Source organism: Streptomyces sp. NPDC003697 (assembly GCF_053587115.1).
Genome location: NZ_JBSFNN010000010.1, coordinates 57,672 through 113,266, shown reverse-complemented (window position 1 = coordinate 113,266; position 55,595 = coordinate 57,672). Strand labels below are relative to the sequence as shown.

55 protein-coding genes and 3 pseudogenes (2 of these 58 cut by a window edge) are annotated in these 55,595 nt (G+C 72.5%); 18 read left to right on the top strand and 40 right to left on the bottom strand.

The genetic code is table 11. The features are described from left to right. Positions 1–39 carry the 5' end (the start) of an FtsK/SpoIIIE domain-containing protein gene (locus ACWDNY_RS06765; RefSeq protein WP_451644638.1) on the bottom strand. Its footprint begins 4,197 nt before the window's first position, so only the first 39 of its 4,236 coding nucleotides appear in the window; its start codon is at positions 37–39; its stop codon lies off the left edge, out of view. Positions 40–370: 331 nt separating this feature from the next. On the opposite strand from ACWDNY_RS06765, the gene ACWDNY_RS06760 reads away from it, so the two are divergent. Then, entirely contained in the window at positions 371–814 is a 444-nt protein-coding gene (locus ACWDNY_RS06760; RefSeq protein WP_451644637.1) for a hypothetical protein, read from the top strand. A 102-nt stretch (positions 815–916) separates the two neighbouring features. After that, a complete protein-coding gene (locus ACWDNY_RS06755; protein ID WP_451644636.1) occupies positions 917–1,867 on the top strand; it encodes a hypothetical protein in 951 nt (316 codons plus the stop codon). Positions 1,868–2,098: 231 nt separating this feature from the next. Here ACWDNY_RS06755 and ACWDNY_RS06750 read toward each other — a convergent pair whose 3' ends face one another. The 3 genes from ACWDNY_RS06750 to ACWDNY_RS06740 form a co-directional block, all read right to left on the bottom strand. Further along, positions 2,099–2,491, bottom strand: a complete 393-nt coding sequence (locus tag ACWDNY_RS06750; protein WP_451644635.1) for a type II toxin-antitoxin system death-on-curing family toxin — start codon at positions 2,489–2,491, stop codon at positions 2,099–2,101. Next, complete coding sequence (locus ACWDNY_RS06745; protein WP_147995503.1) at positions 2,488–2,682, bottom strand: ribbon-helix-helix protein, CopG family; 195 nt, start codon at positions 2,680–2,682, stop codon at positions 2,488–2,490. The genes ACWDNY_RS06750 and ACWDNY_RS06745 overlap by 4 nt, the downstream gene beginning before the upstream one ends. Positions 2,683–3,116: 434 nt before the next feature. Beyond that, complete coding sequence (locus ACWDNY_RS06740) at positions 3,117–3,758, bottom strand: TIGR02679 family protein (protein ID WP_451644634.1); 642 nt, start codon at positions 3,756–3,758, stop codon at positions 3,117–3,119. 834 nt (positions 3,759–4,592) lie between these two features. Between ACWDNY_RS06740 and ACWDNY_RS06735 the strand changes: the two genes are divergently transcribed. After that, complete coding sequence (locus ACWDNY_RS06735; RefSeq protein ID WP_451644633.1) at positions 4,593–4,844, top strand: CBS domain-containing protein; 252 nt, start codon at positions 4,593–4,595, stop codon at positions 4,842–4,844. On the opposite strand, the gene ACWDNY_RS06730 is transcribed toward ACWDNY_RS06735, so the two are convergent. The 5 genes from ACWDNY_RS06730 to ACWDNY_RS06710 are packed head-to-tail and all read right to left on the bottom strand — an operon-like array spanning position 4,817 to position 9,054. Beyond that, positions 4,817–5,470: a hypothetical protein gene (locus ACWDNY_RS06730; protein ID WP_451644632.1), complete on the bottom strand. Its 654-nt coding sequence runs from the start codon at positions 5,468–5,470 to the stop codon at positions 4,817–4,819. The two genes, ACWDNY_RS06735 and ACWDNY_RS06730, sit on opposite strands and share 28 nt — an antisense overlap. After that, positions 5,467–6,852, bottom strand: a complete 1,386-nt coding sequence (locus ACWDNY_RS06725; RefSeq protein ID WP_451644631.1) for a hypothetical protein — start codon at positions 6,850–6,852, stop codon at positions 5,467–5,469. Before ACWDNY_RS06725 ends, ACWDNY_RS06730 begins: the two co-directional genes overlap by 4 nt. Further along, positions 6,849–7,685 carry an ABC transporter ATP-binding protein gene (locus ACWDNY_RS06720; protein ID WP_451644630.1) on the bottom strand — a complete coding sequence of 279 codons (837 nt, stop codon included), beginning with the start codon at positions 7,683–7,685 and terminating at the stop codon, positions 6,849–6,851. Before ACWDNY_RS06720 ends, ACWDNY_RS06725 begins: the two co-directional genes overlap by 4 nt. Next, entirely contained in the window at positions 7,682–8,506 is an 825-nt protein-coding gene (locus tag ACWDNY_RS06715; RefSeq protein WP_451644629.1) for a zf-HC2 domain-containing protein, read from the bottom strand. Before ACWDNY_RS06715 ends, ACWDNY_RS06720 begins: the two co-directional genes overlap by 4 nt. Continuing rightward, the gene (locus tag ACWDNY_RS06710) at positions 8,503–9,054 is read right to left on the bottom strand and encodes an RNA polymerase sigma factor (RefSeq protein WP_451644628.1); all 552 of its coding nucleotides are present in this window, start codon (positions 9,052–9,054) and stop codon (positions 8,503–8,505) included. Before ACWDNY_RS06710 ends, ACWDNY_RS06715 begins: the two co-directional genes overlap by 4 nt. Positions 9,055–10,082: 1,028 nt before the next feature. On the opposite strand from ACWDNY_RS06710, the gene ACWDNY_RS06705 reads away from it, so the two are divergent. Both ACWDNY_RS06705 and ACWDNY_RS06700 read left to right on the top strand, forming a co-directional pair. Beyond that, on the top strand, positions 10,083–10,403 hold the full coding sequence (locus ACWDNY_RS06705; protein ID WP_451644654.1) for an SRPBCC family protein: 321 nt from the start codon (positions 10,083–10,085) through the stop codon (positions 10,401–10,403). A 63-nt stretch (positions 10,404–10,466) separates the two neighbouring features. Continuing rightward, positions 10,467–10,805 (top strand): annotated as a pseudogene (locus ACWDNY_RS06700) (hypothetical protein); the annotation flags it as partial. A gap of 121 nt (positions 10,806–10,926) precedes the next feature. On the opposite strand, the gene ACWDNY_RS06695 reads toward ACWDNY_RS06700, so the two are convergent. From ACWDNY_RS06695 to ACWDNY_RS06680, 4 genes are all read right to left on the bottom strand, one after another. Further along, positions 10,927–11,325, bottom strand: a complete 399-nt coding sequence (locus tag ACWDNY_RS06695) for a DNA-binding protein (protein ID WP_451644627.1) — start codon at positions 11,323–11,325, stop codon at positions 10,927–10,929. After that, positions 11,322–11,600, bottom strand: coding sequence for a hypothetical protein (locus ACWDNY_RS06690; protein ID WP_451644626.1), 279 nt, complete (start codon positions 11,598–11,600; stop codon positions 11,322–11,324). Before ACWDNY_RS06690 ends, ACWDNY_RS06695 begins: the two co-directional genes overlap by 4 nt. Positions 11,601–11,897: 297 nt before the next feature. Beyond that, positions 11,898–13,226: a class I SAM-dependent RNA methyltransferase gene (locus ACWDNY_RS06685; protein ID WP_451644625.1), complete on the bottom strand. Its 1,329-nt coding sequence runs from the start codon at positions 13,224–13,226 to the stop codon at positions 11,898–11,900. Between the two features lie 74 nt (positions 13,227–13,300). Beyond that, positions 13,301–15,358, bottom strand: coding sequence for an APC family permease (locus ACWDNY_RS06680; protein WP_451644624.1), 2,058 nt, complete (start codon positions 15,356–15,358; stop codon positions 13,301–13,303). 422 nt (positions 15,359–15,780) lie between these two features. Here ACWDNY_RS06680 and ACWDNY_RS06675 point away from each other — a divergent pair, with 422 nt between their 5' ends. Together ACWDNY_RS06675 and ACWDNY_RS06670 are read left to right on the top strand one after the other, a co-directional pair. Further along, positions 15,781–16,452: a potassium channel family protein gene (locus ACWDNY_RS06675; RefSeq protein WP_451644623.1), complete on the top strand. Its 672-nt coding sequence runs from the start codon at positions 15,781–15,783 to the stop codon at positions 16,450–16,452. After that, complete coding sequence (locus tag ACWDNY_RS06670) at positions 16,452–17,129, top strand: potassium channel family protein (RefSeq protein ID WP_451644622.1); 678 nt, start codon at positions 16,452–16,454, stop codon at positions 17,127–17,129. The genes ACWDNY_RS06675 and ACWDNY_RS06670 overlap by 1 nt, the downstream gene beginning before the upstream one ends. A 143-nt stretch (positions 17,130–17,272) precedes the next feature. Here ACWDNY_RS06670 and ACWDNY_RS06665 read toward each other — a convergent pair whose 3' ends face one another. The 7 genes from ACWDNY_RS06665 to ACWDNY_RS06635 form a co-directional block, all read right to left on the bottom strand. Next, a complete protein-coding gene (locus ACWDNY_RS06665; protein ID WP_451644621.1) occupies positions 17,273–18,025 on the bottom strand; it encodes a DUF3159 domain-containing protein in 753 nt (250 codons plus the stop codon). 3 nt (positions 18,026–18,028) lie between these two features. Further along, positions 18,029–18,427: an OB-fold nucleic acid binding domain-containing protein gene (locus ACWDNY_RS06660; protein WP_451644620.1), complete on the bottom strand. Its 399-nt coding sequence runs from the start codon at positions 18,425–18,427 to the stop codon at positions 18,029–18,031. Between the two features lie 67 nt (positions 18,428–18,494). Beyond that, on the bottom strand, positions 18,495–19,187 hold the full coding sequence (locus tag ACWDNY_RS06655) for an ABC transporter ATP-binding protein (protein ID WP_451644619.1): 693 nt from the start codon (positions 19,185–19,187) through the stop codon (positions 18,495–18,497). A gap of 124 nt (positions 19,188–19,311) precedes the next feature. Next, on the bottom strand, positions 19,312–20,523 hold the full coding sequence (locus ACWDNY_RS06650) for an alginate lyase family protein (protein ID WP_451644618.1): 1,212 nt from the start codon (positions 20,521–20,523) through the stop codon (positions 19,312–19,314). A 194-nt stretch (positions 20,524–20,717) separates the two neighbouring features. Then, positions 20,718–21,479 carry a DUF3710 domain-containing protein gene (locus ACWDNY_RS06645; RefSeq protein ID WP_451644617.1) on the bottom strand — a complete coding sequence of 254 codons (762 nt, stop codon included), beginning with the start codon at positions 21,477–21,479 and terminating at the stop codon, positions 20,718–20,720. A gap of 1 nt (position 21,480) precedes the next feature. Next, the gene (gene dut, locus ACWDNY_RS06640) at positions 21,481–22,032 is read right to left on the bottom strand and encodes a dUTP diphosphatase (protein WP_451644616.1); all 552 of its coding nucleotides are present in this window, start codon (positions 22,030–22,032) and stop codon (positions 21,481–21,483) included. Next, positions 22,029–22,613, bottom strand: a complete 585-nt coding sequence (locus tag ACWDNY_RS06635; RefSeq protein WP_451644615.1) for a PaaI family thioesterase — start codon at positions 22,611–22,613, stop codon at positions 22,029–22,031. Before ACWDNY_RS06635 ends, dut begins: the two co-directional genes overlap by 4 nt. Before the next feature lie 112 nt (positions 22,614–22,725). Here ACWDNY_RS06635 and ACWDNY_RS06630 point away from each other — a divergent pair, with 112 nt between their 5' ends. Next, positions 22,726–23,190, top strand: coding sequence for a DUF3093 domain-containing protein (locus ACWDNY_RS06630; protein WP_451644614.1), 465 nt, complete (start codon positions 22,726–22,728; stop codon positions 23,188–23,190). Between the two features lie 145 nt (positions 23,191–23,335). On the opposite strand, the gene ACWDNY_RS06625 is transcribed toward ACWDNY_RS06630, so the two are convergent. The 4 genes from ACWDNY_RS06625 to ACWDNY_RS06610 all read right to left on the bottom strand — a co-directional run bounded on the left by ACWDNY_RS06625 (position 23,336) and on the right by ACWDNY_RS06610 (position 26,867). Next, positions 23,336–24,268 (bottom strand): hypothetical protein, encoded by a 933-nt coding sequence (locus ACWDNY_RS06625; protein ID WP_451644613.1) that lies wholly within the window; start codon positions 24,266–24,268, stop codon positions 23,336–23,338. Positions 24,269–24,281: 13 nt separating this feature from the next. Then, positions 24,282–24,578, bottom strand: coding sequence for a DUF4193 domain-containing protein (locus ACWDNY_RS06620; protein ID WP_005481602.1), 297 nt, complete (start codon positions 24,576–24,578; stop codon positions 24,282–24,284). A 390-nt stretch (positions 24,579–24,968) separates the two neighbouring features. Further along, the gene (locus tag ACWDNY_RS06615; protein WP_451644612.1) at positions 24,969–26,207 is read right to left on the bottom strand and encodes a sensor histidine kinase; all 1,239 of its coding nucleotides are present in this window, start codon (positions 26,205–26,207) and stop codon (positions 24,969–24,971) included. Positions 26,208–26,213: 6 nt separating this feature from the next. Next, positions 26,214–26,867: a response regulator transcription factor gene (locus ACWDNY_RS06610; RefSeq protein ID WP_451644611.1), complete on the bottom strand. Its 654-nt coding sequence runs from the start codon at positions 26,865–26,867 to the stop codon at positions 26,214–26,216. A 437-nt stretch (positions 26,868–27,304) separates the two neighbouring features. Between ACWDNY_RS06610 and ACWDNY_RS06605 the strand changes: the two genes are divergently transcribed. Next, positions 27,305–27,478 carry a hypothetical protein gene (locus ACWDNY_RS06605; protein WP_451644610.1) on the top strand — a complete coding sequence of 58 codons (174 nt, stop codon included), beginning with the start codon at positions 27,305–27,307 and terminating at the stop codon, positions 27,476–27,478. A 284-nt stretch (positions 27,479–27,762) separates the two neighbouring features. Here the strand turns inward: ACWDNY_RS06605 and ACWDNY_RS06600 are convergent, their stop codons facing one another. Together ACWDNY_RS06600 and ACWDNY_RS06595 are read right to left on the bottom strand one after the other, a co-directional pair. Further along, positions 27,763–28,578, bottom strand: a complete 816-nt coding sequence (locus ACWDNY_RS06600; protein ID WP_451644609.1) for an inositol monophosphatase family protein — start codon at positions 28,576–28,578, stop codon at positions 27,763–27,765. 8 nt (positions 28,579–28,586) lie between these two features. Continuing rightward, positions 28,587–29,714: a ferrochelatase gene (locus tag ACWDNY_RS06595; RefSeq protein ID WP_451644608.1), complete on the bottom strand. Its 1,128-nt coding sequence runs from the start codon at positions 29,712–29,714 to the stop codon at positions 28,587–28,589. Between the two features lie 194 nt (positions 29,715–29,908). On the opposite strand from ACWDNY_RS06595, the gene ACWDNY_RS06590 reads away from it, so the two are divergent. The 3 genes from ACWDNY_RS06590 (at position 29,909) to sepH (ending at position 33,979) form a co-directional block, all read left to right on the top strand. Continuing rightward, positions 29,909–31,147, top strand: coding sequence for an MFS transporter (locus ACWDNY_RS06590; RefSeq protein WP_451644607.1), 1,239 nt, complete (start codon positions 29,909–29,911; stop codon positions 31,145–31,147). Next, positions 31,107–32,426 carry a D-arabinono-1,4-lactone oxidase gene (locus ACWDNY_RS06585; protein ID WP_451644606.1) on the top strand — a complete coding sequence of 440 codons (1,320 nt, stop codon included), beginning with the start codon at positions 31,107–31,109 and terminating at the stop codon, positions 32,424–32,426. The genes ACWDNY_RS06590 and ACWDNY_RS06585 overlap by 41 nt, the downstream gene beginning before the upstream one ends. A 530-nt stretch (positions 32,427–32,956) precedes the next feature. Further along, a complete protein-coding gene (gene sepH / locus ACWDNY_RS06580) occupies positions 32,957–33,979 on the top strand; it encodes a septation protein SepH (protein WP_451644605.1) in 1,023 nt (340 codons plus the stop codon). A gap of 135 nt (positions 33,980–34,114) precedes the next feature. Here the strand turns inward: sepH and ACWDNY_RS06575 are convergent, their stop codons facing one another. Beyond that, positions 34,115–34,966, bottom strand: coding sequence for a sulfurtransferase (locus ACWDNY_RS06575; protein WP_451644604.1), 852 nt, complete (start codon positions 34,964–34,966; stop codon positions 34,115–34,117). Between the two features lie 291 nt (positions 34,967–35,257). On the opposite strand from ACWDNY_RS06575, the gene ACWDNY_RS06570 reads away from it, so the two are divergent. Beyond that, the gene (locus ACWDNY_RS06570) at positions 35,258–36,082 is read left to right on the top strand and encodes a VOC family protein (protein WP_451644603.1); all 825 of its coding nucleotides are present in this window, start codon (positions 35,258–35,260) and stop codon (positions 36,080–36,082) included. A 92-nt stretch (positions 36,083–36,174) separates the two neighbouring features. On the opposite strand, the gene ACWDNY_RS06565 is transcribed toward ACWDNY_RS06570, so the two are convergent. The 3 genes from ACWDNY_RS06565 to ACWDNY_RS06555 all read right to left on the bottom strand — a co-directional run bounded on the left by ACWDNY_RS06565 (position 36,175) and on the right by ACWDNY_RS06555 (position 38,247). Next, positions 36,175–37,035 (bottom strand): alpha/beta fold hydrolase, encoded by an 861-nt coding sequence (locus ACWDNY_RS06565; RefSeq protein ID WP_451644602.1) that lies wholly within the window; start codon positions 37,033–37,035, stop codon positions 36,175–36,177. A gap of 9 nt (positions 37,036–37,044) precedes the next feature. Next, entirely contained in the window at positions 37,045–37,479 is a 435-nt protein-coding gene (locus ACWDNY_RS06560) for a hypothetical protein (RefSeq protein ID WP_451644601.1), read from the bottom strand. A gap of 228 nt (positions 37,480–37,707) precedes the next feature. Then, a complete protein-coding gene (locus tag ACWDNY_RS06555; protein WP_451644600.1) occupies positions 37,708–38,247 on the bottom strand; it encodes an ATP-binding protein in 540 nt (179 codons plus the stop codon). A 304-nt stretch (positions 38,248–38,551) separates the two neighbouring features. Here ACWDNY_RS06555 and ACWDNY_RS06550 point away from each other — a divergent pair. Beyond that, a pseudogene (locus ACWDNY_RS06550) lies at positions 38,552–38,632 on the top strand (DNA-binding response regulator); the annotation flags it as partial. Between the two features lie 52 nt (positions 38,633–38,684). Here the strand turns inward: ACWDNY_RS06550 and ACWDNY_RS06545 are convergent. From ACWDNY_RS06545 to ACWDNY_RS06525, 5 genes and pseudogenes are all read right to left on the bottom strand, one after another. Continuing rightward, positions 38,685–39,301: pseudogene (locus tag ACWDNY_RS06545) on the bottom strand (alpha/beta fold hydrolase). A 47-nt stretch (positions 39,302–39,348) separates the two neighbouring features. Then, a complete protein-coding gene (locus tag ACWDNY_RS06540; RefSeq protein WP_451644599.1) occupies positions 39,349–39,915 on the bottom strand; it encodes a GNAT family N-acetyltransferase in 567 nt (188 codons plus the stop codon). 74 nt (positions 39,916–39,989) lie between these two features. Further along, on the bottom strand, positions 39,990–40,922 hold the full coding sequence (locus ACWDNY_RS06535; RefSeq protein ID WP_451644598.1) for a MerR family transcriptional regulator: 933 nt from the start codon (positions 40,920–40,922) through the stop codon (positions 39,990–39,992). Positions 40,923–41,076: 154 nt separating this feature from the next. Then, a complete protein-coding gene (locus tag ACWDNY_RS06530) occupies positions 41,077–41,457 on the bottom strand; it encodes a hypothetical protein (RefSeq protein WP_451644597.1) in 381 nt (126 codons plus the stop codon). After that, entirely contained in the window at positions 41,454–41,711 is a 258-nt protein-coding gene (locus ACWDNY_RS06525) for a hypothetical protein (protein ID WP_451644596.1), read from the bottom strand. Before ACWDNY_RS06525 ends, ACWDNY_RS06530 begins: the two co-directional genes overlap by 4 nt. A 236-nt stretch (positions 41,712–41,947) precedes the next feature. On the opposite strand from ACWDNY_RS06525, the gene ACWDNY_RS06520 reads away from it, so the two are divergent. The 4 genes from ACWDNY_RS06520 to ACWDNY_RS06505 all read left to right on the top strand — a co-directional run bounded on the left by ACWDNY_RS06520 (position 41,948) and on the right by ACWDNY_RS06505 (position 46,821). Then, entirely contained in the window at positions 41,948–42,889 is a 942-nt protein-coding gene (locus ACWDNY_RS06520) for a helix-turn-helix domain-containing protein (RefSeq protein ID WP_451644653.1), read from the top strand. Further along, positions 42,886–43,104: a DUF397 domain-containing protein gene (locus tag ACWDNY_RS06515; RefSeq protein WP_451644595.1), complete on the top strand. Its 219-nt coding sequence runs from the start codon at positions 42,886–42,888 to the stop codon at positions 43,102–43,104. Before ACWDNY_RS06520 ends, ACWDNY_RS06515 begins: the two co-directional genes overlap by 4 nt. A gap of 74 nt (positions 43,105–43,178) precedes the next feature. Beyond that, positions 43,179–44,072, top strand: a complete 894-nt coding sequence (locus ACWDNY_RS06510; protein WP_451644594.1) for a hypothetical protein — start codon at positions 43,179–43,181, stop codon at positions 44,070–44,072. 127 nt (positions 44,073–44,199) lie between these two features. Then, positions 44,200–46,821 (top strand): NACHT domain-containing protein, encoded by a 2,622-nt coding sequence (locus ACWDNY_RS06505; RefSeq protein ID WP_451644593.1) that lies wholly within the window; start codon positions 44,200–44,202, stop codon positions 46,819–46,821. A 3-nt stretch (positions 46,822–46,824) separates the two neighbouring features. Here ACWDNY_RS06505 and ACWDNY_RS06500 read toward each other — a convergent pair whose 3' ends face one another. The 5 genes in view from ACWDNY_RS06500 to ACWDNY_RS06480 are tightly spaced (at most 27 nt apart) and all read right to left on the bottom strand, a layout consistent with a single transcriptional unit that may run on beyond the window. Continuing rightward, complete coding sequence (locus ACWDNY_RS06500) at positions 46,825–49,080, bottom strand: hypothetical protein (RefSeq protein ID WP_451644592.1); 2,256 nt, start codon at positions 49,078–49,080, stop codon at positions 46,825–46,827. 3 nt (positions 49,081–49,083) lie between these two features. After that, entirely contained in the window at positions 49,084–50,535 is a 1,452-nt protein-coding gene (locus tag ACWDNY_RS06495) for a GAP1-N2 domain-containing protein (protein ID WP_451644591.1), read from the bottom strand. Between the two features lie 5 nt (positions 50,536–50,540). Continuing rightward, positions 50,541–51,629 carry a TRAFAC clade GTPase domain-containing protein gene (locus tag ACWDNY_RS06490; protein WP_451644590.1) on the bottom strand — a complete coding sequence of 363 codons (1,089 nt, stop codon included), beginning with the start codon at positions 51,627–51,629 and terminating at the stop codon, positions 50,541–50,543. Between the two features lie 12 nt (positions 51,630–51,641). Next, positions 51,642–54,269 carry a hypothetical protein gene (locus ACWDNY_RS06485; RefSeq protein WP_451644589.1) on the bottom strand — a complete coding sequence of 876 codons (2,628 nt, stop codon included), beginning with the start codon at positions 54,267–54,269 and terminating at the stop codon, positions 51,642–51,644. A gap of 27 nt (positions 54,270–54,296) precedes the next feature. Further along, positions 54,297–55,595 carry the 3' portion of an Hsp70 family protein gene (locus tag ACWDNY_RS06480; RefSeq protein WP_451644588.1) on the bottom strand. 276 nt of this gene lie beyond the right edge of the window, so only the last 1,299 of its 1,575 coding nucleotides appear in the window; the start codon falls outside the window, past its right edge — the gene reads right to left on this strand; it ends in the stop codon at positions 54,297–54,299.

Here is a 55,595-nt window from a genome sequence, read left to right as displayed (position 1 = left end):
GTCCCACTCGCGTCCACCGTCGACACAGACGATCCGCACCGCGCGCCTTCCCCTTATCGGTCCAGATGACGGGCGCCCAGCCTTCCGCGGCTGGCCGGGGAGGGCATCGGCACCGCGTGCACACCGGTTGACCGAGCACGCAACAGCACCGCCGTGGCCCGGCGGAACCAGCGCGGCCCCCAGCCGGCAACCGGTCTTCCCCCACGACAGGAACGCTGTGCGTTGTGTGTCAATGACACCCCCGCCGACGGACGGGACGATGTCGGGCAAGCCGCGGTCGTCGATGGCTGTCGGCGGGTCGGCGGTTGCTACGGCGCCTGTCATGCCGACTGCGCGCCGACCGGTTCGAGGAAGGACAGGGGGAACGGTCATGTCGCGCGGAATCAAGACCGGTGGTTGGCTGGCGACTCGGCTGGCGGGGGTCGTGGTCCTGAGTGCAGTGGTCGCGGGAGTCACGCCCACAACCGCGTCGGCCAGCGGCAACTGGTGTGGCAACTGGCTCAAGGACCCGTCGGTCGCGTACGGCGTCAAGATGGTGTCGGGCACCCGGGCTTACCACGGGGCCGGCCATTTCCAGGTGAATCAGGGGTACTACGGCTCTCATTGGTACGCATGGGCATACGAGAGGAACGCTGGACTCGGCCCCGCGCTGAACTGGCGGTACAGGAAGAACAAGGCCCTGTACACCTGTTATCCCCGGACCGAGGCCGGAACCTATACCCCGGGCGTCCCCGACTACCAGGCATACAAGGTCCAGGCGGAGCTCGAAGGGCACCCCAACGTCTACGGCCCGGCCGTCTACTGGGGAGGGTGATCGGCGTTCCCGTGGCGCCGGGCAACTGGTGCCACAGGAGTTCACGGCGGGATCGGCACCTGGAGCGATCCGCGACGCGGTGAGGAACCGGAGGGGACGTTCATGAGGCGCGCTCTGGCGGCACTGCTGATCACGGTGGTCGTCACCGCCGCGACGGCGACCGGTTGCACCACCGGCACGACCCGGGCACCCAACGGTGCCGCAGCGCGAACACCCGCGCTCCGCACGGTGTCCCACCCCGCTCCGGGCGCTGATCTGCCGTTGCAGCTGGACTCCTATGACCTGTCCGTCCAACAGCATGTGGAGATCCAGAACGCCGAGAACCGTTTTCTGCGGCAGTGCATGAAGAACTACGGATTCAACCTGCAGACGCCGACCACCCACACCTTGGCCTACCCCCGGAACATGCCGCTTCTGGGACAGCTCGACGCACTGCGGGTGTCGCGGTACGGGTACCAGGGGCCCCCGGGGGTGGCTGCCGACCTGGTCGCGGTGTCCAAGAACGGCTCCTGGGACATTACCGTGCAGCCCGCCCTGCTCCCGGTGTTCGAGGGGCGGATCGCCCGCTTCCATGGCAAGCCGGTGCCCGCCGGCGGGTGCTTCGGCGATATGCAACGGCGGCTCGATGCGGGTGCGCCGCGCGTCCATTTCGACTCCGCCACGCCCGCGATCGTTCCCGAGCGTGGCATCAGGTTCTTCAAGTCCCAGGTCTACGACCAGGCCACCCATGACACCCGGTTCCGTCGGACCGTTGCCGAATGGAGCCGGTGCATGGGGCAGAAGGGGTTCCGTTACGACAGCCCTCAGCGGGCTCAGGGGGATCCGCGGTGGAGTAACGCCGATACGGACACTCGCCCGAGTCCCGTGCAGATCCGAACGGCCGTGGCAGACGACCGCTGCCGACAGGCGGTGAATTACACGGGAACGCTCTACAGCCTGATGTCGGTCTACGAACAGCCCGTGATCAGGGCTCAGCGTCGCGTACTGCAAGAGATCAACGGACTGCTCAGAGCAAGACTGCGGAACTCCTTCTCCTTGACAACCGAGCCATAGGGACCCGTCACAGCGGCGGGAGCAGGCCGTCAGCGGGTTCGCGGAACCTGCGGGGGCTGGGTTCGTCCATACACTCCCCACCCTCGCGTCACCGGCGGAGGGCACCAGGTCAGCCACACGGCGCGCGCCTGCGGAAACGCTTCACGCGGTGGATCAGTCCGCCCGGCGGACTGCCAGGAGCCAGCACCGCTCCCGGAACCTCATCCCGTCCCGTACCCACGACGTCGAACGTCAGGAAACGGGGAACCAGGCCGACAGGCACTTGGCAATGGCCGGTACATCGATGTTGTCCTGCGCGACTTCCTCGACGAACGGGCCGGCAATGGAGACGGGAGGCGGGACGGTACGGGCGCTGACGCCGTTGAGCCGCAGGAAGACACGCATGGCAAGCCAGGCGGTGCGCTTGTTGCCGTCGATCAGCGCGTGATTGCGGGCAACGGAGTGCAGCAGTGTCGCCGCCTTCTCGTGCAGCGTGGGATACAGCTCGGCCCCGAACACGTTCGTCCGGGGCCGTTCGATCGCTGACACCAAGAGCCCCATGTCACGCACGCTGTGCTCGGTATCGTTGACCGTGCGAGCGATGGCCAGGATCTCGTCGATCTGGATGTAGCGCACTTCGGTCACTTCAGGTAGTCCAGGATCTCCGCATCGCTGTCCATGAGTTCGGCCAGGACGTCATCGACCTTCAGCTCGGCCCGATTCTGGGCGTCACGGATGGCCTCAATGGCAAGTTCCTGCTTGCTGCGGCGCTCCCGACGAGCTCGCTCGGTGAGCTTCGCGTCAAGGTCGTCGGGGAGTCGGAGTGTCATCGCCATACAGGAATGATACCGGACTGGTATCTAGGTGGCGAGGTGATACCAGCCACTCAAGACCTCGGACCACGACGCCGTCCTTCGTAGCCCGGTCGGGCCGCGGTCTCGGTTCCGAGGCTCATGCGACGAGGTAGCAGCACGCGCCGCCGCCGGCAGAGGGCCTTGCCCCGCGTCGACGGCCCCGGTCCCGCGGCCCAGGGCCGGAGAGGTCCGCGAGGTTGAGACTTCCGATGTTCGAGCATCACCCGAGCGTCAAAAATTCTGCAGTCCGCATCGCCACGTCGCCGCGAGACCCGCGCCAGCCCTTGAAACTGCAGCTCAGACCGTTCTGCACAAGCGAACCTCAGTCGACGCATTCCGCGAGCGAAAACAGTGTATAACCGCAGGTCAGCATGTGTCTGCGGCCGTTCCGAACGGCCATTCGGCCACCCGGAGCGTCACGACCAGCCAGTGCGATGCCTCTGCTGAGCCACCCCGGCGAGATCTTTCAACAACACTTCCGCCACCAGTTCCTCGACAACGGCGATGCCGTGCTCCGCCATGGCCTCGGCCAGCTCGAGGTCCCAGGGCGCTTCGGTGATACGTCCCGGCTGAGGACCGCGTGGGTTGAGGGCGACCGCGGCACGATAGTCCGCTGCCGTCATGCGCCAGGGACGCGCCGGCGTCTTGTCCAAGACGTAGGCGGCGATGCGGACGCCTTCTCCGTCGAAGTCGCCGTGGTAGCGCAGAGCCGCGCCGTCGTCCGCGAGCACGCGCAGAAGCTGGATCGCGGCGCTGTTGGGCCAGCCGGACGTACAGACGAGCGGCGGGCAGCGGGGACCGAAGCGACGTAGGGCCAGTGCCAGGATGCTGGGGTTCTCCACGACGTGGACGACGGGTGCCGGGTCCTCGGAAAGGATGAACTCGCCCGGATACCGGACGTGGGCGAGGGTCAGACTGGCGGCCTGACCGGCCTCCGCGCACGCGGTGGCCACCCTGGCGAGCAGGCCGTCACCGGCCGGGCGCAATCCGCCGACGAGAACGGTGGAGGACAGCGCGGCAGGCTCAAGAATCGCCACGCATTCCACGTGCGAGGTCATCGGAAAGATGTCGGCCTGGGCGCAGGCAGGAAAGCAGCAGGTCATAGATGCTTTTGGGGCCCGAGTGAGGGCCGTCGGCCGCCCGGAGCGTCAATTGAGCGTCACGGCCCTGCGCCGGTTCGGCACCGGCAGACTGGTGCGGTCATGGCTACCCGTAGTACACAGCGCCTCCCCTGGTACGGAGCCCTTAAGCCGGTGGAGTCGCATCGGTGCATCCAGTGCGCGCGCTGTGTAGACGCGGCTCCGCGGCGTAAAGGGGCCTACGTGTCGTGAAAACGCTATCGAACGTCGCGCTGAACTGCTGCTTCCGTACCCATCGGGCGGTCGTGGCAGTTCATCCGCTCGGCGCTGCGTCGAGGCCGCCGCGCCTGGCTCCCTGCTGATTCCAAAGCCGAGCGCCGACCTGCTGCTGGAGGCCCGGCTTATGGCCGCCCTAGCGGGCGGTCCCTGATTCAGGGCAGGGAGGTGTTCTGGAGACAACCGGCGGTGCTGCGACAGGAGCGTAGCGGATCCTAGGATCCAGGCAGGTAGCGCGACTGCTTCGCTCAGACGGCAATCGATCGCACCAGAGCGCCGCACGTGTGAGGTGCTCTTTCTCCCTGAATCGTCAGGCGCCAATCACACAGACGACAAGGAGGGAGAGCCCCTACAGGGCTATAGCGAAGTGCAGACCTACCCACAGGCGGTGGAGCCGAACGCGGTGCAGCCGGGGAAACTCGCGGTAGTGCGCCGCGCGTGCCCGGGCGGGCCCTTCATCGGACCCCAGGAGCTCCAGAAGGGTGGTCACGCCGGCCGTCTGCAGGCCGCCTGTCCCCTAGTCGAGGGTTGAGCGTGATGTCCCGAATCGTCGGTGAAGTAATGCCCCGCAAGGTCGTCCACGTCCGCCCGGACGTACCGTTCGAGGACGTGGCACGGCTGCTGGATCGGCACCGGATCAGCGGCCTGCCCGTGTCCACCGTGACGACAAGGTCGTTCAGCCCGTGCCGCGGGCGTGCAGCGCGCAGCCGGGCTGCGTACACGCCCGGACGCCACCACGGCGTCGTACGACATCGCGCCGATCAACTCCCACGGCGGCGATGCCTGTAGCGGTCCGCACCTTGACCGCGACGCGGCACGCGCCCGGCCGGCAGTGTGAGGGCTTCCGGTCCCGCGAGGGCGTAGAGCGTCGTGCCGACCACCGCGAGGCACAGTGCCGTCCAGGTCGCCGCAGGCGTGCCGGTCGGCAGCAGCATCCAGGTCGCCACCTTGCCGGGCACACTGGTAGCCGAGGGCGGAGCGAGGGACGCGAACGCGAGCCAGGTGAAGGGGAACGCCCAGGCGTACCGCCCGCCCGCGACCGCCGCACCGAAGGCGGCCAGCCCCGCCAGCCCCGCGCAGTCCCGGGCGACGAACGCGGTGGTGGCCAGGTCCTGGCCCACCGCCTGCACGGTGAGGAGCACGGTTCCCACGATCGCGCCGCCGAACAGCACGTGCGCCGCTCTGCGGGGCGCCCAGCGGATCGCGGCACCGCGGTCCAGGTCGAGATCCTGTCCGCCGAGTCCGACCGAGAGGGCCATGGCGCCCGTGGTGAGGACGACCGCGGGCAGTTGCGACCCACCGTGCGCCGCGCTGCCGTCCCTGGTGAGCGCCCACACGCCCACGGCGCTGATCAGCACCGTGGCGAGCGACGCGGGCACCTGACGCGAGCGTGCGTACAGCATCAGCCATCTCACCGGGACGAACCGCCTTTGAGTACTTCGAACGCGTCGCCCTTGCAGGAGAGGGCGGCGGCGCGCATCGCGTTGATCCGTGCGAGCTGCTGCGCCCGTGGCAGCGCCATGAGCTCCTCCCATACCGGGCGGACCCTGGTGACGACGACGCGGTTCAAGGCTGCCGACCCGGTGCCGGGCAGCGGTTCGAGATCCCCCAGCACCCAGCCCGACGCGACGGTCTGTGCGAGTTGGTCGTCGCCGAACGTGCTCCAGCCGACGGGACCGCATCCCGGCACCATGCCCTGAGCGATCAGAGCCTTGGTCACCTCCTGGCCCTTCGCGGAGGCGAACATGTCGTCGTCGAAGTCGAAGAGCACGGTCGTGCGGGACCACCGCGGCGTGGCGCCGTCCGGCTGCAAGGTGGTGTTCTCCCGGACCGTCACCGGTGCCCGGCCGCCCAGCGCGCCGTGCAGCAGACGCAGCGCCTCCTTGCCGGGGCCCGCCAGGCCGGCGAGTCGCGCCTGCTGCGCCCTGCTCACGCAGACGGAGCCGTCGCACACCGGCTTCGCGGCGGCCTCGTCGACGACGAACATCCGGCGCGGGTCGGAGGGCAGGACGAGCAGGGCGAGCGCCGCACCCGCCAGGACGGGCGCCAGTGAGAGCAGCCGGGTGCGCGGGGTCGCGGCGACCAGCAGCGCGAAACCGGTCGACGCCACGCCCAGCATCCAGATCGTCTGCCCGAGGTGCACGGAGGCGGAGAGCGTCACGAACGTGTTCGGTACCTCCTCCACGGCCGGCGACAGCAGGGCGAGCCGGTTCGGCTCCGCGCCGGGGACCCCCGGCGCCGCGGTCGTCTCCGTCCGGGCCAGGACGGCCGTGAAGACGAAGACGCCCATGGCCAGCGCGGGCGGGGTGAGCACGGAAGGCAGGGCCCGCGCGGCCCCCATGCCCAGCACGGCCCCCGCGATGAGGGCGAGTACGCCCACCAGCGAGATGGGCAGCCACCCCAGGTGGGTGTACGCGGTGTGAGCGGGCACCTGGACCGCGCCCACCAGGATCAGCGACACGAACGCCGCGACCAGGGCGAACGCCGTCGTGCCCGCCAGCGTGGCCGCGCGGTGCCAGGGGGGACGCGGTGTGCTCGTCAGCAGCTCGGAGATCTTCGAGCGGTGATCGCGCAGGCCCTGCAGTGCTCCGATTCCTATGGCGAACGGCCACAGGTAGAACAGCAGGGTGCGGGTCCACAGGGCCATGGACGTCCACTGCCCCGTCCACGCCGTGGTGGTCTCCGACCACGGCTCGGAGATCAGGTACAGCAATGCCGACGTCGTCGCCAGGGCCACGACGCCGCCCCAGGGGGCCAGGGAGCGCTTCAGTTCGGTACCCAGGATTCGGACGTTCACCAGTTGCCCCTCGTCTGTTCGGGGTTGAGCAGCAGTGCGGAGTAGCCGCGCTCGAGCGGGCTGTCGCCCACGTGCTCAGGTCCGCCCGCCGCGGCCAGCCGGTCGGGGGTGCCCTGGAAGACCAGCCGTCCTTCGGCGAAGAGCACCACGTCCGTGCAGGCGGCGGCGACGTCCTCCACCAGGTGGGTGGAGACCACGACGCAGGTGTCCGTGCCCAGTTGCTGCAACAGCTCGCGGAACCGCAGCCGTTGAGCCGGGTCGAGACCGACCGTGGGCTCGTCCAGGAGAAGGATCTCCGGGTCGTTGACGATGGCCTGGGCGATGCCCACCCTGCGGACCATGCCGCCCGACAGGGCCTTCATCCTCTCGTCCGCGCGGTCCGCCAGGCCCACCCTCTCCATGGCGCGCTGTACGGCGGCGGGTATGTCCGCCTTGGGAACCTCCTTCAGCCACGCCATGTACTCGACGAAATCACGCGCCGTGAAGCGCTTGTAGTAGCCGAACTCCTGCGGCAGATAGCCGATCCGGCGGCGCAGCGCACGCTGGTCCCCCCGACCTCCCGCGGCGGGCTCGCCGAGCAGTTCCAGGATGCCCCCACTGGGACGCAGGACCGTGGCCAGCGCGCGGATGAGGGTGGTCTTGCCGGCCCCGTTGGGTCCGAGCAGGCCGTGCACGCCGGTGCCCAGGGAGAGATCGAGCCCGTCGACGGCCATCCGTGTGCGGCCCGCCCGCACTTTCAGGCCCGAGGCCCGGACCGCCCAGGCGTGGCGTGTCGGCGCCAGGTCGGCTCCGCTCACTGCGGACATCGCGTGGTGTTCCTTCCGGTAGGTCATCGATGGGCTCCCAGCACGGTGTACGCGCCCCTGCGGGCGATGACGACGCCGGTGGCGAGCATGAGGATCAGCGCCCACACAGGCAGGCCGTCCCGGTCCAGGGCGACGGGGGTACGGCTGGTGGCCAGGGCCGGAGCCAGGACCGCGGCGGCCCATACCGTGATGAGTGCGGCCGCGGCGCGGGTCACGCCGATCAGGCCGCCCAGCGCCAGGGTCGTGGAAGTGAACGCCAGGCAGGGCAGCAGCCATTGCGCGGCTGTCACTCCGGTCGTCCAGCCGCCCGCCAGCAGTACGGGGACGACGACGGCGAGCACGGAGGCGGTGCGCCGCATGACCAGGGGCAGCCCGGCCCGGGGCGTGGAGGCGGTCAGTTCGTACGCCGGGTCCAGGCCCCGCGACCAGGACGCCGCGACACCCAGTACCGGCAGGACGGGGGCGAGCAGCAGCACGAGCGGTACCGGTGCCGCGCCGGTGCCGTATCCGGCCAGGTCGAGGAGAAGGGCGAGCAGCGTCACGCTCATGATCATGGCCAGCCACGGTGCCGTCGTGGGCGTCGCCCACCTGGACAACCAGGTGGGCCGTCGCCGTCCGCGCGGCGTCGCGGCGGTGGCGGACAGCAGGGGTTCGAGGTCGGACCGCACGGCGTGGACCAGCGCCGTGACGGCCGGCACTCCCGTCGTGACGGCGGCCGACAGCCGGTCGCGGCAGACCCGGCACGCCTCCAGGTGGGCTTCCAGGGCCCACACCTCGTCGGCGGCGATTTCGCCGTCGCCGCGCGCGTAGGCGTCGATGAGATGTGTCGACGCGTGTTCCACGCTCATGTCAGGGCCCTCCGCATCTCGGTCCGGGCCCGTCGGGCCCGCGTTTTGACCGTGCCCTCGGGCACGCCGAGCAGGACCGAGGTTTCCCGGACTGACAGCCCGTCGAGCACCATGGCCTGCAGAACTTGTCTGAGCTCCGGCGCGAGGCGCCGTAGCGCGTCGCCGACGTCGCCGTCGGTACTCGCCGCGAGTGCCTCCTCCTCGGCGGCCGGCGCCATGGTCCGCGGGGCTGCCGCGAGCGGCGGGTCCGCGTGGTGGGCTCTTCGCCGGAACGCGTCGACGAGGCGGCGCGCCGCGATAGTCCACAGCCAGCCGACGGCGGTCCCCCCGACCGCGGCCCCGGCGAACGCACCCGCCGCGCGCCACACCGCCAGATACGTCTCCTGCATGACCTCCGCGACGATCTGTTCGTCGGCGCAACGGCGCCGCAGGCGGACCGCCAGCCACGGCGCGGTGCGCCGGTACAGCTCCTCGAAGGCCGCACGGTCGCCCTTGGCCACCAGCCGGACGAGCCTCTCCTCGTCCGGCTCGTCCAGTGCTTTCCTCACTCGTCTCACACCCGCTAGACGCCCGGCGCGGGTGACGGGTTTTCCGTTCACTGTGAGGCCCGTCACTTTGGCGTCGAGGGGGTCGCGGCCCGGCGTCGGGCACGCCCGCGTCGATGAATGCCGCGGTTCGACGAGACACTGTGACAGAGCCGTCCGGCGGTTGCTCTGCTGGGCGTTGCGGCCTTCGACAGGCATGTTGTCCGGCATCCGATGCAAAGGATCGGGCATGCGAGGAGTCACGTCGGATGAGCTGGTGGTGCGGCTCCGGAGACTCCTCCCGGAGGCGGAGCCCTGCTTCGAGAAGGCAGCCCATCGGGTTGCGTCCAGGGAAGTGGTGTACGGGTTCGACGTCGTGGGCCCCGGCCGTTTCGCGCGAGCCGGCCGGACGTGGTCTCGCAGGCGCGGCTGGGCCCGGTATCGGCGTACACGGGAACGTGGCCCTGGCAAGATTTCCGTGAAGTCGGGATGTGCCACCGCGCGCCGGTGACGCTCCGTCACGGGTGGCGGCATCGGAACAGGGCCATGAGGAGTACCCGGTGGCGCCCGAGGGGGACTCCCGCGCGTCCTGCCATGATCCGCTTCTGGAGTTTCAGGTCGGTGATGCGGCCTTCGTTGACGCCTGAGTTGAACGGGGTGGTGATGCCTTGGATGATTGCGGGTCAGTCTTCACGGATGGCCTTGGCGAGGCCGGCCCGGGCGGGAAGACGGGAGCTTGCGAGTCGATCCAGCCAGTTTGGCAGGGGGCTGGCGTCACGAGCGTCGAGCAAGGCGGCGAGCTGACGGACCAGGTCGTGGCTTCGGTTCAACTCCGGGCAGTGCTGGAGCAGCCGCCGGAGTGCCTCGGCTGCGTGCAAGCCGCGGCGGGACGCCGGTGGTGATCCAGCGGGCGACTTCGCGAGGTGAAGGCGGCCGCTCGCGCGGGGTGTCGATCGGCAGGCCGCGGCGTAGCGGTGCGATGGCCGCCTTTACGCGCTGGTGGTGGCCGCGGTAGCCCTTGGCGGCGATTTCCTGGTGCAGCACCGTTGCGTGTGCTCGCCTTCCTCCCACCGCTGTCGAAGGGCACTGAGTACGTACCGGGCTCCAGCTTCGCCTACCATCTGACTGGCTTCACGAACATCCTCTCCCGCCTCGCGGCCGGCATCCGGGGCGAGTTCAACGTCAATCCCGACGGTGACGGCACGCTCATCCGCTGGACCTACGAATTCAAGCCGCTGCCCGGCCGCCGCTGGCTCCTCGCCGGTCCCTTCACCCCGCTCTGGCGCCGCTACATGGTGGCCGCCCTCGACCGGTGCGTCCACGTCATCGAAACAAAGGACAACAGCACGCAGGTGCAGCTCCGGACCGGGTGACGGCCCGAAGCAGCGGCACCAGGGTCCCAACCCGGTCGTTCCGGCCGAGCTGAACAAGCGGGGGTACTCGACGCCGCGGGCAAGGGCGCGCTGGAGGACTCCATCACCCTGCGCGGCGGCACCGACCGAATCGTCACCACCGCCGACTTCCGCGCCCGCGAACTCGGTGTCGTCTTCGCCGGGGGCCCGGCGCGGCGCTCGGCCGCCCGGCTGGCCGAACTGGCCCGGCAGGCCGGCACACTGGCGATCACGGTCGGCGCGACCTGCCCGCTTACCGACGCGGCCAAGGCCAAGCAGGCCAGCGACGCCGGTCCGTGCGGGGGCCGGCCCCCCGGGAGGAGGTCAGCCGACACATGGTGTGTACGGAGGAGGGGGTCTAGGACTTCGACGCGGAGTTCCTGAACTCCGAGTTCAAGTACGTGATCCTGGCCCAGGGGTGCGGCTCGAGAGAACAGTACCCCGCACGAGAGCGGGCGCCTCAGCGCCCACGTGCACTTCTTTCCTGCAAGGTGGCGAGGTGCTGCTAGACCTTCTCAGCCACCACCCGGGCGTGCTCGACCGTAAGCATCTCGACGTCTTCTACGTCAGAGGTCAGGATCGTCACCCGACCTGGCTGCGCCAGCGCCGTCGCACACAGCATGGCGTCAATGGCGTACTTGTGCCCGTGCAGCCCGGCACCCCGCAGTAGGACTGCCGCCGACTGCGCGACAGCCTGGGTGACCGGCTCGACGCGGAGACGGGAAAGAGTCCACTTCAGCGCGGCGTCATCGATCCTCGGGTGGATGACCTCGACCAGAACCGCGGCCGAGGTGATCACAGGGAGATCCGCGTCACGAGCTGCCGTCAGCCACTCGTGAACCTCTTGATCCCGCTGGACGGCCTTGGCCAGACCCTCACTGTCCAGAACCAGGGCTCCACTCACGCAGCAGCCCCGGACTCGGGTGCAGAGCCGGTGAGCTTGGCCCGCTTGGCAGCCACGGCCTCCGCATCTGCCGGACCGTGGACCTTTTCGAAGTCTGCGATGAGCTCGTCCAGGTTGTCGCGCTCGATCTGGCGCTGCGCAGCCCGCTCGAGATACGCGGAGACACCACGCTTACCCACCCGCTCGCGGATCGCCTGCAGAGTGCCGGCGGTCAGCGACACGGAGATACCGCTGCTCGGACCGTCTCCCGGGAGGAAGCCATCGTCATCAGCCATGGAACTATTCTGGCATCCGAAATGCTATAACGCCACCCTTCTGTGGCGCGGCACGACCCCCGGAATCAACGGACCCAGTCACGCACCCATACGCGGCCCGGGAGTGTGATGGGGCGTCAGAACGTGCGTCGTTTGAGCGTCAGCAATCCAAGGACTGCGCCGCTGCCGCTGACGCGGCAGTCGACGCCCCTGCCTGATGCCGCAGGTCAGACGGTATGCGGGCAGCAAATCCAACGATTCACCCGTTGGATGGAAGGAAACAGGTCGAGCTGACGCACCGACCCAAGAAGATGCAGGTCAGTGCGCCTTCGCCGCCGGCTCCAGGATCGCCACGCACTCCACATGATGCGTCATCGGGAACAGGTCGAACGCCCGCAGTGTCCGCACCCGGTAGCCGCCCTCGCGGAAGTACGCCAGGTCTCGGGCCAGGGCCGCCGGGTCGCAGGCGACGTAGGCGATGCGGCGGGCGCCGAGGCCGGCGAGGTGGGACACCGTCCGGCGGCCCGCGCCGACCCGCGGCGGGTCGAGGACGACGAGGTCGACCTCGGTGATGCCGGTGCGCGGCAGGACGGACTCGACCTTGCCCTGCTCGATGCGCACGCGCGGGAAGTCGGCGAGGTTGTGCCGGGCGTCCTCCACCGCGCGCTTGCCGGACTCGATGCCGAGCACCGCGCCCTTGTCGCCGATCCGGTCGGCCAGCGCGCCCGCGAAGAGGCCGACACCGCAGTACAGGTCGAGGGCCATGTCGCCCTTGCGCGGCAGCAGGCCCTGCATGACGGCCTTCACCAGGGTGTCCGCCGCCTTGGGGTGGACCTGCCAGAAGCCTCCGCCGCCCACCCGGTAGGTGCGCTCGTCGGCGCGCTCGCGGACGAAGGGGCGGCCGTGCACGCGGTGGACGCCGCCGGTGCGTTCGTCGACCCGGAGCACCGACACCGGACGGTCCAGTTCCACCAGCGGCAGCCGGGCGCCCGGCTTCGGGGTGAGGACCACCTGCCTGTCCTGCGAGCCCGTCGCGGCGATCGCCTCGACGGAGTCCATGCCGGTCCAGTCCCGCTTCTCGATGCCCAGCTCGCTGATGCCCTCCGCGGCGATGAGGCAGCGCTCGATCGGCTCCACCTCGTGCGAGCGGTGGCGGCGCAGACCGGCGCGGCCGGCCGGGTCGACCGCGTAGTTCACGCGCGTGCGCCACTGCGGGACCTCACCGGCCGGCACCTTGTCGCCCTCGGCCGGCATCACGGTGCCGTCCCAGCCCGCCTCCTCCGGGGTGAGGCCCGCGAGCCGCTGCAGCTGCTCGGCGATCACCGCGCCCTTGAGCCGGCGCTGCGCCCCCGGCTTGGCGTGCTGCCAGTCGCAGCCGCCGCAGCGGCCGGGGCCGGCGTACGGGCAGGGCGCGTCGATGCGGTCCTTGGACGCCTCCAGCACCCGCACGGCGTCCGCGCGCAGGAAGCGCGCTCCCTCCTCGCCCTCGGTCACCCGGGCCACGACCCGCTCGCCGGGCAGCGTGTGCCGGACGAACAGCACCTGGCCCTCGGCGGTGCGGGCGATGCAGTGGCCGCCGTGGGCGACGGGGCCGATCTCTACCTCGTACTCCTCCCCCACCAGGGACTTCCTCGGTTCTGCCTGCATGGCGGGGTGACTCCAGATCAATGACGGGGTACGGGCGGACAACAGCCCACCAGTCTACGTGCTCGCCGCGCGCGTCAGCTGCGCGCGCCGGTCTCCCGCTGCGGGTGGGGGCCGGGGTGGGCCGGACCGCGCCGCACCGAGCCGGGTGCGTTCCACTCCTGCCGCCTGCGGGCGCGCAGCTTCGCCGCCTCGGACGACGCCAGCTGGTAGGGCACCGACGTCACCATCACGCCCGGCGTGAACAGCAGCCGGCCCTTCAGGCGCAGCGCGCTCTGGTTGTGCAGCAAGTGCTCGTACCAGTGGCCGACGACGTACTCGGGGATGATCACGGAGACGGCGTCGCGCGGGGACTCCCGGCGCAGGTTCTTGACGTACTCGATGACCGGCCGTGTGATCTCGCGGTAGGGCGAGTCCAGGACCTTCAGCGGTACGTCGATGCCGCGCCGCTCCCACTCCCCGCGCAGTGCCTTCGTCTCCGCCGGGTCGACGTTGACGGTCAGCGCCTCCAGGGTGTCGGAGCGCATCAGCTTGGCGTAGGCCAGGGCCCGCAGGGTGGGGCGGTGGATCTTGGAGATGAGGACCACGGAGTGGACGCGGGAGGGGCGCACCATGTCGTCGCTCGGGCCCTCGGGGGCCGCGATCTCCTCGGCGACGCGGTCGTAGTGCTTGCGGATCGCCGTCATCGTGGCGAAGAAGATGCACATGCCGAGCAGCGCGACCCAGGCGCCGTGCGTGAACTTCGTGAGCAGGACGACGACCAGCACCAGGCCGGTGAAGAAGGCGCCGAAGGTGTTGATGGCGCGCGAGCGCACCATGTGGCTGCGCCGGGCCGGGTCCCGCTCGGTGGCCAGGTGGCGGTTCCAGTGCCGGACCATGCCGGTCTGGCTCAGTGTGAAGGACACGAACACACCGACGATGTACAGCTGGATCAGCCGGGTCGAGTCGGCGCCGTAGAGGACGACCAGCAGCATCGCCGCGCCCGCGAGGAGCACGATGCCGTTGGAGAAGGCCAGGCGGTCGCCGCGGGTGTGCAGTTGCCGGGGCAGGTAGCGGTCCTGGGCGAGGATCGAGCCGAGCAGCGGGAAGCCGTTGTAGGCGGTGTTGGCGGCGAGGAAGAGGACGAGGGCGGTGGCCGCGGCCAGCACGACGAACAGGAAGCTGCCGTTGCCGAAGACGGCCTCGGCGACCTGCGAGATCACCGGGTCCTGGACGAAGCCGGGCCCGACCGGGACGCCGCCGTGCAGCAGGTCCGCGGCCGGGTTCTCGGCCATGCGGACGTGCGTGGCCGTGGCGAGGCCGATGATGCCGCAGAACATGGTCACCGCGAGCAGGCCCATCATCGCCAGCGTGGTCGCCGCGTTCCTCGACTTGGGCTTGCGGAAGGCGGGGACGCCGTTGGAGATCGCCTCCACGCCGGTGAGCGCCGCGCAGCCGGAGGAGAAGGCCCGCAGCAGCAGGAAGACGAGGGCGAAGCCGGCGAGCCCCTGGTGTTCGGCCCTGATGTGGAAGTCGGATGTGGGTGCCCGCATCGTGTCGCCGAGGACCAGCCCGCGGAACGCACCCCACACGATCATGATGAAGACGCCGGTGACGAAGACGTACGTCGGGATCGCGAAGAGGGTGCCCGACTCCTTCACGCCGCGCAGGTTCATCAGCGTGAGGAGGACGATCACGGCGACGGCGCAGAGCACCTTGTGCTCGACGACGAACGGGATCGCGGAGCCGAGGTTCTCGATGCCGGAGGAGATGGAGACGGCCACGGTGAGGACGTAGTCGACGAGCAGCGCGCTCGCGACCGTCAGGCCGGCCTTGGGCCCGAGGTTGGTGGTCGCCACCTCGTAGTCGCCGCCGCCGCTGGGGTAGGCGTGCACGTTCTGCCGGTAGGAGGCGACCACGGTGAACATCAGCACGACGACGGCGACGGCGATCCACGGGCTGAAGTGGTACGCCGACACGCCCGCGATGGACAGGACCAGCAGTACCTCGCCGGGGGCGTAGGCCACGGAGGACAGCGGGTCGGAAGCGAAGACGGGCAGGGCGATGCGCTTCGGCAGGAGGGTCTCACCCAGCCGATCACTGCGCAGTGCGCGCCCGATCAGGATCCGTTTGGGCACGTCGGTCAGTTTGGACACAAGAGTGGATCGTAGGCCTTCGAACAGGGGACCGCCCACCCGCCACCCGAGATCTGCCTCACGGGTGAATTCCGGACCGGCCGGCCCTACGGATTGCGCAGGTTGTGGGGGCGCTGTGGCTGGATGGCTGCACCCCGTACCGCGCCGACCCCGGAGGTTCCCATGGGCACGACCGCAGAGCTGATCGGCGCCGCCGCCGGGCTGCTGGGCCTCGGATTCCTCACCCTGCTCAGCGTGCGCAGCATCACTCGGCGCGGGGCCTGAGGCACCGGCCGGGACGCCGGCGGGGACGACCGTGGCAGGCTCCGCGGCCGCCGCCGGCGCACGGGGGTGCCCGCCCCGTACGGCGCATGTGTAGCTTGTCCCTCTGTCTGAGACCCTGATGTGGCTGAGCAGTAGCTGTTGACACCGGAAGGACGGTCGTGCACATCGTCATCATGGGCTGCGGGAGAGTGGGTTCCGCTCTGGCCCAGACCCTGGAGCAACAGGGGCACACGGTCGCCGTCATCGACCGCGACCCCACCGCCTTCCGCCGGCTGGGCCCCGGGTTCGGCGGCCGCCGGGTCACCGGGATCGGCTTCGACCAGGACACCCTGCGCGAGGCGGGCATCGAGGAGGCCGGGGCCTTCGCGGCCGTCTCCAGCGGCGACAACTCCAACATCATCTCCGCCCGCGTGGCCCGGGAGATGTTCGGTGTGGAGAACGTCGCGGCCCGCATCTACGATCCCCGCCGTGCCGAGGTCTACCAGCGTCTCGGTATCCCGACCGTGGCCACGGTCCGCTGGACGGCCGACCAGATGCTGCGCCGTCTGCTGCCCTCGGGTGCCGAGCCGCTGTGGCGCGACCCCACGGGCGGTGTTCAGCTCGCCGAGGTGCACGCGTCCTCGAAGTGGGTCGGCCACAAGATCAGCAGGCTGCAGGAGGAGACGGGTGTGCGCGTGGCATTCCTGACCCGCCTCGGCGAGGCCGTCCTGCCCACCTCGCAGACGGTGCTGCAGGAGGGGGACCTCGTGCACGTGATGATGCGGACGGACGACGTGGAGAAGGTCGAGGCGGCGTTCGCCGAGGGCCCCGAAGAGGAGAACGGTCACTGATGAGGGTCGCCATTGCCGGTGCCGGCGCGGTCGGTCGCTCGATCGCGGGCGAGCTGCTGGAGAACGGCCACGAGGTCCTTCTCATCGACAAGGCGCCGACCGCGATCTCGGTCGAGCGCGTCCCGCAGGCCGAGTGGCTGCTGGCCGACGCCTGCGAGATCACGTCCCTGGACGAGGCGGCGCTCCAGCGCTGCAACGTGGTGATCGCCGCCACGGGCGACGACAAGGTCAACCTGGTCGTCTCGCTGCTGGCGAAGACCGAGTACGGGGTGCCGCGGGTGGTGGCCCGCGTCAACAACCCGAAGAACGAGTGGCTGTTCAACGAGGCCTGGGGCGTGGACGTGGCCGTGTCGACCCCGCGTCTGATGTCGGCGCTGGTCGAGGAGGCGGTGAGCGTCGGAGACCTGGTCCGTCTGCTCCGCTTCAGCCACGGCGACGCCAACCTCGTCGAGCTGACCCTGCCGCCCGAGTCGGCGCTGGCGGGCACGCAGGTCGGCGACGTGGAGTGGCCGCAGGACACGTCCCTGGTGACCATCATCCGCGGCACGCGCGTCCTCACCCCCTCCCAGGAGGACTCCCTGGAGGCGGGCGACGAGCTGCTGTTCGTGGCCGCGCAGGCGCGCGAGGAGCAGCTGGAGGATCTGCTGTCGGTGCGGCGCGCGGACGAGGCGGGCTGATCCGCCGGACGGACGACGAAAGGGGTGCCCCTCCTGGTGGGGCACCCCTTTTCCGTACTGCGCCCGGGAGCCCCGTCCGAAGCGGCCCGGTGGGTGAGCGCGGGACCGTCGGCCCCGGAAGAGGCCTTGAGGGGGCCGGTCGCTCAGGTCTCGCGCCGGTGGCGGCCCGGCACCGCCCCCTGCGTCTCGTCGGAGGCCGCCCGCTCCTGCTCCGCCTTCTCCTGCGCCTCCATCTCCGCGAAGACGTCGATGGGCGCGGGCGCCTTCGCCAGGAAGAGCCAGGTCAGCCAGACGGCCAGCAGGAAGGGCGGGATCTTCAGGGCGATCAGGACCCAGCCGAGCTGGGTGGTGTCCGCCCACCAGTACAGCGGGAAGAGGATGGCGCACTTGGCGAGCAGGATCAGGCCCCAGGCCCAGCTGGCCTTGGCGTAGGCCTTCTTGCGGCCCGGGTTGCGGGTGCGCCAGGAGAGGTTCTCCTTGAAGACGGGTCCGAGGATCAGGCCGATCAGCGGGACCCCGGCCAGCGTGGTGACGATGTACGCCAGCGCCAGGCCCAGGGTGTAGAGCATGCCGGGCAGGTAGAAGTCCTTGGCGTTGCCGGTCATCATCGCGAAGACCACGCCGAAGGCGACGCCGAAGACTCCGCTGAACGCGTGCTTGACGGTGTCCTTCATCGCCAGCCGGACCACGACCAGGGCCAGCGACACGGCCAGCGCCGCGATCGCCGACCAGTGCAGGTTCTTGTTGACCGTGAAGATGGTGACGAACAGGAGGCCGGGCAGGACCGTCTCGACCATGCCCCGGACCCCGCCGAACGCCTCGAACAGCGCGGCCTCCGTCACCGCCCGGGCGTCGTCCGCGGATGTCTGTTCGGTCGGCTTGTCGAGGGACGTCACCGGCTACTCCCGTCCGAGGGGTCGCAGTTCGTACTTCGGGTTGAACAGCACCCGGCGGCCCCGGCTCAGCGAGATCCGGCCCGATGCGATCAGCTTGCGCCCCGGTTCTATCCCGACGATGGAGCGCCTGCCGAGCCACACCACGTCCAGGGCGGCGGTGCCGTCGAACAGTTCGGCCTCCAGGGCCGGCACGCCGGCGCGCGGACGCAGGGTGACCGTGCGCAAGGTACCAGTAACCGTGACGATCTGCCGGTCGTGGCAGTCGCCGATGCGTGTACAGCCCGCGGTCTCGGCGTCCTCCCGCAGTTCCTCCGACTCCAGGTCCTCCTGCGAGGTGGAAAGCCGGTCGAGCATGCGCCGGAACCGGCCCGCCGGCTTTTCGGAACGAGGGACAGCACTCATATCTGAAGCGTACCGGGAGGCACCGACGGTGACGTACCCGCGGCCGCGCCCGCCGGTGGGGCCGCGTTCAGTGCTCGACGATCTCCCCGTCGCTCAGCTCCAGCACCCGGTCGGCGAGGTCGAGCAGGGTGGCGTCGTGCGTGGCGACCAGCGCGGTGACGTCCTCGCTGCGCACGACGGCGCGCAGCAGCTGCATCACCTCGTGCCCGGTCTCCGCGTCCAGCTGGCCCGTCGGCTCGTCGGCGATCAGCAGGGCGGGTTCGTTGGCGAGGGCGCGGGCTACGGCGACCCGCTGCTGCTGGCCGCCGGACAGCTCGCCCGGGCGCTGAGCGGCGTGGTCGGCGAGCCCGACGAGGGCGAGCAGCAGTTCGACGCGTTCCTCCCGCTCGCGCGGCGGGAGCCGGCGCAGCCGCATCGGCACACCGACGTTCTCGGCGGCCGTGAGGATGGGGATGAGGCCGAAGGACTGGAAGACGAAGCCGATGCGGTCCCGGCGGAGCGCGAGCAGGCCGTCCTCGCCGAGCCGCGACAGGTCCGACCCGTCGACCTCGACGCGTCCGCGGTCCGGCTCGTCGAGTCCGCCGACGATGTTCAGCAGCGTGGTCTTGCCGGATCCGGAGCGTCCCTTGAGGGCGACGAGCTCGCCGCGCGGGACCTCGAAGGAGACCCCGCGCAGGGCGTGCACGGCGGCCGCTCCGTGCCCGTGGGACTTGTGGACGTCCTCGACCCGCACCATGGTCCCGGTGGCGACCTGACTCATGTTCCCTCCCCGGTGGTCCCCCGTGGACCGGGCGCCAGTATCACGACGGACGCCCGGTCTGTTCAACGGTTCGGTCTTCCACCGCGTGGGTTCGCCCGGCGGGCGGGGACCGCCGGGCGGCGGTTCAGGCCGGGTTGTCCCCGTGGGTGAGGGTCTCCCAGGCGACGAACGGGTTGTTGCTGCCGGCGGGACGGTTCTGCTCGGTCAGCGTCCGGGTGTTGGTCATGGCGATGCCCAGCCGGTTGTGCAGGGCGTTGTAGCCGACCTCGGTGACGGGGCCGAGTCCCCGGTGGACGGAGCCGCCGCACAGCCAGCCGGGGACGGCGGCGCCCAGCTCGTACTTGGACTGGAAGCCGAGCGCCTGCCGCAGCCGCTCGCCGACGTCGGTGCCGTACAGGTCCTGCCCCTGGATGCGGCTGGTCTCGGCGATGTGGGAGATGGCGGAGATGCCGTATCCGGTGTGCGTGAAGTCGCGGCAGGTCTCCTGGGTGAGGCCGGTGACGAAGGTGGACTGGCCCTGCCAGTACGAGACGATCTTGTCCTTGGTGTTCAGGTTCTGACCGGGCACGGTCTTCGGCAGGTCGCCGTCGGAGGCGAGGTAGACGTAGGCGGCCGTGCGCGTGCGGAACCTGGCCATGGCGATGTCGTAGGACGCCTGGTCCTCCAGGAAGACGGAGATGCCGACGGCGGCCTCCGTCATCGACAGCTCCCAGTTGCCGTTGGAGTGGGAGCCCTTGATCACCACGGGCAGGTAGACGTTGCGGAGCATGGTGGCGAAGCGGCCGCTGTCCGCCCAGGTGCCGGTGTACGTGTACTTGATGATCTCGGCGGCCCTGGGCCAGGAGGAGCCCGCCCAGCCGGTCTGCAGGGGCGCGTTGCTGCCGGTGTGGCTCGTGATCACGGCCGACCAGGCGTCCATGATCTCGATCGCCTTGCGGGCGTAGCGTGCGTCGCGGGTGATGTACCAGGCGAGGGCGTCGGTGTAGGCGGCGAGGGCGTCCTCGCGTTCGTCGGTGCAGCCGAGGTTGGGGTTGGAGTACGAGCCGCACTCCACGGTCGCCCGCGGCCTGGGTGTACGGCCGAGGTCGGCGTAGGGGCCGGCGGTCATCCGGTCGAAGGCGCCCTTCCAGGGCTGGGCGCCGGCGAGGACGCGGTCGCGGGTGAAGTCCAGCTGAGCCCGGGAGACGGTGACTCCGGGGTGGACGAAGGCGGTGGGGGCGGCGTCGGCGCGGCCGGCGCCGGGCCGCAGGAGGAGGCCGCCCGTCAGCAGAGCGGCCAGGGCGAGGAACAGTACGGCCCGGAAGCTGCGACGGTGGTGTGGGGGAGCAGCAGGCATACGACGGCATCCGTTCTCGTCCATGAACGACGGGTGGGGTTCTGAACGAAGCTCACTGGCCGGGACCATAGGTCTGGACCAACCCGTCGTCAAGGGGTCGCGCGGAGCCGCCGGACGGGACGCCGTTCACATACCGGAGCCGGACATGACGAAGGGCCGCGCCCCCGCGGGGTGCGGCCCTCGTGCGTGCCCGGTCAGCGGACCTCGGTGATCTCCGGTCCGCGCTGCAGCTGACCCATGCCGCCCGCGAAGCGGGACTGGCCCTCGTCCTGCTGGACGCTCTCGGGCACCATCTGGGCGTCGTTCGGCAGCTTCAGGACGATCGGGTCGCGGGGCGCCATCGGTCCCTCGCCGCGGACCACGACGGTGTCCCGGAAGATCTGTTCCAGCAGCCCGGCCGCCTGCGGCTGCACCGCGCCCTGCCCGGAGATCACCCCGCGCAGGAACCAGCGTGGGCCGTCCACGCCGACGAACCGGACGACCTGGAAGCCGCCGGTGCCGTCGGGCAGCTGCACGGGCACCTGGGCCCGCAGCTCCCAGCCCAGCGGGCCCTCCACCTCATCGACGATGCCGCCCTGCTGGGTGATCCCGGAGGCGATCTCCTCGCGGACCTCGCCCCAGATGCCCTCGCGCTTGGGCGCGGCGAAGGCCTGCAGCTGGACGGCGCTGTCGCGCAGCACGACGGTCGCCGCGACGATCGCGTCACCGGCGACCTCGACCCGCAGTTCCATGCCGTCGACGCCCGGTACGAACAGGCCGCCGAGGTCCACGCGGCCCTCGGCCGGGTCGCGCACCTCGGAGCTGTCCCAGGGCCCGTCGGGCCGCGGCTCGGGCTCGAGCCGCACGCGCTCGCGCTCGCCCTCGTCGTCCGCCTCGGTGTCGACACTGTCGACGACCTGCTCGGCCTCGCCGGCCGCGCCCTCGGCGGCATCCTTCTTCTTGCGACGTCCGAACACGTCACTGTCCTTCCCGGTCGGATACGACCGAAGCGTATCGATACCCACCCGCCTCGCCGCCCACGGCGGCCTGACCGCTGGTGCCGCCCGTGCCGTCCACCTCGGCGTGGCCGCCGGTGGACCCGAAGCCGCCCTCGGCCCGCGCGGAGCGGGGAAGCTCCGCGACCTCCTGGAAGCGGACCCTCTCGACCTGCTGGACGACCAGTTGGGCGATCCGGTCGAAGCGCTCGAACCGCACGGACTCGCGCGGGTCGAGATTCACCACGATCACCTTGATCTCCCCACGGTACCCGGCATCAACCGTCCCCGGGGCATTCACGAGGGCGACACCGCACCGCGCGGCCAGCCCGGAGCGGGGATGCACGAAGGCCGCGTACCCCTCCGGGAGCGCCACGGACACTCCCGTGGGCAGTACGGCCCGTTCTCCGGGGCCCAGTTCGCAGCTCCGCGTGGTGCGCAGATCCGCTCCCGCGTCCCCGGGATGCGCATACGTCGGAAGCGGCACCTCCGGATCGACGCGCCGGATCAGCACGTTCAGCGGGTCACGGCTCACGGGTTCACCTCGAAGGCGCGGGCCCGCCGGATCTGGTCCGGGTCGCTCATCGCGGTCCGGATCTCCTCCTCGCGGCCGTGGTCGACGAAGTGGTCGACCTTGACCTCGATGAAGAGGGCCTGCGCGCGGACCGCGACGGGCCCCTCGGGGCCGCCGACGCGGCCGGTGGCCCGCGAGTAGATCTTCCGCCCGGCCACCGCGGTGACCTCCGCCTCCAGGTACAGGGTCGTACCGACCGGGACCGGCCGCACGAAGTCGGTCTCCAGCCGCCCGGTGACGGCGATCGTCCGCAGCAGCCAGTTCAGCGAGCCGAGGGTCTCGTCGAGGGCGGTCGCCAGCACCCCCCCGTGCGCGAGGCCCGGTGCTCCCTGGTGAGCGGGCTGCACCGTGAACTCGGCGGTGATGCTGACGCCGTCGCCGGCCCGCGCCTGCAGGTGGAGTCCGTGCGGCTGCCCTGCGCCGCAGCCGAAACACCGGTCGTAGTGCGCGCCGAGGAGTTCGCCGGGCGCGGGGGCGTCGGGATGGCGCACGGGCCGTACGGCGCCGGCGGGGGGCTGAAGAGCCGAGGAGGTACCACTCACAGCCGCAGACCTTACCCGTCCGGCGCTCCCCCGCCGCCGCCCCGCCCGCCGGTCCCCGGTACCGGCGGGCCTGACTGGGGTGAGCCGCCCGCACCGTGCCAAGCTTGGCGCCATGCAGCTCTCCGCCCCTCCGTACGAAGAACGCCTCACCGCACCCGCTTCCTGGTGGGTGATCAGCTTCCTGGCCGGCGTCGCCTGTGCCCTGATCGTGCTGCCCTTCGGCACCCTGCCGATGCTCGGTGGCCTGGTCGGCGGCACCGCGGTCGCGGCCGTCGCCGCGAGTTCGTACGGTTCGGTCCGCATCCGGGTGGTCGGCGGCTCCCTGATCGCGGGCGAGGCGAGGATCCCGGTCACCGCGCTCGGCGAGGCGGAGGTGCTGGACCGGGAGGAGGCCCGCGCCTGGCGCACCTACAAGGCCGACACCCGCGCCTTCCTCCTGCTGCGCGCGTACATCCCCGGGGCGCTGCGCGTGCAGGTCACCGACCCGGACGACCCCACGCCGTACCTGTACCTGTCGACGCGGGACCCCGAGGGGCTGGCGGAGGCCCTGGAGAAGGCGCGGGCAGCGGCCGCGTGACCGCCTGATGCGGCTGTGCCCCGGTCCGGGCCACGGCTCCGGTGGCGGTCCGGAGCCGGGCTCCGCTGCGGTCCGGGAACCGGCCGCGGCTCCCGTCCCGGTCCGGACTGCGGCTCCCGTCCGGGGGCTGCGGCAGCCGTCGGGGTCAGGAACCGGGCCTGTCGGGGGCGTCCCCCATGTCCAGCGGGTCCGCCGGCCGGTCCAGGGGTGAGAGGGCGGGCAGCGCCTCCCAGGGCACCTGGACCTCGCGCAGGTCGGCGCGGATGCGCGCCGCCAGCTTTCCGGTCTCCCGCCGGTTCATGATCGCGCCGGCGGCCGCGCCCACCATGAAGGGCAGCAGGTTCGGCACGTCGCGCAGGGTCCGCTTCATGATCTGCTGACGCAGTCGGCGTCTCGTCCGGCCGCCCAGGGCCATGCCGATCGTCGACGGTCTCAGCACCTCGATCCCCCGCTCCCCCGACCAGGAGGACAGATACGCGGTGCTGCGGTCCTTCAGCTTTCCGGGGGGCCGCACCCCGTACACCTCGTGGAGTTCGGCGATCAGCTTCAGCTCGATCGCCGCCACCCCGATGATCTCGGCGGCCAGTTCCGTGGGCATCGCGGGCGGCACGGGCAGCATCGCCGCCGCCCCGACCCCGGCTCCGACCGCGGACGTCGCCCTGGACGCGCCCGCCACCAGCCTGTCCGCGAGCTGCTCGGGGCCCAGGCCCGGGAACTGCCCGCGCAGTGTGGCGAGGTCGCGCACGGGGACGCGCGGGGCGATCTCGATGACGCGCTCGGTGACGTACGCCAGTCCCGCTCTGACGCGGACGCCCTTGCGGGCCGCGTCCCGGACCCGGTCGCGGATCTCCGCGGCCCGGCCCGTCCGGGTGACGGGCGCGAGCCCCGGTGCGGGTGCGGCGCCTTCACCGCGCCCGGACACCGATGCGAGCGAGGCCGGTCCTGCCGTACCGGACGTACCGGATGGACGGGACGGGCCTCGCTCGTCGTCACGCGCGCCGTGGGAGCCGTCGGACGGCTCCGGGTCCGCCTTCCCGCGGGAAGAGCGGCGCTTCCAGGGAGGGGTCGAGCCAGTCACGGCCGACCCTGCCTCAGTCGCAGTCGCGGCAGATCGGCTGGCCGTTCTTCTCCCTGGCCAGCTGGCTGCGGTGGTGCACCAGGAAGCAGCTCATGCAGGTGAACTCGTCCTGCTGCTTGGGCAGCACCCGGACGGCCAGCTCCTCGTTGGAGAGGTCGGCGCCGGGAAGCTCCAGGCCTTCGGCGGCTTCAAATTCGTCGACGTCCACGGCGGAGGTCGACTTGTCGTTCCGACGGGCCTTCAGTTCTTCAAGGCTGTCGGAGTCGACGTCGTCGTCGGTCTTGCGTGGGGTGTCGTAGTCGGTTGCCATGTCGCTCTCCCCCTCTGGGTGTCTGCGGTGTCTCCAGCGCGTAACGCGTGAGAGGCCGGACTTGTGCCCGACCCGAGGCGGAGATTTTGCCTCACATCAAGGTCTGTTACTCAATCGACACCCAACCGGACCCCTCAAGAGTGATCGGCTTGGATGGCGATGGGGACCGTACACGGTCCGGATGCCACACTTCAAAGCGGTCCCACCGTGTACTTCCCGTGATGGGGACCCCTGAAAACCAGGAGTTTCCCGGCTTTCCGACCCCTCACATGATCACTGACCGTAGATGGCCGGAAAACCGCTCATGTGATCGATCACACAGGGCAGAGCGTCCCGCCTGCCCCGGAAATTCCGCGCGAAGCGAACACCGCCGTGCGTTGCGGCCTGGTCTCAGAGCGGCAGCGTGACCCGCATCACCAGCCCGCCGCCCTCGCGCGGCTGCGCCGAGATGTGGCCGCCGTGCGCACGCGCCACGGAGCGGGCGATGGACAGTCCGAGGCCCACCCCCTTGTCGCTGCCCGTGCGCTCGGTCCGCAGTCTGCGGAAGGGCTCGAAGAGGTTGTCGATCTCGTACGCCGGCACGACCGGCCCGGTGTTCGTGACGGTCAGCACCGCCTGGCCGTGCTGGACGTCGGTGGTGACCTCCACCCAGCCGCCCTCCTCTCCGCCCACGTTGTACCGCACGGCGTTCTGCACGAGGTTCAGCGCGATCCGCTCCAGCAGCACACCGTTGCCCTGGACGACGGCGGGTCCGCACTCGCCGCGGATCTCGACGGCCTTGGCCTCGGCCTCGGCGTGCACCTGGTCGACCGCCTGCGTGGCGACCTCGGCGAGGTCCACCGGCTTGCGCTCGACGATCTGGTTCTCACTGCGGGCGAGCAGCAGCAGCCCCTCCACGAGCTGCTCGCTGCGCTCGTTGGTGGCCAGCAGCGTCTTGCCGAGCTGCTGGAGCTCCACGGGCGCGTGCGGATCGGACAGGTGCACCTCGAGGAGCGTGCGGTTGATCGCCAGTGGCGTGCGCAGCTCGTGCGAGGCGTTGCCGACGAACCGCTGCTGCGCGGTGAAGGCCCGCTGCAGCCGCTCCAGCATCTCGTCGAAGGTGTCCGCCAGCTCCTTGAGCTCGTCGTCAGGGCCGTCCAGCTCGATCCGGCGGGACAGGTCCGAGCCGGCCACCGCACGGGCGGTGCGGGTGATGCGGCCGAGCGGGGACAGCACCCGGCCGGCCATGGCGTAGCCGAAGGCGAACGCGATCACGGCGAGGCCCAGCAGGGCCAGCAGCGAACGGCTGAGCAGGCTGTCCAGGGCGTGCTGGCGCTGCTGGTTCACGCACTGGTTCATCGCGTGGTTCAGCTCGGACGCGGTCGGCTGGAACGGGAAGTTGCAGGTGTCGCTGGCGACCTGACCGGAGATGATCTTGAAGGGCAGCTCGCTGCCCACGTTCAGCGCGTTCGCGGCGAGCAGGTAGATGATCGACAGCAGCAGGATGCCGGCGATCAGGAACATGCCGCCGTACAGCAGCGTCAGCCGTATCCGGATGGTCGGACGCAGCCACGGGAAGGGCGGCTCCGGCCTTCGGGGGTCCCAGGTGGGTTTCGGGGGCGCCTGGACGGGCGCGGGTGTCGCGGCCACGGCGGATCAGATCCGGTAGCCGGAGCCGGGCACGGTGACGATGACGGGCGGCTCGCCGAGCTTGCGGCGCAGGGTCATCACGGTGACGCGCACGACGTTGGTGAACGGGTCGGTGTTCTCGTCCCAGGCCTTCTCCAGGAGCTGCTCGGCCGAGACGACGGCCCCCTCGCTGCGCATCAGGACCTCCAGGACGGCGAACTCCTTCGGCGCGAGCTGGACCTCCCGGCCGTCGCGGAAGACCTCGCGGCGGTTGGGGTCGAGCTTGATGCCGGCGCGCTGGAGAACCGGCGGCAGGGGCATGCTGGTGCGCCGGCCGAGGGCGCGCACACGGGCGATCAGCTCGCTGAACGCGAACGGCTTCGGCAGGTAGTCGTCGGCGCCGATCTCCAGGCCCTCGACCCGGTCACTGACGTCGCCGGAGGCGGTGAGCATCAGCACCCGGGTGGGCAGGCCGAGCTCGACGATCTTGCGGCAGACGTCGTCGCCGTGCACGAGCGGGAGGTCGCGGTCGAGGACGACCACGTCGTAGTCGTTGACGCCGATGCGCTCCAGGGCGGCCGCACCGTCGTACACGACGTCGACGGCCATGGCCTCCCGGCGCAGTCCGGTGGCCACCGCATCGGCGAGCAGCTGCTCGTCCTCGACGACGAGTACGCGCACGTCGCTTGTCCTTCCTCTGTCCACCCGCGTAGCGCCGCTCGGGCGCGCGCGGGCAGGGGTCTTCGTGAGTGTGTGCCTCCATCCTGCCCTTTTCGGTCATAAGTCGGCTGTAAGCCGGGGCAGCGGCCACCGCGGGGCTGGTGCGACGCGGGGGAAGAACCGGGAAATGCCGAATTTTCTCGGTCGTGCGAGGTTTCCCCGGCATGCGGCGAGGGGAGGACGGCTTTACACCCCGCGATCACGCTCTGCATGTGCCGTACCACCATGCGGCACACCGCGTTCCGCTTTGCCGCAGAGTGGGCGTGGGTGTCCGGCACCGTCGCCGCCCGGCCGGGCAGCGCAGGGCACCTACTGGAGACGTGATCACCCTTCTCGACGGCACACCCCCGTGCCACCGACCCACCCGACCCACCCGACCCAGGACGAGGGGGCGCAGCATGGACGCATTCACCGCAGGACTTCTGCAGCGCATAAAGGCGACCGAGTCCGATCTCACGCGGGCTCGTGACGAGGGCGACGACTTCCTCGTCGAGGTGGAGCTGGCGGAGCTCGACGACCTGCGCCGCCTCGCCGCCGAACACGGCGTCGAAGTCGGCATGTCCGGCGTCTGATCCACCAGCGCTCACCGGCGGGACCCCGGCGAATCCAGCGCCGGGGTCCCGCCGTGCGTGCGGCCGGCTCACCTGCGGCCTGCCCCGGCTGCCCGGCCCGGAGGCCGCGGAGCGGGCCCGCCCGCCGCGCGCGGACCGCGGGCCGGGCAGGTCCACGCCGACGCCCCCGCAGGACGTGAGCTGCCCGCCGGGCGGTCGGCCCGCGTGTCGTCGGCCCCGGCGTGGACCGGGCGTCCGCCAGCCGGCGTCAGTCGCGCCCGGCGGCGGCAGTCGTGCCCGGCGTGTCAGTCGTGCCAGGCGCCGAGGTCCTCCAGGAGGGTCTGGAGCGGTTCGAAGACGCCCGGGGTCCCCGCGACCGTCAGGTCACGCGACGGGCGCTCTCCGGGGCGCCCACCGGTCAGCGCGCCCGCCTCCCGCGCGATCAGGTCGCCCGCCGCGTAGTCCCAGGGGTGCAGGCCCCGCTCGTAGAAGCCGTCGAGCCGGCCCGCCGCCACGTCGCACAGGTCGGCCGCGGCCGAACCGCTGCGCCGGATGTCGCGCACCCGCGGAATCAGATGCCGGGCCACCTCCGCCTGGTGGGCGCGCACCTCGGCCACGTAGTTGAACCCGGTCGAGACCAGGGCCTGGTCCAGGGGCGGGGCCGGGCGGCAGGCCAGCTTGCGCTCGCCCGCCCAGGCGCCGGTGGCCCACGCCCCGCGGCCGCGCACCGCGTGGAACGTCTCCGACCGCATCGGCACGGCCACCACGCCGACGACGGTCTCGCCGTCCTGCTCGGCCGCGACGGAGACGGCCCAGGTGGGCAGGCCGTAGAGGTAGTTCACCGTGCCGTCGAGCGGGTCGATCACCCAGCGGATCCCGCTGGTGCCCTCCGTGGCGGCGCCCTCCTCGCCGAGCAGGCCGTCGTCGGGGCGGCGGCCCCTGATCAGGTCGGTGATCAGCTTCTCGGCCGCGATGTCCATCTCGGTGACGACGTCGATGGGGCTGGACTTGGTGGCGGCCACCGCGAGATCGGCGGGGCGGCCGGTGCGCAGCAGCTCTCCGGCGCGGCGGGCCGCCTCCCGGGCGAGTTCGAGCAGTTCGGCGGTCAGGGCGTCGATCACGGGGCTCCTCACGCGTAGGGGCTGTCGGCTCCGGCGGCGGCCGGACGGGGGGCGCGCGCCGGGCAGCAGCCCACCGGGCAGACGTCGTGGCTCGCGCCGAGGGCGCCCAGGGCGCACGGCGTGACCCGCTGTCCGCGCTCGGCGGCGGCGCGCTCCAGGACGAGGTCGCGGATCGCGGCGGCGAACCGCGCGTCGGCGCCGACGGTGGCCGAGCGGCGCACCGGCAGGCCCAGCTCCCCGGCCTTGGCCCTGGCCTCCGTGTCGAGGTCGTACAGGACCTCCATGTGGTCCGAGACGAAGCCGATGGGGGCCATCACGACGGCGGGGGCACCGGCCGCGTGCCGCTCCTGGAGGTGGTCGCAGATGTCGGGCTCCAGCCACGGGATGTGCGGGGCGCCGGAACGGGACTGGTACACCAGCTGCCAGGGGTGGTCGACGCCGGTGCGCTCGCGGACGGCGTCGGCGACGAGCCGGGCCACGTCCAGGTGCTGGCGGACGTAGGCGCCGCCGTCGCCGTGGCCCTCGACGGGGCCGGAGGTGTCCGCGGCGGAGACCGGGATCGAGTGGGTGGTGAAGGCGATGTGCGCGCCGTCGCGGACGTCCTCGGGCAGATCGGCGAGGGACTCGATCACCCCGTCGACCATGGGCTCGACGAACCCGGGGTGGTTGAAGTAGTGGCGCAGCCTGTCGACCCTCGGCAGATCCAGGCCCTCGGCCTCGAGGGCGGCGAGCGCGTCGGCGAGGTTCTCGCGGTACTGCCGGCAGCCCGAGTAGGAGGCGTAGGCGCTGGTGGCCAGGACCAGGACGCGGCGGTGGCCGTCGCGGACCATCTCGCGCAGCGTGTCCGTCAGGTACGGCGCCCAGTTGCGATTGCCCCAGTAGACCGGCAGGTCCACGCCGTTGCCGGCGAAGTCCTTGCGGAGGGCGTCCAGCAGGGCGCGGTTCTGGGCGTTGATGGGGCTGACCCCGCCGAACAGGAAGTAGTGCTGCCCCACCTCCTTGAGCCGTTCCTTGGGGATGCCGCGTCCGCGTGTCACGTTCTCCAGGAACGGGACCACGTCGTCGGGCCCCTCGGGGCCGCCGAACGAGAGCAGGAGCAGGGCGTCGTAGGGGCTGACATCGAGCGCGTCTGGCATGTCTCGATCCTGCCACCCGGTACGGACAGCCGGGAAACGGCGGGGTGTCGGGGCGCGGCGGCGGACCTTTTCGCCGGTGCGTCGGTGGCCGTTGCGCCCGTAAGCTGTATCAGCCGCATTCACGCCTTACGAGCCCTCTGCGTCCGGCGCGCGCGATCCGTCGCGCCCGCGGGACGTGACCCACCGGAGATCCCGTGCCCAGCCCCTACCGCGCCCTGTTCGCCGCCCCCGGCTCCCTGGCCTTCTCCGCCGCGGGGTTCATCGGCCGGATGCCGCTGTCGATGATGGGCATCGGGGTGGTCACGATGATCTCCCGGCTCACCGGGCGCTACGGGCTGGCGGGCGCGTTGTCGGCCACCATCGCGCTGGCCGCCGCGCTGATCGGCCCGCAGACATCCCGGCTGGTGGACCGGCACGGGCAGCGCCGGGTGCTGCGGCCGGCGACGGCCGTCGCGCTCACCGCGTCGGCCGGGCTGCTGCTGGCCGTCCGTCTGGGGTGGCCGGACTGGTCGCTGTTCGCCTGCGCCGCCGGGATCGGCTCCGTGCCGAGCCTTGGCGCGATGGTCCGGGCCCGCTGGGCGGCCGTCTACCGGGGCACGCCGCAGCTGCACACCGCGCACTCGTTCGAGTCGGTGGTGGACGAGGCGTGCTTCATCGTCGGGCCGATCGTCTCGATCGGCCTGTCCACGGCCTGGTTCCCGGAGGCGGGGCCGCTGCTGGCCGCCTGCTGCCTCGCCGTGGGCGTGTTCTGGCTGACCACGCAGCGCGCCACGGAGCCCGCACCGCACCCGCACGAGCACCACGGCGGCGGTTCCGCCCTGCGCTCGCGGGGCCTGCGGGTGCTGGTGGCCACGTTCGCGGCGACCGGGGCGATCTTCGGCGCGGTCGACGTGGTCACCGTGGCCTTCGCCGACGAGCAGGGGCACCAGGGCGCCGCGAGCGTCGTGCTCGCCGTCTACGCGGCGGGCTCCTGCCTGGCGGGCGTCGTCTTCGGGCTGCTGCGGCCGGTGGGCGCGCCCGCGCGCCGCTGGCTGCTGGGCGTGTGTGCGATGGCCGTGAGTATGATCCCCCTCCTACTGGTCGGGAACCTGCCGTTTCTGGCCGTGGCGCTGTTCGTAGCGGGTCTGTCCGTCGCGCCCACGATGGTGACGACGATGTCCCTCATCGAAGAGCACGTACCACGCGCGTACCTGACCGAGGGCATGACCTGGGTGAGCACCGGGCTCGCGGTCGGGGTGGCGCTCGGCTCCTCCGTGGCCGGCTGGGTGATCGACGCCGCCGGTGCGCGGGCCGGGTACGGGGTTCCGGCGGTGTCCGGGGCCGTCGCGGTCGCGGTCGGTTTCCTCGGGTACCGCCGGCTCAGCAGGCCGGCCACGGGTCGGGGAGGCTCCGTTGGGCAGCACGGCGAGCGCGAGGAACGGCACGTGGCGTAACTGGGGCGGCAACGTCGTGGCGCGGCCCGCGCGGCAGGTCACGCCGGCCTCGGTCGAGGAACTGTCCGCCGCCGTCCGCCGGGCGGCGGAGGACGGCCTGCGGGTGAAGCCCGTGGGAACGGGGCACTCCTTCACGTCGATCGCCGCGACGGACGGTGTGCTGATCCGCCCCGACCTGCTGACCGGGATACGCCACGTCGACCGCGCCGCCATGACGGTCACGGTCGAGGCCGGCACCCCGCTCAGACGGCTCAATGTCGCCCTGGCGCGCGAGGGCCTCTCGCTGACCAACATGGGCGACATCATGGAGCAGACGGTGTCCGGGGCGACCGGCACCGGAACCCACGGCACGGGCCGGGAGTCGGCTTCGATCGCCGCGCAGATCAAGGGCCTGGAGCTGGTGACGGCGGACGGTTCGGTGCTCACCTGCTCGGAGAAGGAGAACCGGGACGTCTTCGCGGCCGCCCGCGTCGGGCTGGGCGCGCTGGGCGTCGTCACGGCCATCACGTTCGCCGTGGAGCCGCTCTTCCTGCTGACGGCCCGCGAGGAGCCGATGCCTCTCGACCGGGTCCTCGCCGAGTTCGACCAACTGTGGGCGGAGAACGAGCACTTCGAGTTCTACTGGTTCCCGCACACCGGCAACACCAACACCAAGCGCAACAACCGCAGCGCCGGCCCCGCGCGGCCGGTGGGGCGGCTGGCCGGCTGGTTCGAGGACGAGTTCCTCTCCAACAGCGTCTTCCGGGCGGCCAACTGGGCCGGCCGCGCGGTGCCCGCCGTCATCCCGGCGATCGCCCAGGTCTCCAGCCGCGCCCTGTCCGCCCGCACGTACACCGACATCCCCTACAAGGTGTTCACCTCGGCGCGCCGGGTGCGCTTCGTGGAGATGGAGTACGCCGTGCCGCGCGCCGCGCTGGCCGAGACGCTGCGTGAACTGAAGGCGACGGTCGACCGGTCGGGCCTGAGGGTGAGCTTCCCGGTGGAGGTGCGCACCGCGCCGGCCGACGACATCACCCTGTCCACCGCCTCCGGCCGCGAGAGCGCCTACGTCGCCGTCCACATGTTCCGGGGCACCCCGTACCAGCGGTATTTCACCGCCGCCGAGCGGGTGTTCACCGCGCACGAGGGCCGGCCGCACTGGGGCAAGCTGCACACGCGGGACGCGGAGTACCTCGAAGGGGTGTATCCCCGCTTCGGGGAGTTCGCCGCGCTGCGCGACCGCCTCGACCCGGACCGGCGGTTCCAGAACGACCACCTGCGCCGGGTGCTGGGGGCGTAGCGGACGCTCCGGGGTCGGGCACCGGGTACATGCCCGGCAGTTTCCGGCCTCCCCGCCACTCGTGAACACACCTGGTCAGGACGCCACTTGACCGACCCATCGGGCAACCGGTCGAGGTCCGGGCGAAACCGTCACTTCGGGATTGCTGCGGGTATGCGGAGTACGTCAGGTTCCCGGCCGATAAAACCGGCCATGGGCGGCCAAGTCCCGCCCCATTCGAGACGCGGGCGGCGCGCCAATCCACGCAGGTGGCCCGAATGGAGTACTGTGGCGAGCCCTGGGTACGGTCTCCCACCAGGGCGTCCGGACCTCACTGGACCCCACCGGGAGGGAGCTGGTTGCACAGGGTGACGCAGTTGGTCACTTAGCGTTGTGAACAGGTAACCGTGCCATAACGGCGGTCCAGGGCCCGTGCCCGACACGCCGGGCAACTCGGCAAGGTTGTGGCAGGCTGCACCCGGGCAGGCCACACTCGACTAGCGGAAGCAGCGACGCACGTGACGTCGGCAGGCACCACCCGGGAGGTCCCCATGCCCGAACTGCGTGTCGTGGCCGTCTCCAATGACGGCACACGGCTGGTGCTGAAGGCTGCGGACAGCACGGAGTACACGCTTCCGATCGACGAACGGCTCCGCGCCGCCGTGCGCGGCGACCGTCCCCGCCTCGGCCAGATCGAGATCGAGGTGGAGAGCCACCTCCGCCCCCGCGACATCCAGGCGCGTATACGAGCCGGTGCCACCGCGGAAGAGGTCGCCCAGCTCGCCGGCATCCCCGTCGACCGGGTACGGCGCTTCGAGGGCCCGGTCCTGGCCGAGCGCGCCTTCATGGCCGAGCGCGCCCGCAAGACGCCCGTGCGCCGCCCCGGTGAGAACTCCGGCCCCCTGCTCGGCGAGGCCGTGCAGGAGCGGCTGCTGCTGCGCGGCGCCGACAAGGACACCGTCCAGTGGGACTCCTGGCGCCGTGACGACGGCACGTGGGAGGTCATGCTGGTCTACCGCGTCGCGGGCGAGCCCCACTCGGCGAGCTGGACGTACGACCCGCCCCGCAGGCTCGTGCAGGCGGTCGACGACGAGGCGCGCGCCCTGATCGGCGAGTCCGACGACCTCGGCGCGCCGGAGCCGAGCTTCCCGTTCGTGCCGCGCATCGCCCGTCTGCCGCGGGAGCGGTCCTTCGACCGGGACCGGCCGGCGATCCTGCCCGCCCAGGCGCCCGAACCGGCCGAGGAGAGCACGGGCGAACGGGACTCGCTGACCAGCCTGCTGGAGGCGGTGCCCAGCTTCCGGGGCGACATGGTGGTGCCGGAGCGGGTGTCCGAGCCCGACGACGAACCCGCCGACGAGGCGGTCGAGGAGGAGCCTCCGGCGCCCGCGGCCTCCGCCGGGTCGGCGTACGCGGACGTCCTCATGCCGCGCTCCGTCGGCAGCCACCGGGACCGTCTCATCGGTGCCACCGACCGCCAGGCCGAGGCGGACGGCGTCCGCCCGGGCCGCCGGGCGGCGGTCCCGAGCTGGGACGAGATCGTCTTCGGCACGCGCCGCAAGAAGCAGGAGTAGCCCCGGGCCGCCGGGGGCCTACGAGCAGCAGGCCCGCGGACGCTGACGCCGCAAAGCCACCAGGGCCGCCCTCGTGAGGGGCGGCCCTGCGTGCGCGGGCCGGCGGCACGGGGGCCGGCTCACGGAAGCGGCCGGCTACTGCGGGTCGGGGCCCGCCGCGACCGGGCGGGCCGGATCCGAGACCCACTCCGACCAGGAGCCGGCGTACAGCGCCGCCGGAATGCCCGCGACCGCCAGCGCCAGCACCTCGTGCGCGGCGGAGACGCCCGAGCCGCAGTAGACGCCGACGTCCCGGCCGCCGTCCGCTCCCAGCGCCTCGAACCGCGCGCGCAGCTGCTCCGCGGACAGGAACCGCCCGTCGGGCCCCACGTTCTCGGTGGTGGGCGCCGACACCGCCCCCGGGATGTGACCGCCCACCGGGTCGATCGGCTCGACCTCGCCCCGGTACCGCTCCCCCGCCCGGGCGTCGAACAGCAGCCCGGAGCGGGCCAGCGCGCCGGCCGCGTCGGCGTCGAGCAGCGGCAGATCGCCCGGCGCCGGGGAGAAGTCGCCCTCGGCGGGCTCGGGCACGGCCGTCTCCAGCGGCCCGTCCCACGCCGTCAACCCTCCGTCCAGAACCCTCACGTCCGGGTGACCCGCCCAGCGCAGCAGCCACCAGGCGCGAGCCGCCGCCCAGCCCTGCCCCCCGTCGTACACGATGACCGGCCGTCCGGACGACACCCCGGCCCGGCGCATCGCGGCGCCGAACTCGCCGACGTCGGGCAGCGGGTGCCGGCCGCCCGCCCCCGGCGGCGCAGCCAGCTCACGGTCCAGGTCGACGTAGACGGCGCCGGGGAGGTGCCCTGCCCGGTAGGCGGCACGCCCGTCGAAGGGCGGCTCGCCGGCCGCCCTGGCCACACTGAGCTGCCAGCGGACGTCGAGCAGCACCGGCGGGTTCGGTCCCGCGAGCTCACTGGCCAGGTCCGCTGCGGAGATGATGGCGTTCATGGCGACCATCCTCGCGCACGGGGTGGCCGCGCCGCCCGCGTCCGGCTACTCTGCTCGGCCGGACACGTCCGATCACGAGGTGTACCGGCTCGGCCACATGCCGTACAGGCGGCCGCATCCGCCGGTCAGCGCGCGGACACGAGCAGGACGCGCCACACCGGGCCCCGCCGGGCAGACGACCGCCCCCGGGGCGCGCCCGGCGCGCGCCCTCACCGGTGGTGCGGGTACCGGCTCATGGGCAGGGAAGCGGAAGCGACGCGGCCGCCACGAGGGGCCGGGGAAAGAGTGACGATGACCGAGGCAGCTCAGCCGCGCGACTCCAGCGACGGGGCACCCGCCCGGTACGCGCCCGGCGCACCCTGCTGGGTGAGCCTGATGGTCCGCGACCCGGTGTCAACACAGGCCTTCTACGGGGCACTCTTCGGCTGGGAGTTCGAGCCGGGTCCCCGGCAGTTCGGGCCCTCGGTGCGGGCCCTGCTCGGCGGCCGGGACGTCGCGGGCGTCGGCCGGCTGTCGCCCGACCGCCCGCTGCCCGTGGCCTGGACGCCGTATTTCGCCTCCGACGACGTGGACCTGACGGCCGAGCGGGTGCGGTCGTGCGGCGGGACGATCGGGGTGGGGCCGCTCCGCGCGGCCGGCGCCGGACGTCTGGCGATCGCCTGCGACCCGTCGGGCGCCGTCTTCGGCATCCGACAGGCGGCGGACCGGGCCGCGACCGTCACCGGGGTGGCCGGCTCCCCCGCCCGGCACGAGCTGCTGACCTACGAGGCCGCCGGCGTCGCCGCGTTCTACGCGACCGTGTTCGGCCTGGAGAAGGGGCCGGCCGGCTCGGCCGGTGACGGGCAGGTGGATCCGGCCGGTGACGGGCAGGCGGCCCTGTCCCTGAGCGGCCGCCCGGTCGCCGAGGTCCACGGCCTGGGCCGCGCCCTGCCCGGGGAGCTGGGCCCGCACTGGCTGACCTACTTCGAGGTGGCCGACCTGGACGACGTGCTGGAACGTCTCGCCCGCCTCGGCGGCCGGGTCCTCGTCCCGGCCCACGACGGGGCCCACGGCCGCGTGGCCCAGGTGACGGACCCGGACGGCACGCGGTTCGCGCTGCTCCAGCGCCCACGCTGACGTCCGGGGCTCCGGTGGCGACCAGCCGTTGAAGTGGCCGGCGGGCACGCGTGCGACCGTGGGTGCGGGACGCACGGACGTACGCCGTGACCTCAGGAGCCGGTCCGCTTCTCGATCCGCTCCAGGGCCTGCCCCAGGTACTGAGCGAAGCGCGGGTAGTTCTCGCTCATCGGGAAGTGGCCGATCTCCTTCATCTCGATGAACTCCGCTCCGCGGATGGCCTCCGCGGTCCGGCGCCCGTCCTCGGGGGTGGTGAGGTAGTCGTACTCGCCGGTCAGCATGATCACGGGGCACCGGTCGCCGTCGATGTCGGCCAGCCGGTCCCTCAGATCGTGGTCGACCGAGTAGAAGTACAGGTCGCCCTTGAACGCCTCCGATCCCTGGGTGTAGTAGAACCAATTGGCCCAGCGGTCCTGCTCCGGGGACTGCGGTGCCATGAGGTCCCACACGCCGCTGGCGCACACCTGGGCGGCGTTGGCGTGGGGATGCTGCCACCAGTCGAGGTAGAAGCCGGGTGAGTAGTCCGCGCCCTCGACCGGGATCACCGCTTTGAACCGGTCCGGGTGCCGCAGGGCGAGTTGCAGGGCCACGTTCCCCCCGAACGACGACCCCATGAAGATCGGGTCCTGCAGTTCGAGGGCGTCGCAGAAGGTGACGATGAAGGACATGAAGTGGTCCGCGGTGAGCCGGTACTCCTCCTTCCACCACTCCTGGTTCCACGGCGGGTCCGACTTGCCGTGCCGGGCGAGGTCGTAGGCGATCACCCGGTACCGGCCGGTGATCTCCTCGTCCTCCAGGAGGTCCCGCCACTGGTGGTTGTGGCAGCCCGCGGTGTGCTGGCACACCAGAGGCGTGCCCTGCCCGTTCTCCAGGTAGAACACCCTGTACTGCGCGTCCTCCACGTCGATGGTGACGTAGTGGCCGGTGACCGGTGAGATCCTGCCGCTGACCATGGCGAGCTCCTATGTCTCACGAGAGGATGGAGCGGGCCCGGCCTCGTCCGCCGGCCCGAGGGGGCCCGTGACGCGCAGCAGCTCCAGCTGCCGGGTCACGCAGCGCAGGTTCTGCATGAGCACGAGCAGGTCGCCCTCCAGGCGCATGCCCCGCCGGAACGTGGCCGCCCAGATGCCGTGGCACATCGGCGGAGGCGTCTCCTGGCAGAAGCCCTGCCATGTCTCCGCGTCCGCGCGGATCGCGAAGTCGTAGGCCGCCAACGGCTCGGGGTCGGTGATCAGTTCCTCCACCTTTCCCCTGTGCATCCGCACGAGGAACCGGTGGCGGTCCATGTCCAGCAGGAAACTGCACGAGTAGTACCTGCCGTGGGCCTGCAGTTCCGGATCGTCGTCGCTCAGCCGGCGGAACTCCTCCACCGCGCCGGTCGTCGTCGCTGATGTCATGTGCCACCTCGAGACGTGTCGCCGCTGCCGTGCGCCGGGACGTCGCACCGGCACGGTGACCGGCCGGTCGCCGGCCGGCGCGGCCGGCGACCACTTCCCGGCCTCGCTCCTTCCAGCCTGCGCATCCTGTCGGCCGCCTGCAATCCGGGTGCGGACCCGCACCGGAGCCGTCGTACGACGGCAGTGACGACGCCGGGCCTCCTCGCCTCGGGTGAGCGGGGTTGCGGCTCACGGCCGGGGAGGCGTGGGGAGCGCGTACTCGGCCCAGACCGTCTTGCCCGGTCCGTCCGGGCGCGCGTGCCAGGACCAGCGGGTGGCGAAATGCGACACCAGGAGCAGCCCGCGGCCGGCCTCCTCGGTGCCGGCGACGTTCTCCGGAACCGCGGTACGGCGGGGAAGGCGTTCGGTGCGGGTGTCGGTGACCTCGACGCGGACGGTACGGCCGCCGGGGACGGCGTGGAGGCGGAGGTGGAAGTCCCGGCCGGGGACGTGACCGTGTTGTACGGCGTTCGCGGCGAGCTCGGCGACGATCAGGACGATCGCGTCGTGCGGGTCGGTGCCGTACGGGATGCCCCACGCGTCCAGGCGAACGGCCGCCAGACGGCGGGCGAGGCGGGCTCCGCGGGGCGTGGAGGTGAAGCGCATCGAGAAGTCGCGGTCCGGCTCGGGGGCCGGAGCGGGGGCGAGGGCGGCGCTCAAGGAGGCGTCGGGCGTGGCGGGTCGGACGTCGCCGGCGGGACGGGCGGGAGGGACGGGTCGGGTCGTCATACCGTCCACGGTGCCCGCCGATCACACAGCGTGACCACCGGTGACGCGGTGACACGGAGCCGTTGTACGCGGGGTGTCCGCACGCGTACGTGCCGCGGACCGTGACGGCGTCCCTCGCCGGGGCGTCGGGGCGAGGAGGCGGTGACGACCGGCATGGCGATGCGCGAGGGCGCCCGGGCGGGGGCCGAGGCAGCTCCGGGAGGGCGTGGGAACGACGGTGCGGGGAGGGTCCTGGCCGGATCGAAACGGCAGGCGCCGAACCCGCAGCGAAGGCCGGAACCAGCTGACCGTCCGCGTGGTGATGGAGCGCATCACCGACCGGGAACGCGAGGTGCTCACCCTGGTCGGCAGGGGCCTGTCCGACGCCGAGATCGCGGGCGAGCTCCCGGGGCTGCGCCCTCGCGCTTCGTGGCTCTACTCGCCATCTCGGCGACTGCTCATTCGCTGGCAGTGAGGAAACTCGCCAGGGCCGCGGTGAGTTCGGCCGGGCTGTCCTCTTGGACCAGGTGGCCGGCACCGGGTAGCAGATGCAGCTTGGCCGCCGGGATACGGGATGCCAACTCGTGCGCCTCGGCCACGGGGATCCACCCGTCGTCTTCTCCCCAGTACACCAGCACGGGGAGGGCGATGGACGCGTACCGTCCTTGGATCTCATCGGTGAAGCGCTGGTCGGCCTGCGCTATCTGCCGGTAGAAGGCATGCCGGCCGTCATCACCGAGCCAGGGTTCGACAAGGCGGTCGAGGATCGCCGGGTGGAGCCCCGGGCTGCTCGCCGAGCTGATGTATTCGCGCACGAGTGCGCGGTGCAGGTTGTGCGGCAGCTGCTCGAAGACCTGTCCAGCAGTTCGGTGAAGATCCTGCCCTGAGCTGCCAGTGAGACGTCCTGCCCGTCGAACTTTGCCGAAGCACCATAGCCAGGCATGTCCCAGACGAACCGCTGGTGATGCGTGGTGAGCGCGCGGGCGACACCGCGCCAGACGTAGGAGGAGAAGGGAGTGCCGTGCAGCAGCACCACCGGCACGGCAGCCGGATCACCGAATCGGTCCCAGCGCACCTCGCCCGAGGAGCAGCCTCAGCCGATCCGCAGAAGCCGGGAGGATCTCAGGCACTCGTGCGCCGTATGTGCAGGTGGCCATCGCGGGGGAAGGAGGGCGGAGCCGCGGGCAGGACGGCGTGGAAGTCGTAGCGGCTCTTCTGCGCCACCCGGCACGATGCCAGGTTGTCCACCTGGTGCAGGAGTTCGAGACGCTCCAGCCCGTCGGCTTCGAAGGCGTCGAAGGCCCAGCCGGTGAGTGCCTCCAGAGCGCGGGAGGCCACTCCCCGCCCGCGAGCGTGCGCCGCGGTCCAGTAGCCCACTTCGGCCGCCGGTTTGCCGGAGGCGACTTCCTTGAGGACCACATTGCCCACCAACTGTTCGCGAACTGAACCGGGTTGTGCCTCAAGAACGGCGAAGGCGAACCGGTCCCCGGCTGCCCAGCCCTGCTGCTGAGCCTGCACCCAGCGCGCCCCGTCGGCATCGTTGTCCACCGCAGAGTTCGCCCACTGGCGCAGTGCGGGATCCCGGCTCACCTCGACCAATGCGGCGACGTCCTCCATACGCCAGGGGCGAAGAACGAGAGCGGGAGAGACCAGCGACGCGGTCACCTGAAGTACGACCGGGGCACTCATCGACCGATCATATGCGGCGGCGTTTTCAACCGACGCCGGCCGTGTTCGCCCCATGCCGCCTTGCGATCGGCCCGTCATTGCTGTGTCCGGACGCGCAGAGCCTTGACGGACCAATCGAACACTGGAGCCAGACTCTCCGGGGCCGGCCAGCCGTTGACCACTGCGAGCAGCTGGAGGTATCGCTCCCTGCGTGGGTCGTTCACGCTCTCCAGCCGAGTCGCCAGCCGGCGGCGAAGCTCGACATCGTCGGGGCGGCCGAGGAGGTGCGCGTAGTGCGCCGTGAACTCCGCGACGATCGGATCGGCCTGGGGTGAGGCCGGGTCGATGCCTGCGGTCAGGGCCGGGCCGGCCTGGTCACGGACGGCTGCGGCGATGTCGCGGCGCGGGCCCGTCATGTCGCTTCGGGTCCGCTCGGCTGCCTGGTCCTTGGCCATCCGCCGCATGACGGCGCGGAAACCCGGGTCCAGGGACATTTCGGCCAGCTCCACCCACGCCTGGACCTGCTCTGCCTCCGGGTTGTCGGGCAACTCGGGGGTCATCGAGCGCATGACCCCAGCGAATGCGGGGTCAAGACCGCCGAAGACGGCGTCGAGGAAATCGCCGATCAGACGTCTGCGTTCGTCCTCGGAAAGCTGGGCCAGCCGGTGCATGAGTTCCGTCTCCTCAGGTGTGGACCCGCGCTCGGCCACCGCCGTCAGCACCGCGCGCCGCAGGCGCAGGACGCGGATCTGCACCGCCAGTGCTTCGGCGTGCGCTGCGGCGACCTCGGGAAGCGAGAGCTCGCAGTCCACGACCTTGCGGATCGTGGGAAGGTCCAGTCCCAGCTCGCGCAGGGTCCGCACAAGGTCCAGGCGTGCGACGGCGTCGATGCTGTAGAGGCGGTAGCCGGCCGGGCTGCGGTCCGTCGGCGCCACGATTCCGCGATCGGAGTAGAACCGGATGGTCTTGACCGTGAGACCGGTCCGTCGAGCGAGTTCACCGATCGAGTAGAGCGTGTCGCCGTCCATGCCCCCACCTTTGTGTCTCCCCCTAGGGGAGACACAAGTCCCTTCGCCTGCCGGCAGGCAACCACTCCTCATTCACGAGTCTGGCCAATTCCTCGCCTCCGGGCGGGCTGAAACCGAGAGGAGGCGGGGGCCGGCGGTGCCACCCCGGCACGGTTCAGGGGTTGAGATCGATGACTCGTAGGGACTGCCCCTTCCACACGTCGGGGGCCGTGGTGGCGACCACGGCCCCCTCGGGCCGTTCCGCGGTCGGCGCGGTGGCGTGTCGCGTGTGGGCGGGGGCCCAGGACGTCTCGCCCGCTACGGCGAGCACGGCCGGCAGATCCAGGTCGAGCACCGTGATGCCGGGCAGCGCGGCGAGACGCTCCGCCGTACCGGGCCGCTTACGGTCCGCCTCGACCAGCGCACACGCGGGGGCGTAGAGAAACCAGCCCGGCTCCGCGTGCGCACGGTGGATCAGGCGTGAGGCGAGCACGTTGCCCCTGCCTGCCGCCACCATGGCCGTCTCGTCCAGGACGACGTGCAGAGCCTCGGTCACCTTGCCCCCGCCTCGCCGAGCCGCCGGTCCAGCTCTGCGTCCAGCGCCGCCTGTTCGTCTTCGCTCGGGTCGTAGCCGTTCCACTTGCGCAGGGCTGTGCGCGCCTGTTCGGCGCGGACTGCGCGCTCCTCCGGCGTGAGCAGCGTCTCGGCGAGATGGGACAGATAGCCCCGCAGGGACATTCCTTCGGAGGACGCTATCCGGGCGAGCCGGTCACGGGCTTCGACGGGGATGCGGATGTTGGCGTCGGACATGCGGACCTCCTCAGTCGACTCTCGAGAACATGGGTACGGGTACGTACCCATCCACCCCGCTCTGAGCGACCCGGGTGAGTTCATCATGCCGACCACTGTCCCGGCGGTCGCACGAGGTGACCAGCGGTCACGCGGTGACAGGCCCGGGTTGTACGAGCGCCGGCCGCGCGCGTCGGAGCCGCGTGCCGTAACGGCATCCGCACCGGGGGCGTTGGGGCAGGGAGGCGGTGATGCACATGAAGGAGCGCCAGGGCGCGGAGGCGGTCGCCGAGGTGACGTCGGGCGAGGGTGAGGGCGGCGGCGCGGGCGCGGTGGTGAGCCTCGGAGACGGGTGGGACACCGACGACCGGTCCTCTGCCGGGCGGCGCCCCGAGGACGAGGCCGGGCGGGGTGTCGTGGCCGCGTTCGGGCAGACCATGAAGACGCTGCGGGTGCGGGAAGGTCTGGAGCGCGAGGAGTTCGGCCGGCGGCTCGGGTACTCGGCGTCCACGATCGCCTCGTTCGAGCAGGGGCGACGGATTCCGTCGCCCAGGACGATCGAGCGGGCCGATGAGGTGCTGGGGGCGGGCGGGTTGCTGTGCCTGTGGAAGGAGCAGGTGGAGCGGGCCCAGTATCCGGTGTTCTTCCAGGGGATGGCGGCGCTGGAGAAGGAGGCCGTTGAGCTCGTCTCGTACAGCATGCCGGTGCTGAACGGCCTCCTCCAGACCGAGGAGTACATGAGGGCGCTGCTTGCCATGCGGCGTCCTCCCCTGGACGAGGAGACCATCGAGCAGCGGGTGGCGGCGCGACTGGTCCGGCAGGACATCTTCGACCGTCAGCCCGCTCCGTTTCTCAGTTTCGTACTGGACGAGTCACTCCTGCGGCGTCCGTACGGAGGCAAGGCGGTGCTGCGTGGGCAGCTGGAGCACCTGCTCTTGATCGGCCAGAAGCGCAATGTCGAGATCCAGGTCATGCCGCTCGACCGTGAGGACAACGCCGGCGTCAACGGACCGTTCACCGTCGTCACGCGCAAGGACGGCAAGAAGTTCGTGTACGCCGAGGCGCGGGGAATCGGCTCCCTGCAGACCGACCCGGAGCAAGGGGTTCTAGCCGCCGCACTCTATGGGATTATCCGATCACAGGCTCTCAGTCCGCGAGAGTCAACGGAGTTCATCGAAGGGTTGCTGGGATCGCCATGAATAACGCTGAGTCCTCGACCGTCGTCTCCGGCCGGCTCGCCTGGTTCAAGAGCAGCTACAGCGGAACTGAGGGCGGCGAGTGCGTGGAAGTCGCCGCCGCCACGGCAGTTGTGCACGTCCGGGACTCGAAGGTTGCCACCGGTCCACTGCTCACGGTCTCCCGTGAGGCATGGGCCGGGTTCGTCGCGCTGGCCTCGGCGGAGTCGCGCGTCTGACGCTCGTCCGGGCGGGCCCGTCCGGTTGGCCGAGACCGTCCGGCGGACGGTTGTCCGGGGCTATGGTGCTGACCATGGGGCTGGGACAGCCGCCCGGGGGCGGGCAGGACCTTCACGACGAGGATGAGTACCGGCAACCGGGGCGGCCGGGGTCACCCAGCGGCGGGAAGCGGGCGAAGGCCGCCGCGGTCGCCTCGTTCACGACCGTGGTCGTGGCCGCCTGCGTCACCGGCGTCCTGCTCCTGCGCGGCGGTGAGGTCGACGCCGCCGGCGGCGGGAGCACGACGGCGACGGCGAGCGCCTCGGGCAGCGTGACCGCGACGGCCCCGGCGTCCGGCGGCCCGCAGACCGGCACGTTGGGCAGGCCGACCGTCCCGGGCTGGAAGGTCGTCGTCAACCCCAAGTGGGGCACGATCTTCGACGTGCCCCCGGACTGGGACGTCCAGTCGCCGGAGGGGATGCTGGGCTTCGACGACGACTCGCTCGACTACGGCGACCTCGACAACTGGGGCAAGGTCGTCATCGTCATGAGCGCACCGGCGTTCCTGCGGGACAACTGGTGCCTGTCCGACAGGAACAAGGACGGGCGGATGGACGGCACCCTGCTGGCGGCGGCGGGCACCAAGGGCGCCCAGGGCGCCAAAAGCACCGGCGACACCGCCCTGGCCCAGTCGGAGCGATGGGTGTACGGCGGTTACACGCAGCCGGACACGAAGAGCATCGTCACCGACCGCACGGCGAGGCCGTACACGACCCGCTCCGGCGTCAAGGGCAGCATCGCCTGGGCCCGGTCCAGGAACACGCCCCGGAAGGACAGGTGCGCGACCGACGGCAAGGCCCTCACGTTCGGCTTCAGGAACCTCTCGGGCGACTTCGTCGCATGGAGCCTGTTCAGCGCCACGGGGGTGAAGGACGAGGTGCCGGACGCGACGGCCATGAGGATCCTCAGCACGGTGCGCCTCCTCTGACAACCGGCACCGTCCTGGTCGGGCAGCCCAACTCCCCTTCCATGAGCGCCCTTTCGGGCCGCCGCCCCTGCCTGGGGCGGTGCGGCGGTGAGTACAGTGGGACGGGCGACGACGGGGGCGGACGGACATGGCGTGGCAGACGGACTCCGGCGACGGGCCGCACATCGTCAACACCGCGGTCGACTGCACGGCCGAGTACCTGATCCAGATCGGGGTCCTCCAGGGCGACCTCAATCTGACCCTGCGTACGCAACCGCCGCCGCCCGACGACGACGCTCCGTTGGCCGCGGTCGAGCGGAGGCTCGCGCGCAGTCTCCTGCACCGGTGGCGGGCCGAGGCCGACGCCTGGGACATGACCGACCCCGAGCCGCTGCCTGTGCGCTGGACGGCCAGCCGGCGCGTGGCGTCCGCCGGGGAGCACGTGCCCGCGGGGTCCGGGACCGACACCATCGCCGGGACCTTCCTCGGGCTGCGGCCCCGGCGGCGGCTGGTCGTGCTGGGCGCCGCCGGGTCCGGCAAGACCGTGCTGTCCGTGCTGCTCACCCTCGAACTCCTCGCCCGCCGGCTCACCCAGGGCGAGGACGACGTGCCGGTCCCGCTCGTGCTGTCGCTGGAGTCCTGGGACACCCGGCGGCAGCCGCTCACCGAGTGGCTGGTGGACCGGCTGCGCCAGGACCACCCCGGTCTGCCGCCCGTGGACGGCGTCCACCCGGCCCGCCGGCTCGTCCTGGAGCGGCGGGTGCTGCCCGTCCTGGACGGGCTGGACGAACTGCCGGAGCACCGCCGCGCCGAGATCCTCGACGCGCTCAACGCCGGTCTGGGCGGCTCGGGGGACGCGGTGCTGGTGTCCCGCACGGCCGAGTACGAGCGCCTCGACCGGGAGGGCCTCGGGCTGCGGCACGCTACGGTGATCGAGTCGCTGCCGTTGCGCCCCGACGAGGTGGCGGACTACCTCCGCAGGGCCCGGCCCCCGGCCCGCGCCACGGTCTGGGCCCGCCTGCTGGAGACCCTCCGCAACGAGCCGTCCGCACCGGTCTCCTGGGCCCTGACCAGTCCGCTGATGGTGTGGCTGGTACGCCGGTCCTACGAGCGGCATCCGGCGGATCCGGGTGAGCTGGTGGACCGGCGGCGGTTGCCGGACCGGGAGTCCGTGGAAGCGCACCTGCTCGACCGGATCGTGCCCGCCGCGTTCCCGCCACGGCCGCCGGACCCCGCCCGGCTGCACCCGCCGCGCACCTGGGACGCCGAACGGGCCGGTGCCTGGCTGTCGCACCTGGCGCTGCTGCTGAGCCGTCGCGAGGAGTCCGAGCTGGCCTGGTGGCGGCTGTACTCGGCGCCGCTGCCCCGGCTGCTGACCCTGCCCGCGCTGCTCGCGGCGGGCATCCTGCTCTCCGTCGTCATCAAGGCCGGTATGTCGGCCTTCGCCCGGGACGCCGTGCTGGGCGACCTCAGCGTGACGATGTACGTGACCGGTGGGACCATTTTCGCCGGCATCGCGCGGCAGGCGACCGCGATCTGGTTCGGGCAGCGGTTCACCGAACCGCGCCGCAGCGCGAACCCGCTGCTGTTCGTCCACGCCCTGCGCTCCCTCGACCAGCACGCGCGTGTGGGCCCGCTGGTCCGCCTCGCGGTCCTCGCGGGCGGTCCCGCCCTGGTCGTGCTCATGCTGTGCCTGTACGTCCTCGTGACGCCGGACCCCACACTGGTCTGGTTCTCCGTCGGCGGCGTGCTGCCCGTCCTGCTGATGATCGTGTACGCGGCTCCCGCCGACACCGTGGACGCCGCCACCCCGGACGAACTCCTGCACGGCGAGCGGGGCGCGCTGGTCACGACGCTGACGCTGGTGGCCCCGCTGATCGGGGCCGGAGCGGGCGCCTTCTTCTGGCTCGGCGGCGGAAGCGGCGGCTGGGGCGCGGCCGTCGGCGCCTGGGCGGGCGCCTCCTCGGTGCTGGTGCTGCTCAGTCCGTGGAGCCGCTGGATCCTCGCCAAGTGCTCCCTCGCGGCGGCGGGCCGGGTGCCGTGGCAGCTGATGACGTTCCTCGGGGACGCGCGCACGGCGGGCCTGCTGCAACGGTCGGGAGGGACCTACCGCTTCCGCAACCGCCGGCTCCAGGACCACCTCGCGGGCTCGCCCGCCGCGCAACGGCACGCTCCGCGGCGGGGAACGGCCCCGCCCGGCGGGGGGACGGTCCGTGTCCCCGGCCTGGCGGACCCCCGGCACTCGACGGTGGAACGCACCGCGGACCGCTGCCGTCTGCGCAGCCGGCCGCGGAGACTGCCGCTGGCCCACTGGACCGCGTTCGGTCCGCTGATGGGCGTCTTCGTCACCCGGATGACGGTGTCCGGGCAGTGGCGCGAGCCGCTCGCCTGGGCGGCGCTGCTCTTCTGGCCCGTCGTCGGCGCCCTGATCACCGGGTCCGGGTTCCTGCTGCCGCGGCAGCGGCTGGAGCTGGAGCTGACCCGGGACGGCGTCACCTCCGTGATCGGGCGCAGGCGGCTGTCCTACGAGTGGCGGCACGTCGAGCAGATCGCCGTGCGCCGGGCGGCCCTCCCGGGCAACGTCCACCTCCACGCGCTCCAGGTCCGGCTGCTCGCCGGCGCGCCGCGCCCGCACCGCCGCGCCCGCACCGGAAGGGGCTGGTTCCTCGTCCTGCCGCTCGGTCTGTCGTCCGCCGTGGACCCGCGGATCGACGCGGCCCTGGCCGACTTCGCGGGCCCCCGCTGGACGTCGTCGCCCGGTGGCTTCTGACCCTCAGCACATCGGTTGTGCGGCCGCGGACGCGGTGAGCAGGGCCAGACAGCGCGACGTCACCGTCCGGCCGTCCTCGGTGACGTCGACGGCGTAGGCGACGGGGACGCGGCCCGTGGCTCCCCGCGGGGCGGTGATCCGCCAGCGCGCCTGGTAGGTGCCGTGCGCCCCGAGCGTCCGCGGCGGCCGCCCGACGAGGGTGGCGTGCCAGCCGGCGGGCAGCAGGGGCGGCCGTACGGTGAGGACGAGGTCGCGGGCGGTGGTGTTCTCCACGGTGAGCCGGCCGCCGTCCGCCGGGCGCAGGCGCAGCGCGTCGGAGCTGCTCCAGCGGACGGTGAGCTCGCGCAGGCGGAGCCGCTGCCAGGCGTCCTTCTCGAGCAGGGAGCCCAGGCCGACGCGGACGGAGTCGACGGGCTCCGGGACGGTGGCGTCGTAGCCGTAGGCCTTCGTGAGGTAGCGGCCCTCCTGCCGCTCATGCCTGTCCCGTTCCGGGAACCAGACCGTGCGGGTGCCGACCTGCCCCGTCACGTTCGCGCCCACCCCCAACGCGGACGTGACGCTGTCGGGATCGAAGTCCACCGACACCTCGCTCAGCGGCAGCGGCATCCCGAAGTCCAGCCTGAGCCAGTTCTCCTTGTACGGGGAGCCCTTGGCCGACCAGTACCCCGCGCCGCCCGGCAGGGCGGCGGACGGCGGATGTCCCGGTGCCGACCAACGGGCGCTGAGCCTCGGCCAGTCCGGGGCGGCGTTCGCGGTGACGCTGACCTGGTGGACCGAACCGGCCAGCGGATGCCGCCACTTGTCGTAGGCGCCGGGCAGCCCGAGGAAGGCGGCCGATGGCAGTGTGCCCGCCTCCAGGAGGACCAGGGCCAGCGGCACGGCCAGGTACCCGGCGAGATGGGCGAGCAGGAGGGTGCGGCGGGCGGCGGGGTGCCGGGGGAAGCGGAAGACGGTGTTCTCAGGGGTCCCGGGCGCGCGCACGGGCGGGGGCGCCATGCTCTCCCCCGGCCCGGTGGTGCCGGCCGTACCGGCGAGCCACCCCTGTGTTCCCGCGAGGGCCGAGGCGGGAACGCAGCGCACCGGGATGCCCGTGGCGTCGAGCGTGCGCAGCAGATGGCCGCCGCCGGCCGCCTCCAGGTGCGCGCGGACGGCGGTGTCGTCGCCCTGTGCGGTCCGGGTGTACAGCAGCGCGAGCGCGCGTGGGCGGCGGCGCGCGGGCAGGGCGGCGAGGACGTGCAGGACCCGGGTGACGGCGCGGACCGCGGCGCTGTGCGCGGCGGGGTCGTCCACCACCAGCAGCAGTCCCCGGGCCCGGCGCAGGACGTCCAGCGCGGCCACCGAGTCCTGGCTGCCGTAGGCGTCGCCGGCCGGGTCGTACCAGAGGACGGGCCTGCCGCCCACGCGCACGAGCGGCGGCTCGGTCCCGGGCGTGACGCCCAGTTCGGCCAGCCCCTGCCGGTGCACTCCGCCGCGCTGCGCGGCCGGGCTCCCGACGAGCACGACGGCCCGCGCCCGTTCGTATCCGGCGGGCAGCGCCCTGCCGCAGTGCGGGCAGCAGGCGGCCAGCCGTCGCACGCCGAGGACGGCGGGCAGCCGGGTGCCGCAGCGGCAGCGGCGGTGGAGGGCGCCGTACCGGCCCGGCACGAGCCGCCGGTGCCGGGCCCCGCACGTCGGGCACAGCCTGACCGGACGGTCGACCGTGCGCCCGCAGTCGGTGTACGGGCAGGGCGCCGGCCCGCGGCGCAGCGCGCGCCCCGTCCACGCGACCGCCGCCCACAGCGCCCACCACAGGGTCCACAGCGCACAGCACAGCGCCCACAGCAGCAGCGCGGACAGCAGCGGCAGGACGCTGACCGCGGTCGCGGTCAGCACGACGGCGACCGCGGTGAGCAGGAAGGCCGGGCGCAGGAAGATCATCAGGCAGCCCTGCCCGTCGGTGCCGCCCTGCCGCGGCCCGGCGGACGCGTCGACCGTCCGGCCGGCCAGGAAGCGTTCCGCGTCGCCCATCAGCCGTTCGTGCTGTTCGAGTCCGTCCCACCAGACCGCGCGCAGTTCGCGCGGCGCGGTGCCGCTGAAGTAGGCGGGGACGGCCGGCTCACCGTGCGGGCCGGGTGGCGTGGGTGCCGCCCGGCCGAAGGTCCGCCACACGGTGCGCAGCTGGATCCACACCATCCGAGGCAGGGTGACCACGATGCCGTGGCCGACGGTCAGCGCGACCAGCAGGGCGGCCGCGAGCAGCAGCACCACGGGGTTCTCCACGGCTCACCCCTCTTCCCGGGCCGGCCCGCGCCGCCACGGCCGCCGCGGTGCCGAACGCGTCGCCGTCGTCTCCGCGCGCAGCAGGTCGCGCAGGACCTCGTAGGTCTCCGACTCCCCCCACAGCCCCCGCCGGTACAGCCGCAGGACGCGCAGCGCGACCGGCCGCGGCTCGCCGGGTGCGCGGCGCAGCAGGTGCAGCGCGGTGGCGGGGGCGGCGGCGAGCAGGTCCGGTGCCTCGTCGGCGAGGGCGGCGAGGAAGGCGCACGCCTGCGCGTCGAGTGCGGCGGTGCGGAACGCGGCGGAGGTCTCGAGAGCGGCGAGCAGTCCGGCGAGGACGGCCGACCGGTACGGCTCCGGAAGGGGGGCGAGCGTGGCCCGGACGTCGCCGAGGGGCGCCGTCCCCCCGGCGAGGCGGTGCACGGCGGCCTCCCGCAGCCGCTCGGGCGCCAGGTCCGCGACCTCCGGCCGCAGCTCGGTCACGGCACGCACCAGGTCCGTCAGGCCGGAGCCGTCCCCGCCCGGACTTCCCGCCCCGCCGTCCGGCGCGAGCAGCGCGCACGCGGTGCGCAGCCGCCGTACGCCCGCCTCGCCGCCGTCCGCCTGGCTGCCCTCGGGGTGGCCTGCGGCCCACAGGTCGGCGACGGCGTCCAGGACGTCGAGGTGCCCGCTGCCCAGCGCGCCCGCGAGGAACCGTGCCGCCGGGCTCGGTTCCTCGCGGCCGTCCCCGGTCAGCCGGTCGAGGTGGAAGACCGGGCCGGCTGCCCGCTCCCCGGTCTCCGGCCGTGTCCCGGTCAGATGGCGGTGGTCGTCCTGCGGCCGCGCGGTGTACGTCGTGAACGTCAGCCGGGCGGCCAGGCCGGCGGGCAGGGCGTAGGAGACGGCGGCGATCCAGTCGACAACCCGGTCCGGGTCCGCGGAGACCAGGACGGCACCGGGGCCCTCGCCGGCCAGCGCCCGCAGGGCCGCGGTGAGCAGCCGCTCCAGGAGGCGGGCGCCGGGGTCGCCGAGTCCGGCCAGCAAGCGGCTGACACGGTCGGGGCCGACGGCGCTGCCGGGGAGCAGCGGGGCGAGGTCGGGCAGGTCGCGGCCGTCGCCGTATGCCGGCTCCGGGGCCCAGTGGGGTGTGTCCCACAGCTCGACGGGGCGCAGACCGGCCAGCTCGCCGGGCGCGGCGTACAGGACGTGGCAGAAGTGGTTGCCCCAGCGGCCGGTGTAGTCCCGGCCGGTGAAGCGCGTGCGGGTCAGCACGGCCGCGTCCTCGGCCGGCCGGTCGTAGGCGAAGGCCACGGGGAAGCCGTGGTGGCGCTCCGCGCCGGGAGGCCGCGCGTACGCCGTCAGGGGGCGCAGGACGTCCAGTGCGGGGCGGGCCGCCGGGGAGACGGCGGTGAAGCGGAAGCCGCCGTGGGGCGCGCCGCCCGTCGGCGGGGCGGACGTGTAGTGCGCCTGTCCTGCCATCCGCCTCACCCCCGTCCCCGGTCGAGGGCGCCGAAGCGGTGCAGCAGCCACATCAGGGGGTCCTCCACCCGGTGCGGGCGTACGACGCCGCCGAGCCCGAGAGCACCGTCCCGCCCGGGCGCGGTGCCGAGCATGGACAGCGCGAACAGCTGGTGGTCGGCGCAGAACCGCTGGAGCCGGGCGTCGAGCTGCTGCTCCTGCCAGCGCCGCAGCAGGGCCCGCAGCTCGGCGTGGACGGCGGCCCGGTCGTCGGCGTCGAGGACGGGACCGGGGCGGCGGGTGCCGTGCAGGGGCGAGTTGTCCGGCAGGTGCGGCCACAGGAGGTCGGCCTTGGTGAGGGCGACCGCGACCGGCACGGTCACCTTCCCACCGCCGCCCAGGTGGCCCAGCACCCGGGCGAGCACCTCGCCCGACCGGCCCGGCACCCCGGCGCCGGCGGCCACGGGGGCGCCGGGCAGGTCCTGCGGGTCCACGAGGACGACGACGGCGTCGGCCGCGAGCAGATAGCGCAGCTGGGTCTCCATGCGGGCGCGCGAGGCGAAGTGCTCGCCCGCGGCGTCCAGGAAGACCAGGGTCAGCACCCGCTCGCGAGCGCGTCCGAACCGGCCCCGGCGGGTGCGGCTGAGGCGGTACACGAGGGGCCGGCCGGCGTCGTGCTCGGCCGTCTTGGGTACGGTGCGCTGCTCCTCGTACAGGTGCTGTTCGTACTGCTCGCGGTAGTCGGCCATGGTGTCGTCGTCGCAGGGCAGCAGCGCGGCGTCGAGTTCGGCGCCGAGGCGGTGCAGCAGTTCGTGGACGAGGACGCCGACGTAGGAGCTCTTGCCGGAGCCGACCGGTCCGGCGAGCGCCACCAGCTTCCCGGGGGTGCGCAGATAGCCCTCCGGCAGCCGGCCCGCGCAGACGGTGCAGCGCAGCCGGGTGGCGGTGCGGCCGCAGGTGCCGCACACCGCCGCACCGGCCCGGGGATCGGCGGACGCGAGGTTCCGGTCCCCGGCGCAGGCGGCGCCGCTCGCGCAGACATACGCGATCTGCGCCCGGGAGACGCTCCGGAAGCAGTGCGGGCACACCCAGGTGCGGCGCCACGGCGTTCTCACGTCCACTTCCCCTCAGGTGACTTCGAGCGTGCGCTGCGGCGGGTCGCGCAGCACGAGCGCCTCGCCGACGGCGAAGCAGCGCAGCGGGCCGCCCGGGCCGCGGGCCAGGCGCGCCGACAGCCGCACGTCCCGCCCGGGGCCGAGCGTCACGTCGACGGCTTCCGCGAGGACGTCCCCGTCGGCGGGCTCCAGCGGCCGGACGGAGCCGTGCGAGCGCACCAGCAGCAGCCGCTCGGCCCGTACGGTGGTGCGGGCCGTGAACACGGCGGTGACCGTGCGGCGCCCGGGCAGGCCGTGCCGCTCCAGCCGGTAGTCGACGTCGGTGCGCGGCGCCAGCACCGCCGTGCTGGGCGGGCCGTAGGCGGTCAGCTCGCCGAGCACGGCTAGCGGCCGCACCTCGACCTCCACCCCTGTGCCGTCCGGGACCGGCAGCCGTACGCCCGCCTCGTGCCGGTACGCGGCGCGGGTGACGACGCGCCGCGCGTCGGCCCCGCCGCCGGGAACCCGCCAGGTGACCTCGACCTCGCCGCCGCTGTCGGGCGGCCAGTCGAAGACGACGGTCACGCCGGTGCCGCCGTACCGGGTCAGGGTGAGGGTGCCGAGCGCCGGCACGGCGGCCGCGGCGTGCGCTCCCACGACGGCGCGGTCCCCGGCGACCGTGACCGCGAGCACCAGGGTGGGCCGGTCCGGCGGCGCGAACCGCAGCCCCAGCGGGTCGGGTCGCGCCGCGATCGGACGTCCCGGGAGCTCCCTCGTGGGCAGCCGGGTGCCGGCCGGCCACGGGGGCACGTCGTCGAAGCCGTACAGACGGACCTCGCCGCCGGGCGGCGGGTCGAAGCGCGCCAGCAGGTGGCCGCCGGAGTGGCGGACGTCCAGCCCGGTGACCGGCTCGGGCGGCGCGAGCGGCGTCGCGGTGCGCCGCACGCCGTCCGTGCGCACGGGCAGTCCGTCGTCGGCGCGGTGGACGACGCGGATGCGGTAGCGGTACGTCGCGCCGTTGACGAGTCCGCCGTCCGTGAAGCCGTCGCGGCGGGCGGCGACCCGCACCGGGTCGCCCTGCGGTGCGGTGCGGGTGACCTCGACGGCCTGGGCGCGCTCCGGGCAGGTCCAGCGGGCGGTGACCTGACGGTCGCCGGGGTGCAGGCGGACGTCGGCGACCTCGGGCCAGTGCACGACGGGCCCGCACACCACGAGCGGCGAGGGCGCGCCGCCGGGGTCGGCGGCCCGGCGGACGGCGACCGCGTAGTACAGCGGGACGCACGCCGGCGGCGATCCGTCGGTGTACGAGGTGGCACGCGGCGACGCCGTCGGCAGCACCGTGCCGTCGGTGACGTCGCGCGGCGGGCGCCGCTCGGTGCGCAGCAGCACGTACTCGGGCTCGCCCGCCATGGACGGCGAGGGCCGCCACAGGACGGTGACGCCGGCGCCGTCCGGGGCCGCGGTGAGGCCGGACACCGGGCACACCGCGAGGCCGCGGCGCACGGCGTCGATCTCCGGCAGGTCGCGGACCGCCGCCTCCGCCTGCTCCAGCAGGTCCCAGGCCCGGTCCGCCTCGGCCGGCGGCAGCCGGCGTGCCCGGTCCACCGTGCCGCGCGCCTCGGCGAGCTTCCCGCGCACGTGCCCGGCCAGTGCGCGCGCCTCCTGGGTGAGCGAGTCCGGCGGCAGACGGTCCGCCACGGCCGCCGCCTCGGCGAGCCGCCCGGCCGCGGCCAGGCGGCGCAGCCGCTCCGACACCGGGTCGCCGGCCGTCTCGTGCAGCACGGCGAACACCAGTCGCCGCGCGTCGTCCTCGGCGACGGACAGCTCGCCCACCGCGTGGGCGAGGAGCGTGGCCGGGGTCGCGCGGGCGGCGTGCCGCGCCCGCAGCGGCATCGCCAGTTCGTGGAGCAGGACCCGGGACAGACCCTCGGGGCCCTGCTCGGCCAGCACCGCGCGGACGGCGGAGACCACGGCCTGGGCCGCCGTGTGCGCGGCGCCGTGCGGCAGCCGGCCCCAGCGGCGCGCCGCCGCCTCGACGGCGGGCCGGTCGGCCGGTGGCGCGCCGAAGACGTGCACGGGTCGCCCGGTGCGTCCGCCGGGCGTGCCCGTCGCCAGGAAGTCGCCGAGGTGCCGCAGTCCCAGCACCTCGAGGTGCCGGGCGCAGCGCGCGTACGCGGGGTGCGGCACCGACCACGGCAGCGGGTCGGGCTCGGCGATGCGCAGCCGGAGGCCGGGCAGCAGGTCCCGCACCCCGGCCTCGGGGACCCGGTGGGCGGCGGCGATCTCCGCGACCGTGCCCTCGGTGAGCACGCCGAGCCCGCCGGCGGCCTCCTCCAGGGCCGCCCGCAGCCGGGCCCGTTCGGACTCGGCCTGCCGGCCGTGCGCTTCGAGCGCGGCCCGCAGCGGCCCGGGGTCCCCGGCGGCGGCCGCGTCCAGCAGCGGCCGGTGGACGAGGTACCCGGCCTCCAACTGCTCGATGACCGCGCGGTACTTGAGCCGGTTCCGGTTGCGGCGCCAGCAGGCGCGGACCGCGGCGACCGACTCGGCGACCGCGGGCCCGTCGAGACGCCGGGGCAACTGGTAGCGCGTGCGCAGGTCCTCGGTCACCGGCATCCCGGCGTCGAGCACCTCGCGCCGGTAGCGCACCTCGTCGAAGGCCACGGCCCCGTTCCCCCGTCCTGCCGGCGGTCAGCCGATCCGCTGGCGGCTCATCGCGACCCGCGCCTCGTCGACCGCTTCCTGGGACAGGCCTCCGATCTGCACGGAGATCTCGATCTGCTCGCCGCTCTCCCGCTCGGTGGCGACGACGGTCAGGAGCCCGGAGGCGTCCAGTGTGAAGACGCACTGGAAGGGCCAGCGCGCCGGCTTGCCCGGCGGGATCCGCAGCGTGCCCTGCGCGACGGCGGTGTTGTGCTCCACCTCCTCCGACTCCACCGCGCCCGACTGCTCCATCACCTGGATCCGGACCTGGCGCTGGTTGTCACGCAGGGTGTGCAAGTCGTCGGTCACCGACGCGGGCAGGGTGTCGTTGGCGTGCACGAGGTGGGTGACGTACTCCCGGCCGGTGTCGATGTCCGTGACCCGGATGCCGTAGCCGCGCGAGGCGACGGTGGAGATCTCGTACGGGCGGTGGGTGAGGCCGGTCTCCGGCACGTCCGGTGCCTGGCCGGCGGGCAGTTCACCGCTGGAGACGATGTACGCGGCCCGGTCCAGGGCGTAGAGCGCGGCGCCGCGGGCCACCGCCAGGTCGGGATTGTGCAGCCTCGGTTCAAAACCGAACTGGGCGCGCAGGGCGGCGGCCACGGCGGGCATCTTGGTGGCGCCGCCGACGAGCAGGACGTCCTGGAAGGACGACACGCCCCGCTCCGCGGCCAGTTCCACGGTGCGACGGGTGATGTCGACGGTGCGGTCGAGCAGGTCGCGGGTCAGTTCCTCGACCAGGTCCCGGGTCAGCTCCACCGGTTCGACCCTGCCCTGGTGCATGACGCGCACGGTGTAGCGCTCGCGGAACGACAGCGCCTTCTTCGCCTCCTCGGCGTCCTTGCGCAGCTGCGTCTCGGACTGGGGGTCGGACAGCGGGTCGCCGACGTCCGGGAAGCGCTCGCGGAACCGCTCCACCAGATGCATGACCACGCGGTCGTCGAAGTCGCTGCCGCCCAGTTCCTTCGCGCCGTCCGTGCACAGCACGGTCAGCTCGCGCCCGCGCAGGGTGAGCACGGTGGTGTCGAAGGTGCCGCCGCCCAGGTCGTAGACGAGGACGGCCCGGTCCCCGTGGTCCTCCTCCCCCTCCAGGGCCCCGTAGTCGAGCGCGGCCGCGATCGGCTCGGCGACCACGTCGAGGACGCGCAGCCCGGCGATCTCGCCGGCCTTGCGGGTGGCGTCCCGCTCGGCCAGCCCGAAGTAGGCGGGCACGCTGATCACCACGTCGCGCACCTCGCCGCCGCCGGCGGCCTTCGCGTCGTCGACGAGTTTGCGCAGTATGCGGGC

Excerpts from the sequence above, each read along its gene's own strand:
- ACWDNY_RS06555 (WP_451644600.1), bottom strand. The coding sequence starts at position 38,247 with ATGACGACCCGACCCGTCCCTCCCGCCCGTCCCGCCGGCGACGTCCGA.
- ACWDNY_RS06515 (WP_451644595.1), top strand. The coding sequence starts at position 42,886 with ATGAATAACGCTGAGTCCTCGACCGTCGTCTCCGGCCGGCTCGCCTGG.
- ACWDNY_RS06760 (WP_451644637.1), top strand. The coding sequence starts at position 371 with ATGTCGCGCGGAATCAAGACCGGTGGTTGGCTGGCGACTCGGCTGGCG.
- ACWDNY_RS06715 (WP_451644629.1), bottom strand. The coding sequence starts at position 8,506 with ATGAGCGTGGAACACGCGTCGACACATCTCATCGACGCCTACGCGCGC.
- ACWDNY_RS06560 (WP_451644601.1), bottom strand. The coding sequence starts at position 37,479 with ATGACATCAGCGACGACGACCGGCGCGGTGGAGGAGTTCCGCCGGCTG.
- ACWDNY_RS06660 (WP_451644620.1), bottom strand. The coding sequence starts at position 18,427 with ATGAGTGCTGTCCCTCGTTCCGAAAAGCCGGCGGGCCGGTTCCGGCGC.
- ACWDNY_RS06630 (WP_451644614.1), top strand. The coding sequence starts at position 22,726 with ATGCAGCTCTCCGCCCCTCCGTACGAAGAACGCCTCACCGCACCCGCT.
- ACWDNY_RS06755 (WP_451644636.1), top strand. The coding sequence starts at position 917 with ATGAGGCGCGCTCTGGCGGCACTGCTGATCACGGTGGTCGTCACCGCC.
- ACWDNY_RS06620 (WP_005481602.1), bottom strand. The coding sequence starts at position 24,578 with ATGGCAACCGACTACGACACCCCACGCAAGACCGACGACGACGTCGAC.
- ACWDNY_RS06565 (WP_451644602.1), bottom strand. The coding sequence starts at position 37,035 with ATGGTCAGCGGCAGGATCTCACCGGTCACCGGCCACTACGTCACCATC.
- ACWDNY_RS06525 (WP_451644596.1), bottom strand. The coding sequence starts at position 41,711 with ATGTCCGACGCCAACATCCGCATCCCCGTCGAAGCCCGTGACCGGCTC.
- ACWDNY_RS06520 (WP_451644653.1), top strand. The coding sequence starts at position 41,948 with ATGAAGGAGCGCCAGGGCGCGGAGGCGGTCGCCGAGGTGACGTCGGGC.
- ACWDNY_RS06595 (WP_451644608.1), bottom strand. The coding sequence starts at position 29,714 with ATGCCAGACGCGCTCGATGTCAGCCCCTACGACGCCCTGCTCCTGCTC.
- ACWDNY_RS06570 (WP_451644603.1), top strand. The coding sequence starts at position 35,258 with ATGACCGAGGCAGCTCAGCCGCGCGACTCCAGCGACGGGGCACCCGCC.
- ACWDNY_RS06745 (WP_147995503.1), bottom strand. The coding sequence starts at position 2,682 with ATGGCGATGACACTCCGACTCCCCGACGACCTTGACGCGAAGCTCACC.
- ACWDNY_RS06740 (WP_451644634.1), bottom strand. The coding sequence starts at position 3,758 with ATGACCTCGCACGTGGAATGCGTGGCGATTCTTGAGCCTGCCGCGCTG.
- ACWDNY_RS06505 (WP_451644593.1), top strand. The coding sequence starts at position 44,200 with ATGGCGTGGCAGACGGACTCCGGCGACGGGCCGCACATCGTCAACACC.
- ACWDNY_RS06720 (WP_451644630.1), bottom strand. The coding sequence starts at position 7,685 with ATGACCTACCGGAAGGAACACCACGCGATGTCCGCAGTGAGCGGAGCC.
- ACWDNY_RS06535 (WP_451644598.1), bottom strand. The coding sequence starts at position 40,922 with ATGGACGGCGACACGCTCTACTCGATCGGTGAACTCGCTCGACGGACC.
- ACWDNY_RS06735 (WP_451644633.1), top strand. The coding sequence starts at position 4,593 with ATGTCCCGAATCGTCGGTGAAGTAATGCCCCGCAAGGTCGTCCACGTC.
- ACWDNY_RS06685 (WP_451644625.1), bottom strand. The coding sequence starts at position 13,226 with ATGCAGGCAGAACCGAGGAAGTCCCTGGTGGGGGAGGAGTACGAGGTA.
- ACWDNY_RS06605 (WP_451644610.1), top strand. The coding sequence starts at position 27,305 with ATGGACGCATTCACCGCAGGACTTCTGCAGCGCATAAAGGCGACCGAG.
- ACWDNY_RS06655 (WP_451644619.1), bottom strand. The coding sequence starts at position 19,187 with ATGAGTCAGGTCGCCACCGGGACCATGGTGCGGGTCGAGGACGTCCAC.
- sepH (WP_451644605.1), top strand. The coding sequence starts at position 32,957 with ATGCCCGAACTGCGTGTCGTGGCCGTCTCCAATGACGGCACACGGCTG.
- ACWDNY_RS06510 (WP_451644594.1), top strand. The coding sequence starts at position 43,179 with ATGGGGCTGGGACAGCCGCCCGGGGGCGGGCAGGACCTTCACGACGAG.
- ACWDNY_RS06670 (WP_451644622.1), top strand. The coding sequence starts at position 16,452 with ATGAGGGTCGCCATTGCCGGTGCCGGCGCGGTCGGTCGCTCGATCGCG.
- ACWDNY_RS06540 (WP_451644599.1), bottom strand. The coding sequence starts at position 39,915 with ATGAGTGCCCCGGTCGTACTTCAGGTGACCGCGTCGCTGGTCTCTCCC.
- ACWDNY_RS06575 (WP_451644604.1), bottom strand. The coding sequence starts at position 34,966 with ATGAACGCCATCATCTCCGCAGCGGACCTGGCCAGTGAGCTCGCGGGA.
- ACWDNY_RS06650 (WP_451644618.1), bottom strand. The coding sequence starts at position 20,523 with ATGCCTGCTGCTCCCCCACACCACCGTCGCAGCTTCCGGGCCGTACTG.
- ACWDNY_RS06495 (WP_451644591.1), bottom strand. The coding sequence starts at position 50,535 with ATGGCAGGACAGGCGCACTACACGTCCGCCCCGCCGACGGGCGGCGCG.
- ACWDNY_RS06690 (WP_451644626.1), bottom strand. The coding sequence starts at position 11,600 with ATGGCTGATGACGATGGCTTCCTCCCGGGAGACGGTCCGAGCAGCGGT.